This window comes from Wenzhouxiangella sp. XN24 (assembly GCF_011064545.1).
Classification (GTDB): domain Bacteria; phylum Pseudomonadota; class Gammaproteobacteria; order Steroidobacterales; family XN24; genus XN24.
In genome coordinates, this window is the sequence record NZ_JAAMFG010000034.1 from 515,829 (window position 1) to 570,499 (window position 54,671).

General features: G+C 68.0%; 61 protein-coding genes (2 of these 61 cut by a window edge). 12 read left to right on the plus strand and 49 right to left on the minus strand.

Going from position 1 to position 54,671, the window contains the following annotated elements:
- A protein-coding gene (locus tag G6032_RS10075) for a L,D-transpeptidase family protein (RefSeq protein WP_206211908.1) crosses the window boundary here: on the minus strand, window positions 1–705 show its 5' portion. The gene continues 243 nt to the left of window position 1, outside the view; 705 of the gene's 948 nt are visible here — the first part of the coding sequence; its start codon is at window positions 703–705; its stop codon lies beyond the left edge, outside the window.
- A gap of 139 nt (window positions 706–844) precedes the next feature.
- On the opposite strand from G6032_RS10075, the gene G6032_RS10080 reads away from it, so the two are divergent.
- Both G6032_RS10080 and G6032_RS10085 read left to right on the plus strand, forming a co-directional pair.
- Window positions 845–1,396, plus strand: coding sequence for a YkvA family protein (locus G6032_RS10080; protein ID WP_165281993.1), 552 nt, complete (start codon window positions 845–847; stop codon window positions 1,394–1,396).
- 9 nt (window positions 1,397–1,405) lie between these two features.
- Entirely contained in the window at window positions 1,406–2,173 is a 768-nt protein-coding gene (locus G6032_RS10085) for a ParA family protein (protein ID WP_165281994.1), read from the plus strand.
- A gap of 15 nt (window positions 2,174–2,188) precedes the next feature.
- On the opposite strand, the gene G6032_RS10090 is transcribed toward G6032_RS10085, so the two are convergent.
- Window positions 2,189–2,896 carry an inorganic pyrophosphatase gene (locus tag G6032_RS10090; protein ID WP_165281995.1) on the minus strand — a complete coding sequence of 236 codons (708 nt, stop codon included), beginning with the start codon at window positions 2,894–2,896 and terminating at the stop codon, window positions 2,189–2,191.
- 63 nt (window positions 2,897–2,959) lie between these two features.
- On the opposite strand from G6032_RS10090, the gene G6032_RS10095 reads away from it, so the two are divergent.
- A complete protein-coding gene (locus G6032_RS10095) occupies window positions 2,960–3,526 on the plus strand; it encodes a DUF2878 domain-containing protein (protein WP_165281996.1) in 567 nt (188 codons plus the stop codon).
- On the opposite strand, the gene G6032_RS10100 is transcribed toward G6032_RS10095, so the two are convergent.
- From G6032_RS10100 to G6032_RS10115, 4 genes are read right to left on the minus strand one after another with little or no spacing between them, the layout of a single operon-like run.
- On the minus strand, window positions 3,506–4,471 hold the full coding sequence (locus G6032_RS10100; RefSeq protein WP_165281997.1) for a beta-ketoacyl-ACP synthase III: 966 nt from the start codon (window positions 4,469–4,471) through the stop codon (window positions 3,506–3,508). The genes G6032_RS10095 and G6032_RS10100 overlap by 21 nt on opposite strands.
- Complete coding sequence (gene plsX, locus G6032_RS10105; protein WP_165281998.1) at window positions 4,468–5,496, minus strand: phosphate acyltransferase PlsX; 1,029 nt, start codon at window positions 5,494–5,496, stop codon at window positions 4,468–4,470. The genes G6032_RS10100 and plsX overlap by 4 nt, the downstream gene beginning before the upstream one ends.
- 55 nt (window positions 5,497–5,551) lie before the next feature.
- Entirely contained in the window at window positions 5,552–5,743 is a 192-nt protein-coding gene (gene rpmF, locus G6032_RS10110; RefSeq protein WP_165281999.1) for a 50S ribosomal protein L32, read from the minus strand.
- 19 nt (window positions 5,744–5,762) lie between these two features.
- A complete protein-coding gene (locus G6032_RS10115; RefSeq protein ID WP_165282000.1) occupies window positions 5,763–6,275 on the minus strand; it encodes a YceD family protein in 513 nt (170 codons plus the stop codon).
- A 117-nt stretch (window positions 6,276–6,392) separates the two neighbouring features.
- Here G6032_RS10115 and G6032_RS10120 point away from each other — a divergent pair, with 117 nt between their 5' ends.
- Complete coding sequence (locus G6032_RS10120; RefSeq protein ID WP_165282001.1) at window positions 6,393–7,004, plus strand: nucleoside triphosphate pyrophosphatase; 612 nt, start codon at window positions 6,393–6,395, stop codon at window positions 7,002–7,004.
- Window positions 7,005–7,033: 29 nt separating this feature from the next.
- Here G6032_RS10120 and G6032_RS10125 read toward each other — a convergent pair whose 3' ends face one another.
- On the minus strand, window positions 7,034–7,699 hold the full coding sequence (locus tag G6032_RS10125; RefSeq protein WP_165282002.1) for an HAD-IA family hydrolase: 666 nt from the start codon (window positions 7,697–7,699) through the stop codon (window positions 7,034–7,036).
- Window positions 7,692–8,651: a 23S rRNA pseudouridine(955/2504/2580) synthase RluC gene (gene rluC, locus G6032_RS10130; protein ID WP_165282003.1), complete on the minus strand. Its 960-nt coding sequence runs from the start codon at window positions 8,649–8,651 to the stop codon at window positions 7,692–7,694. Before rluC ends, G6032_RS10125 begins: the two co-directional genes overlap by 8 nt.
- A gap of 421 nt (window positions 8,652–9,072) precedes the next feature.
- Between rluC and G6032_RS10135 the strand changes: the two genes are divergently transcribed.
- Window positions 9,073–11,700, plus strand: a complete 2,628-nt coding sequence (locus tag G6032_RS10135) for an Rne/Rng family ribonuclease (RefSeq protein ID WP_206211910.1) — start codon at window positions 9,073–9,075, stop codon at window positions 11,698–11,700.
- Window positions 11,701–11,706: 6 nt separating this feature from the next.
- Here the strand turns inward: G6032_RS10135 and G6032_RS10140 are convergent, their stop codons facing one another.
- A complete protein-coding gene (locus tag G6032_RS10140; RefSeq protein ID WP_165282004.1) occupies window positions 11,707–12,204 on the minus strand; it encodes a low molecular weight protein-tyrosine-phosphatase in 498 nt (165 codons plus the stop codon).
- A 107-nt stretch (window positions 12,205–12,311) separates the two neighbouring features.
- On the opposite strand from G6032_RS10140, the gene G6032_RS10145 reads away from it, so the two are divergent.
- Window positions 12,312–12,599 carry a hypothetical protein gene (locus G6032_RS10145; RefSeq protein WP_165282005.1) on the plus strand — a complete coding sequence of 96 codons (288 nt, stop codon included), beginning with the start codon at window positions 12,312–12,314 and terminating at the stop codon, window positions 12,597–12,599.
- Here the strand turns inward: G6032_RS10145 and kdsB are convergent.
- From kdsB to G6032_RS10190, 9 genes are all read right to left on the minus strand, one after another.
- On the minus strand, window positions 12,562–13,338 hold the full coding sequence (gene kdsB, locus G6032_RS10150; RefSeq protein WP_346763794.1) for a 3-deoxy-manno-octulosonate cytidylyltransferase: 777 nt from the start codon (window positions 13,336–13,338) through the stop codon (window positions 12,562–12,564). The two genes, G6032_RS10145 and kdsB, sit on opposite strands and share 38 nt — an antisense overlap.
- A complete protein-coding gene (locus G6032_RS10155; protein ID WP_165282007.1) occupies window positions 13,335–13,532 on the minus strand; it encodes a Trm112 family protein in 198 nt (65 codons plus the stop codon). Before G6032_RS10155 ends, kdsB begins: the two co-directional genes overlap by 4 nt.
- A gap of 3 nt (window positions 13,533–13,535) precedes the next feature.
- A complete protein-coding gene (gene lpxK, locus G6032_RS10160) occupies window positions 13,536–14,543 on the minus strand; it encodes a tetraacyldisaccharide 4'-kinase (RefSeq protein ID WP_165282008.1) in 1,008 nt (335 codons plus the stop codon).
- Window positions 14,540–16,288, minus strand: a complete 1,749-nt coding sequence (gene msbA / locus G6032_RS10165) for a lipid A export permease/ATP-binding protein MsbA (protein ID WP_346763795.1) — start codon at window positions 16,286–16,288, stop codon at window positions 14,540–14,542. The genes lpxK and msbA overlap by 4 nt, the downstream gene beginning before the upstream one ends.
- A gap of 8 nt (window positions 16,289–16,296) precedes the next feature.
- Window positions 16,297–16,713 (minus strand): biopolymer transporter ExbD, encoded by a 417-nt coding sequence (locus tag G6032_RS10170; protein WP_165282009.1) that lies wholly within the window; start codon window positions 16,711–16,713, stop codon window positions 16,297–16,299.
- Window positions 16,710–17,372, minus strand: a complete 663-nt coding sequence (locus G6032_RS10175) for a MotA/TolQ/ExbB proton channel family protein (protein WP_165282010.1) — start codon at window positions 17,370–17,372, stop codon at window positions 16,710–16,712. Before G6032_RS10175 ends, G6032_RS10170 begins: the two co-directional genes overlap by 4 nt.
- A 176-nt stretch (window positions 17,373–17,548) precedes the next feature.
- The gene (locus G6032_RS10180) at window positions 17,549–18,499 is read right to left on the minus strand and encodes a porin (RefSeq protein WP_165282011.1); all 951 of its coding nucleotides are present in this window, start codon (window positions 18,497–18,499) and stop codon (window positions 17,549–17,551) included.
- A gap of 86 nt (window positions 18,500–18,585) precedes the next feature.
- A complete protein-coding gene (locus G6032_RS10185; protein ID WP_165282012.1) occupies window positions 18,586–19,269 on the minus strand; it encodes a C-GCAxxG-C-C family protein in 684 nt (227 codons plus the stop codon).
- Window positions 19,270–19,940: 671 nt separating this feature from the next.
- The gene (locus G6032_RS10190) at window positions 19,941–22,244 is read right to left on the minus strand and encodes a DNA internalization-related competence protein ComEC/Rec2 (RefSeq protein WP_165282013.1); all 2,304 of its coding nucleotides are present in this window, start codon (window positions 22,242–22,244) and stop codon (window positions 19,941–19,943) included.
- Between the two features lie 4 nt (window positions 22,245–22,248).
- Between G6032_RS10190 and G6032_RS10195 the strand changes: the two genes are divergently transcribed.
- On the plus strand, window positions 22,249–22,785 hold the full coding sequence (locus G6032_RS10195) for a DUF2062 domain-containing protein (protein ID WP_165282014.1): 537 nt from the start codon (window positions 22,249–22,251) through the stop codon (window positions 22,783–22,785).
- Window positions 22,786–22,791: 6 nt separating this feature from the next.
- Here G6032_RS10195 and lolD read toward each other — a convergent pair whose 3' ends face one another.
- From lolD to G6032_RS10210, 3 genes are read right to left on the minus strand one after another with little or no spacing between them, the layout of a single operon-like run.
- Window positions 22,792–23,478: a lipoprotein-releasing ABC transporter ATP-binding protein LolD gene (gene lolD / locus G6032_RS10200; RefSeq protein WP_165282015.1), complete on the minus strand. Its 687-nt coding sequence runs from the start codon at window positions 23,476–23,478 to the stop codon at window positions 22,792–22,794.
- The gene (locus tag G6032_RS10205) at window positions 23,471–24,718 is read right to left on the minus strand and encodes a lipoprotein-releasing ABC transporter permease subunit (protein WP_165282016.1); all 1,248 of its coding nucleotides are present in this window, start codon (window positions 24,716–24,718) and stop codon (window positions 23,471–23,473) included. Before G6032_RS10205 ends, lolD begins: the two co-directional genes overlap by 8 nt.
- The gene (locus G6032_RS10210; RefSeq protein WP_165282017.1) at window positions 24,711–25,958 is read right to left on the minus strand and encodes a lipoprotein-releasing ABC transporter permease subunit; all 1,248 of its coding nucleotides are present in this window, start codon (window positions 25,956–25,958) and stop codon (window positions 24,711–24,713) included. The genes G6032_RS10205 and G6032_RS10210 overlap by 8 nt, the downstream gene beginning before the upstream one ends.
- Window positions 25,959–26,091: 133 nt before the next feature.
- On the opposite strand from G6032_RS10210, the gene G6032_RS10215 reads away from it, so the two are divergent.
- The 4 genes from G6032_RS10215 to G6032_RS10230 all read left to right on the plus strand — a co-directional run bounded on the left by G6032_RS10215 (window position 26,092) and on the right by G6032_RS10230 (window position 31,568).
- Entirely contained in the window at window positions 26,092–26,388 is a 297-nt protein-coding gene (locus tag G6032_RS10215; protein WP_165282018.1) for a hypothetical protein, read from the plus strand.
- A gap of 77 nt (window positions 26,389–26,465) precedes the next feature.
- Window positions 26,466–27,353, plus strand: coding sequence for a carbon-nitrogen hydrolase (locus tag G6032_RS10220; protein ID WP_165282019.1), 888 nt, complete (start codon window positions 26,466–26,468; stop codon window positions 27,351–27,353).
- Window positions 27,350–30,832, plus strand: coding sequence for a transcription-repair coupling factor (gene mfd, locus G6032_RS10225; RefSeq protein ID WP_276610958.1), 3,483 nt, complete (start codon window positions 27,350–27,352; stop codon window positions 30,830–30,832). The genes G6032_RS10220 and mfd overlap by 4 nt, the downstream gene beginning before the upstream one ends.
- Complete coding sequence (locus G6032_RS10230; protein WP_165282020.1) at window positions 30,822–31,568, plus strand: CsiV family protein; 747 nt, start codon at window positions 30,822–30,824, stop codon at window positions 31,566–31,568. The genes mfd and G6032_RS10230 overlap by 11 nt, the downstream gene beginning before the upstream one ends.
- Here the strand turns inward: G6032_RS10230 and G6032_RS10235 are convergent.
- The 26 genes from G6032_RS10235 to G6032_RS10360 form a co-directional block, all read right to left on the minus strand.
- On the minus strand, window positions 31,547–32,524 hold the full coding sequence (locus tag G6032_RS10235) for a diguanylate cyclase (RefSeq protein ID WP_165282021.1): 978 nt from the start codon (window positions 32,522–32,524) through the stop codon (window positions 31,547–31,549). The genes G6032_RS10230 and G6032_RS10235 overlap by 22 nt on opposite strands.
- A complete protein-coding gene (locus tag G6032_RS10240; protein WP_165282022.1) occupies window positions 32,521–33,261 on the minus strand; it encodes an S-methyl-5'-thioinosine phosphorylase in 741 nt (246 codons plus the stop codon). The genes G6032_RS10235 and G6032_RS10240 overlap by 4 nt, the downstream gene beginning before the upstream one ends.
- Complete coding sequence (locus G6032_RS10245; protein ID WP_240902107.1) at window positions 33,258–33,833, minus strand: hypoxanthine-guanine phosphoribosyltransferase; 576 nt, start codon at window positions 33,831–33,833, stop codon at window positions 33,258–33,260. The genes G6032_RS10240 and G6032_RS10245 overlap by 4 nt, the downstream gene beginning before the upstream one ends.
- 25 nt (window positions 33,834–33,858) lie before the next feature.
- The gene (gene nagZ / locus G6032_RS10250) at window positions 33,859–34,905 is read right to left on the minus strand and encodes a beta-N-acetylhexosaminidase (RefSeq protein WP_165282024.1); all 1,047 of its coding nucleotides are present in this window, start codon (window positions 34,903–34,905) and stop codon (window positions 33,859–33,861) included.
- Window positions 34,902–35,402 carry a L,D-transpeptidase gene (locus G6032_RS10255; RefSeq protein WP_165282025.1) on the minus strand — a complete coding sequence of 167 codons (501 nt, stop codon included), beginning with the start codon at window positions 35,400–35,402 and terminating at the stop codon, window positions 34,902–34,904. Before G6032_RS10255 ends, nagZ begins: the two co-directional genes overlap by 4 nt.
- Window positions 35,403–35,411: 9 nt before the next feature.
- Window positions 35,412–36,740, minus strand: coding sequence for a 23S rRNA (uracil(1939)-C(5))-methyltransferase RlmD (rlmD, locus tag G6032_RS10260; protein WP_165282026.1), 1,329 nt, complete (start codon window positions 36,738–36,740; stop codon window positions 35,412–35,414).
- Window positions 36,737–37,510 (minus strand): 3'-5' exonuclease, encoded by a 774-nt coding sequence (locus G6032_RS10265; RefSeq protein ID WP_165282027.1) that lies wholly within the window; start codon window positions 37,508–37,510, stop codon window positions 36,737–36,739. Before G6032_RS10265 ends, rlmD begins: the two co-directional genes overlap by 4 nt.
- Window positions 37,507–37,893 carry a holo-ACP synthase gene (gene acpS, locus G6032_RS10270; protein WP_165282028.1) on the minus strand — a complete coding sequence of 129 codons (387 nt, stop codon included), beginning with the start codon at window positions 37,891–37,893 and terminating at the stop codon, window positions 37,507–37,509. Before acpS ends, G6032_RS10265 begins: the two co-directional genes overlap by 4 nt.
- Entirely contained in the window at window positions 37,890–38,627 is a 738-nt protein-coding gene (gene pdxJ, locus G6032_RS10275) for a pyridoxine 5'-phosphate synthase (protein WP_165282029.1), read from the minus strand. The genes acpS and pdxJ overlap by 4 nt, the downstream gene beginning before the upstream one ends.
- A 98-nt stretch (window positions 38,628–38,725) precedes the next feature.
- Window positions 38,726–39,436, minus strand: coding sequence for a DNA repair protein RecO (recO, locus tag G6032_RS10280; protein WP_240902109.1), 711 nt, complete (start codon window positions 39,434–39,436; stop codon window positions 38,726–38,728).
- Between the two features lie 5 nt (window positions 39,437–39,441).
- Entirely contained in the window at window positions 39,442–40,344 is a 903-nt protein-coding gene (gene era / locus G6032_RS10285) for a GTPase Era (protein ID WP_165282030.1), read from the minus strand.
- Window positions 40,337–41,011, minus strand: coding sequence for a ribonuclease III (gene rnc / locus G6032_RS10290; protein ID WP_165282031.1), 675 nt, complete (start codon window positions 41,009–41,011; stop codon window positions 40,337–40,339). The genes era and rnc overlap by 8 nt, the downstream gene beginning before the upstream one ends.
- Window positions 41,008–41,370, minus strand: coding sequence for a DUF4845 domain-containing protein (locus G6032_RS10295; protein WP_165282032.1), 363 nt, complete (start codon window positions 41,368–41,370; stop codon window positions 41,008–41,010). The genes rnc and G6032_RS10295 overlap by 4 nt, the downstream gene beginning before the upstream one ends.
- A 53-nt stretch (window positions 41,371–41,423) precedes the next feature.
- A complete protein-coding gene (lepB, locus tag G6032_RS10300; RefSeq protein ID WP_240902111.1) occupies window positions 41,424–42,215 on the minus strand; it encodes a signal peptidase I in 792 nt (263 codons plus the stop codon).
- A 33-nt stretch (window positions 42,216–42,248) separates the two neighbouring features.
- Window positions 42,249–44,042: a translation elongation factor 4 gene (gene lepA / locus G6032_RS10305; protein WP_165282033.1), complete on the minus strand. Its 1,794-nt coding sequence runs from the start codon at window positions 44,040–44,042 to the stop codon at window positions 42,249–42,251.
- Between the two features lie 39 nt (window positions 44,043–44,081).
- Window positions 44,082–44,348 carry a glutaredoxin family protein gene (locus G6032_RS10310; protein WP_276610961.1) on the minus strand — a complete coding sequence of 89 codons (267 nt, stop codon included), beginning with the start codon at window positions 44,346–44,348 and terminating at the stop codon, window positions 44,082–44,084.
- Window positions 44,345–44,812, minus strand: a complete 468-nt coding sequence (locus tag G6032_RS10315) for a SoxR reducing system RseC family protein (RefSeq protein ID WP_165282034.1) — start codon at window positions 44,810–44,812, stop codon at window positions 44,345–44,347. The genes G6032_RS10310 and G6032_RS10315 overlap by 4 nt, the downstream gene beginning before the upstream one ends.
- On the minus strand, window positions 44,809–45,804 hold the full coding sequence (locus G6032_RS10320) for a MucB/RseB C-terminal domain-containing protein (protein ID WP_165282035.1): 996 nt from the start codon (window positions 45,802–45,804) through the stop codon (window positions 44,809–44,811). Before G6032_RS10320 ends, G6032_RS10315 begins: the two co-directional genes overlap by 4 nt.
- Window positions 45,801–46,427 (minus strand): sigma-E factor negative regulatory protein, encoded by a 627-nt coding sequence (locus G6032_RS10325; RefSeq protein WP_165282036.1) that lies wholly within the window; start codon window positions 46,425–46,427, stop codon window positions 45,801–45,803. Before G6032_RS10325 ends, G6032_RS10320 begins: the two co-directional genes overlap by 4 nt.
- An 8-nt stretch (window positions 46,428–46,435) precedes the next feature.
- Window positions 46,436–47,020 carry an RNA polymerase sigma factor RpoE gene (gene rpoE, locus G6032_RS10330; RefSeq protein WP_165282037.1) on the minus strand — a complete coding sequence of 195 codons (585 nt, stop codon included), beginning with the start codon at window positions 47,018–47,020 and terminating at the stop codon, window positions 46,436–46,438.
- 509 nt (window positions 47,021–47,529) lie between these two features.
- Window positions 47,530–47,799: a succinate dehydrogenase assembly factor 2 gene (locus tag G6032_RS10335; RefSeq protein ID WP_206211911.1), complete on the minus strand. Its 270-nt coding sequence runs from the start codon at window positions 47,797–47,799 to the stop codon at window positions 47,530–47,532.
- A 32-nt stretch (window positions 47,800–47,831) separates the two neighbouring features.
- Complete coding sequence (locus G6032_RS10340; RefSeq protein WP_165282038.1) at window positions 47,832–48,614, minus strand: succinate dehydrogenase iron-sulfur subunit; 783 nt, start codon at window positions 48,612–48,614, stop codon at window positions 47,832–47,834.
- 15 nt (window positions 48,615–48,629) lie between these two features.
- Window positions 48,630–50,423: a succinate dehydrogenase flavoprotein subunit gene (gene sdhA, locus G6032_RS10345; RefSeq protein ID WP_165282039.1), complete on the minus strand. Its 1,794-nt coding sequence runs from the start codon at window positions 50,421–50,423 to the stop codon at window positions 48,630–48,632.
- Between the two features lies 1 nt (window position 50,424).
- Complete coding sequence (gene sdhD, locus G6032_RS10350; protein WP_206211912.1) at window positions 50,425–50,805, minus strand: succinate dehydrogenase, hydrophobic membrane anchor protein; 381 nt, start codon at window positions 50,803–50,805, stop codon at window positions 50,425–50,427.
- A complete protein-coding gene (gene sdhC, locus G6032_RS10355; protein ID WP_165282040.1) occupies window positions 50,802–51,194 on the minus strand; it encodes a succinate dehydrogenase, cytochrome b556 subunit in 393 nt (130 codons plus the stop codon). Before sdhC ends, sdhD begins: the two co-directional genes overlap by 4 nt.
- Window positions 51,195–51,292: 98 nt before the next feature.
- The gene (locus G6032_RS10360; protein WP_165282041.1) at window positions 51,293–51,484 is read right to left on the minus strand and encodes a DUF1674 domain-containing protein; all 192 of its coding nucleotides are present in this window, start codon (window positions 51,482–51,484) and stop codon (window positions 51,293–51,295) included.
- A gap of 99 nt (window positions 51,485–51,583) precedes the next feature.
- Between G6032_RS10360 and G6032_RS10365 the strand changes: the two genes are divergently transcribed.
- On the plus strand, window positions 51,584–52,441 hold the full coding sequence (locus tag G6032_RS10365; protein ID WP_165282042.1) for a folate-binding protein YgfZ: 858 nt from the start codon (window positions 51,584–51,586) through the stop codon (window positions 52,439–52,441).
- A gap of 43 nt (window positions 52,442–52,484) precedes the next feature.
- On the opposite strand, the gene lysS is transcribed toward G6032_RS10365, so the two are convergent.
- Together lysS and prfB are read right to left on the minus strand one after the other, a co-directional pair.
- Entirely contained in the window at window positions 52,485–53,984 is a 1,500-nt protein-coding gene (lysS, locus tag G6032_RS10370) for a lysine--tRNA ligase (protein ID WP_165282043.1), read from the minus strand.
- A gap of 20 nt (window positions 53,985–54,004) precedes the next feature.
- Window positions 54,005–54,671, minus strand: a protein-coding gene (prfB, locus tag G6032_RS10375) for a peptide chain release factor 2 (protein WP_165282044.1) (it continues 429 nt past the right edge of the window). Within the gene, window positions 54,005–54,671 belong to an annotated coding region that runs on past the window's edge; the region does not span the whole gene.

Sequence of the window (54,671 nt, forward strand, 5' to 3'; positions counted from 1 at the left end):
GCGCACCTCGGTCCCCACGTCGACCAGTCCGAAAATCTGCTCGATGTGCTCGGGGAACATGCGAATGCACCCGGACGTCACGCGCATGCCCACCCCGTCCGGGTTGTTGGTACCGTGAATCAGGTAGGACGTCAGGTTGAGCCGCATGGCGTACGCACCGAGCGGATTCTCCGGCCCCGGCGGCACGACCCGCGGGAGGATGTCGCCGCGCTTCGCGTGCTCCTGCCGGATCGACTCGGGCGGATACCAGGAGGGATCCTTCGCCTTGCTGATGATCCGGTGGCTGCCGATCGGCGTATCCCAGTCCATCTTGCCGATGCTGATGGGATAACTGATCACCTGGGCGGTCTCGCCTTTCGCCGGCCGGGGAAAGTAATACAGGCGATACTCGGGCAGGTTGATGACGATGCCCTCGCGGGGACCCGGCGGCAGCACGTAGCGGGTCGGCAGCGCCACGCGCGTCCCGCGTCCCGGGAGCCAGATGTCCACGCCGGGATTCGCCCGCGTGAGTTCCTTGTACCCGACGCTGTAATCGCGCGCCACGTCGAGCAGCGTGTCTTCCTGGCGGGTATGCATCCACGTCGGCGCCCCGACCAGGTCGGTGCCCTCCGGAGGCAGGATGAACGTCGCCGCCGCGCTGCCGGCCGCCCACGCGAGCGCGAACAGTGCGACAGACGCCTGCAGGACCACCCTCAAAGCCGGCATTGCGCCGGGATATCGCTTCATCATGCGTGGCATTTTACCCGCCGGCGACGCGGAAGCCACGCCCCGCGCCGGCCGCAGCGGTTGACGGTCCCGCAAGCTGACCTTAGGCTTCCTGCTTCCCTCCCCGGAGCGTCCACTCATGAGCCTCAGAATCTCCTTCGAACTCAGCGACAAGGACGTCAGACATTTCCGGGACGCGATGCGCAAGGCACGTGCTGCCGTCCGCGACTCGGAAGATTCCGAGATCATCGCTGCGGCGCGGGAATCCTTCATCAACGTGACCACGACCCGGGTCCCGCACTATGTGCGCGAGCGGATCGACCGGCTGCGGGCCATGGTGGAAATGCTCGAGGACGAGGAGTGGCGCATGACGCGCAGCGAGCGCGAACGCATCCTGGCCTCCCTGGTCTATTTCTGTGACCCGGACGACCTGATTCCGGACCATATCCCGGGGCTCGGGTTCCTCGACGACGCGATCATGGTGGAGCTGGCCTTCCGCGAGCTCAGGCACGAGATCGAGGCCTACCAGGACTTCCGCGAGTATCGCCACAAGTACGACTCCGGCTTTCGCCTGCGCCGTAATGCCAAGGTCCGGGCGGACAAGCTCGCCGCGCGCGTGGAGCAGCTGCGCGAGCGCGCGGCCCGCCGGCGGGAGCGCGACGCCGACCAGGGCGGCCCGAAGATCCTCTAGCAACTCGCCATGCAGAGAGTGATCTTCAACCAGAAGGGTGGCGTCGGAAAATCCAGCATCACCGCGAACCTCGCCGCGATCAGCGCGGTCCGGGGCCGTGACACGCTGGTCGTGGACCTCGACCCGCAAGGCAACTCGACCCAGTACCTGCTGGGGGATGCGTGGGAGACCGCCACATCGGACGCGGCCCAGTTCTTCAGCGATTCGCTATCGATACGGATACTGCCGCGCGATCCGCTGCGCTACGTCACGCCGACTCCTCACGAGGGCCTGCATGTGCTCGCCTCCTCCCCGGAACTGGCCGAGTTGCAGGCGAAGCTCGAGTCGCGTCACAAGATCTACAAGCTGCGCGAGCTGCTTTCGAAGCTCGCGGAGCAGTTCGACGCCATCTACGTGGATACGCCGCCGGCCTTCAATTTCTATACGCTGTCGGCGCTGATCGCCGCGGACACCTGCCTGATTCCCTTCGACTGCGACGATTTCTCGCGGCGCGCGCTGTACACGCTGCTGGAGAATGTCGAGGAGACCCGCGCCGACCACAATCCCGACCTGAGTGTCGAGGGGATCGTCATCAACCAGTTTCTCTCGCGCGCCAACCTGCCGCAGCGGCTGGTGGAGGAACTGCGCGCGGAAGGCTTGCCGGTGCTGGACACCAAGTTGTCGTCCAGCGTGAAGATGCGCGAATCACACGAGCAGTGCATGCCGCTGATTCATCTCGCACCGCGCCACAAGCTGACCGAAGAGTTCGTCGCCCTGTACGACGAACTCGAGGGCTGAACCGGCCGGCCGGCTTCAGCCGTCGTCGCCTTCCTTCGCGTCGCCGCCGGAATCCCCCCCGCTCATCATGCTTTCCTCGAGCTTTTCCCAGGCCCGGTGGCTGGCGCCGAAGGCATCCTGGTAGTCGCGGATGGCCGCCGTGACGACCTTGGCGGCATGCTCCCGGCCGTAAGTCGCGGTGATCTCGACGCCCGAGGTCATGTTCGGGCCCATCTTGTAGGTGCTGAAGTAGTGCTGCAGCCGCTGGATCATGACATGCGGCAGGTCGCTGATGTCCTTGGCTTCGCTCCAGACGTTGTCGTTGCGGAGCACGGCGATGATCTTGTCGTCGGCCTCGCCGCCGTCGATCATCTGGATGCCGCCGATGACGCAGGTATTGAGGAGGATGTCGCCGCGCTCGATCTGTCGCTCGCTGATCACGCAGATGTCCAGCGGGTCCCCGTCGGCGCGCTTGGCGCCGGGCGTCAGCTTGCGCACCCGCTCATCGCAATAGGTCTGCGGCACGAAGCCGTACAACACGGGCGGCGCCGCCGAGGTGCGCTGCGGGCGATCCACGATGGTGTAGCCTGACACCTTGTCGACTTCGTATTTCACGAGATCGAAGGGGGTGATCTCGATGTACGCGCGCACCTCGAAGGGCGGGTTCGTTCCCGGCTCGAGCCCATGCCACGGATGTGGCCGCCAGCTATGGAACGGCTCGGCCCGGTCTTTTTCGTCACTCATCGCCCCTGAACCTCCTGTAGACACACACGAATCCGCCCGGCCGGGCGGTCCGAACAAGCTTACATGAACACACTCGCTTCGCCCGCCCCCGCCTGGCTTCCCGTCGTCGCCAATGCGGTGGGTTTCAACATCGTATGGGCCGTCACGGTCTTCGGCGCCGCCGCCGGACTGGCGTGGGCCGGCCCGGCTGCAGTACTCATATTCGCCGCCCTGCAGGTCTCCATGTCGGCGCGTCCCCATTACGACGTGGCGGCAATGGCCGTATTCGCGACGGCGGGAATCGCCATCGACAGCGCCTGGTCGCTGTCCGGCGCGCTCAGCTACGCCGCCGGCTGGCCGTCCCCGCATTTTGCGCCGATCTGGCTGGTGACGCTGTGGGCGGGCTTCTCGCTCACACTGGGACACTCGCTGGCGTGGTTGCGTCCGCGCCTCGCGCTGGCCGCCGCTTTCGGTTTCTTCGGCGGCGGCTTCTCCTACTGGGTCGGCGCGCGTCTCGGCGCCGTGGAACTGGCGATCCCCGGCCCCCTCTACGGGCTGCTCGTCGGGCTGTGCTGGGCCGTGGCGCTGCCGTTGCTCATCCGCGCAACCGACGTGGTCGCGCAGCGCCGCCTACCAGCGAACCAGTGCTGACCCCCAGGTAAAGCCTCCGCCGAAGGCCTCGAGCAGCAACAGGTCGCCGGACTTGATGCGCCCGTCCCGCACGGCCACGTCGAGCGCCATCGGCACCGAGGCCGCCGAGGTGTTGCCGTGGTCCTGCACCGTCAGGATGACCCGCTCCATCGGCAGCTCGAGCTTTTTCGCCGTCGCCTGGATGATGCGGATGTTCGCCTGGTGCGGGATGAGCCAGTCGATGTCTTTTTTCTGCAGCCCGTTCGCCAGAAGCGTCTCGTCTACGATCCGTCCGAGCGTATTGACCGCGACCTTGAACACCTCGTTGCCCTTCATCTGGATCGAGTTCGCGCCCCCCACCGGCTGCATGCCGAGCGACACCCCGGTCGGGAAATACAACAGGTCCTTGTACTGGCCGTCCGCGTGCAGGTGGGTCGAGACCAGCCCGGGGGCGGAATCCGCGCGCAGCACCACGGCCCCGGCGCCGTCACCGAACAACACGGCGGTGGTGCGGTCCGTCCAGTCGGTGATGCGACTGATGGTCTCGCCACCCACCACGAGCGCGGTCCTGGCGCTGCCGGACTGGATGAACTTGTCGGCCACCGATAACGCATAGAGGAAACCGGTGCAGGCGGCCTCGACACTGAACGCGGGGCAGCCGTGCATGCCGAGCCGGCTCTGCAGCAGCACGCCGACGTTGGGAAACACCTGGTCGGGCGTGGTCGTGCCCACCACGATGAGATCGATCTCCTCGGGCCCGACGCCCGCCGCCTCCAGTGCATTCCGCGCGGCATGTTCGCAGAGATCCGTGGTGCCCTGGCCTTCCAGCGCGATGTGCCGGCGCTCGATGCCGGTGCGGGAACGGATCCATTCGTCGCTGGTATCGACCAGCTTCTCCAGGTCCGCATTGGTGACGATGTTCTCGGGGAGGTACCGCCCGGTGCCGATGATGCGCGAATAGATCATTCCGAGTGCTCCGGGAAGGTGTATTCCGCCATCACGCGACCGATCCGGGTCGGCACGCCCTGTTGCGCCTCGAGCACCGCCGTGGCGACGGCCGTGGCGAAAGCCGTCTCGTCGGCCCCGCCGTGGCTCTTGATCACGATGCCCTGCAGGCCCACGAAACTGGCGCCATTGTAGCGCCGCGGGTCGATGCGTGCGGCGAGCGAGCGAAACAGCGGCGCCGCGCCGAGCGCCATGGCCCGGCTCAGGATGCTGCGCTTGATCTCCTCGCGCGTGATCCGGGCCAGCATCCGCGCCGTGCCCTCGATCGTCTTGAGGGCGACATTCCCGGTAAACCCGTCCGTGACCACCAGGTCCACGCGTCCCGACATGATGTCGGTGCCCTCGACGAAACCCTCGTAGTTCAGACGGCTTTCCCGCAGCCACTGGTGGGCATGCTTCAGGGTGCTGCTGCCCTTGATGTCCTCCGTGCCGATATTCAACAGGCCGATCCGCGGCTTCGCCACCCTGTGCAGGTCGCTGGCCACGATATCGCCCATCACGGCGAACTCGCACAGCTGGCGTGCCGTGCACACGGAATTGGCGCCGAGATCGAGCATCAGGGTCTGTCCGCCGAGCGCCGGGATCGCCGAGATGATGGCGGGCCGGTCGACACCCGGCAGCATCTTGAGGACGAACTTGGCGGTCGCCATGAGGGCGCCCGTGTTCCCCGCGCTGACACAGGCAGCGGCCCGTCCGTCCTTCACGAGATTGATCGCGACCCGCATCGAGGAATCCCGCTTGCGGCGCAGGGCCTCGCCCGGTGGCTCGTCCATGCTCACGACCTGTGAAGCGGCCTCGATGGTCACCCGGGCGCGCAGCCCGGCCGAGCGGTGCTCGACGAGCGGCTCCAGCTGCTCGGGCAATCCCACGAGTATGGCGCGCAATTCGGGTCGCCGGCGCAACAGGTCCAAGGTGGCACCGACGGGCACCGCGGGCGCGCTGTCTCCGCCCATGGCGTCGATCGCGATGGTCAGCGGCTGGGACATGGAACCGGGGTGGCGTCGAGGGCGAAGGCGCGCGGCCGCGGCAGGCCGACGACGGCTATTCCTCGTCCACCACCGTCGCGACTTCGATGACCTTCTTGCCGCGGTAGAAACCATCGGCCGTCACATGATGACGTCGATGGGTCTCGCCGCTGGTCGGATCCACTGACAATGCCGGCGCGCTGAGCGCGTCGTGGGAGCGACGCATGCCGCGCTTCGAGGGGGTCTTTCTGCTCTTTTGTACAGCCATGGTGGCGTTGCTCCGTCAATCAATTCTTGCGCTTGAGTTCCGCGAGCACCGCGAACGGGCTCGACGACTTTTGCCCGCCGTCCGCGGGCTCCAGGGCCGCCAGCTCGTCGGCCAGCGTCCCGCAATCTTCGCTCCGCTCATGTACCGGGAAAACCGGTATCGAAAGCAGGGCCTCGTCCTCGAGCAGTTGCCTCAGCGTCACGCCCGGCTCCGGCTCGCAATGCTCGAAGCCCGCCGCTGCTGCGCTCGGTCCGAGCTCGTTCCCGGCGCCGAAGAACAGCTTCGGTCGCGCCACCAGGTCGAGCGCCAACGGCTCCAGGCAGCGCTGGCAAAGGCAGCCCAGCCTGAATCCGATCTCGCCTTCCAGCAGCGGCGCGCCGTTCGCGTCCGGCTGGAACCGGACGTCGACGCGAACCCGCTGCGCCGAGACGTCCCCGGCTTCGTCCACCGCGGCCAGCCGCGCCCATTCCCGCAACGGGGTTTCCACGCACACTCGCAAGCCCCTGGCCGCGAACGCCTTCGGCTCGAGCAATCGGTCAAGCTCGGCGGACATAAGCCGGCTAGAATATCTAGGGACGGCTTTCCTGTCAAAGCCCTGAAAGCTGTAAAGTTTTGCTCCCCGGCCGCTCACCGCGATAGGCTTGCGCTCATGAACCAGGTTTCGTCCCATCAGCCCCCCGTCCCCGAGTTGCTGCTGGCGTCCGCTTCGCGCTACCGCCGCGCGCTGCTCGAACGCCTCGGCGTCCCCTTCACACAGGTCGCTCCGGACATCGATGAAACGATCGGCCCGGACGAGACACCGGCCGATGCCGTATTGCGGCTCGCCCGGAGCAAGGCGCAGGCCGTGCTCGCCGGGCATCCGGATGCCATCGTCATCGCCTCGGACCAGGTCGCGCTGCGCGGGGACGAGATTCTCGGCAAGCCGGGCAATGCTGAGCAGGCGATCCGGCAGCTCTCCCTGTCGGCCGGCCGGCAGGTCGAGTTTTTGACCGGCGTCTGTGTCATCCGCGGCGACCGCCCGAACGACCCGGCAGAGCACATGGACATCACGCGTGTCGTCTTTCGTCCGCTCGCGCCGGAGGAAATCCGGGATTACGTCGAGCGCGACGCACCGTTCGACTGCGCCGGCAGCTTCCGCGCGGAAGGACTCGGCATCGCGTTGTTCGAGCGGATCGACAGCCAGGACCCGACCGGGTTGATCGGTTTGCCCTTGATCTGGCTCGCGCAGGCTTTGCGCCGACTCGGGGTCCCCGTGCTATAGCGCGTCTCTGGTGCGTTTGCAGCGCGACTCTAGCGCGCGAGCGGTTCGCCCAGCACGGCCAGCAGCTCGTCGATGGCGCCGAGGCAGGCGAGCGGCGCAAAGGCATGAAGTCGCTCGGCCGCATGCGCACCGTAACTCACCGCGATCGCCGCCACCCCGGCACGCCGTGCCATCTCCAGGTCCCACTCGGTGTCCCCCACCATCAGGGTCTCGTCGGGACGTGCACCGACCTCGTCCATGAGTTCCAGCAACATGTCGGGGTTCGGCTTGGAGCGCGTGTCGTCGGCGGTACGCGTGCCCGCCATGAAACGCACCAGTCCCGTCGCCGCCAGCTCGCGTTCGAGGCCCACCCGACTCTTCCCGGTCGCCACGCCGAGCAAAAAGCCCCGGCCCGCCAGTGTCTCGACGACCTCCGCGGCCCGGGCGAACAGCTGGCTGGCCTGCCGCTCCGGCGCGAGAAAATGATCGCGATAAGCCTCCACGAAGGGCGTGAAGTCGTTTGCGCCGAGCTCGGGGAACAAGCGCTGCCAGGATTCCCGCAGGCCCAGGCCGATGATGTCGCGGATCGCTTCCGGAGAGCGTGCCGGGAAGCCGAGTTGCGCGATCGCGCCGGTGGCTGCGGCGACGATGTGCCCCGTCGAATCCATCAGGGTGCCGTCCCAGTCGAACACCACCAGGCGCGTGCGGCTACCCATGGTGGGACTCCAGCCTGGAGAGCACCTCGCGGAGGTCCTCGGGCAGCGGGGCCGAATACATCTTCCATTCACCGCTGACCGGGTCTTCCCAGCCGACCGAAGCGGAATGCAGGAACAACCTCTGCAACCCCAGTTCCCGCATCTTGCGGTTGTAATCACGATCCCCGTAGCGCTCGTCACCGGCCAGCGGGTGCCCGGCCTCTGCGGCCTGCACCCGGATCTGGTGCGTGCGCCCCGTCATGATGCGCACTTCCAGCAACGAAGCCGCGGAACCGATCTCGACCGGGCGAAAAATGCTCGCCGCCGTCTTGCCGGTCTCGTCCACCGTCACCACCCGCTCGCCGCCGCGCACGGTCTTTCGCAACCGGTCCTCGAGGCGCACCTGCCCGGCTTCCCAGCGGCCCTTCACCAGCGCGAGGTAGCGCTTTTCCACGCGCCCCTCGCGCAGCAGTTCGTGCAGGGCGCGCAGCATGCTGCGTCGCTTGGCGATCAGCAGGCAGCCGCTGGTCTCGCGGTCGAGCCGGTGCACCAGCTCCAGATAGGGCGCGTCCGGCCGCGCGGCGCGCAGCGCCTCGATGACCCCGTGCGACAGCCCGCTGCCCCCGTGCACCGCGATCCCGCTGGGCTTGTCGAGCACGATGAGCCGAGTGTCCTCGTGCAGGATCCGGCCTTCGAGCTCCAGCCCCGCAGATCGTCCCCGTCCGGTCGGGGCCCCCGGTTCCGGACGACGCACCGGAGGCAGGCGCACTTCATCGCCCGCCTGGAGGCGATAGTCCGGCTTCGCCCGCCCCTTGTTGACCCGGACCTCGCCCTTGCGCAACAAGCGATAGACATGGGACTTCGGCACACCCTTGAGGCGCGCAAGCAGGAAATTGTCGAGTCGCTGGCCGGCTTCGTCTTCCCCGAGGGTGACGAATTGCACGGCCGGACGTTGATCTGCGACAGGGGGCACCAAATTCTCCTCCCGGATTCAGGAGCTTAGCAATTGCTGGGGCGTCGGGCGGTTGCTATAGTACGCCACGGGCCACGCGACACGCTCCACGTAAAATCTTCCTGGACGTACGCGAGGCCGCTGGTTACGGGCCGGTCGCGGACCATTCGCTGGCCGGCATGCATTTTATTTTTCCACCGTTCGGTCGATGCCCCCTCCTGCCTCCGTTTGGCGGTTGTCCAGGAATCGGGGAGGCACAACAGGCCGCGGGCGGTGCCCGGCACGGATGAAATGATCGGCTTACTGCACTTGGTCATGACCGCTTTCCTGCCGAACCTGCACGTCGGGTGCGCTTCAACGCGCCCGATCACGCCCCGCGTCCGCATGCCCGCCCCCGCTTACGGGAGGTTCTCGGCCGAACCGGATCTGCGAGTCCCTATCCATGAAAAGAATGCTGGTGAACGCAACTCAAAGAGAGGAGTTGCGTGTGGCCGTGGTCGACGGCCAGAAACTCTACGACCTCGACATCGAGATCCCCTCCCGCGAACAGCGTAAGGCGAACATCTACAAGGGGCGCCTGACGCGCCTCGAGCCGAGCCTGGAAGCCGCCTTCGTCGAATTCGGCGCCGAGCGACACGGTTTCCTGCCGCTGAAAGAGATCTCGCCCGAGTATTTCCGTGACACCGACCGCAACGGCGGCAAGGTCAATATTCGCGACGTACTGCGCGAAGGCCAGGAAATCGTGGTGCAGGTCGAGAAGGACGAGCGCGGCAACAAGGGGGCTGCGCTGACGACCTTCCTCAGCCTCGCCGGGCGTTTCCTCGTGCTGATGCCGAATAATCCGGGCGCCGGCGGCGTGTCACGCCGCATCCAGGGCGACGAACGCGACGCCGTGCGCGAGGCGATGGACGGCCTCGAGGTGCCTGAAGGCATGGGTGCGATCGTGCGCACGGCGGGCGTGGGACGCAGCCTCGAGGAACTCCAGTGGGACCTCGACAACCTGTTGCAGGTCTGGGAGGCCGTCAAGCGGACGGCCATCGAGCGCCCGGCGCCGTTCTTGATCTACCAGGAAAGCAACGCGATCCTGCGCGCGCTGCGCGATCATTTCTCCAGCGAGATCGGCGAGATCCTCGTCGACGATGCCGAGGTCTACGAAGAAGCGCGCCTGTTCATGGAACGGGTGATGCCGCAGAACCTGCGCAAGCTGAAGTACTACGACGACACCGTTCCGCTGTTCACGCGCTACCAGATCGAAAGCCAGATCGAGAGCGCCTATTCGCACACCGTCGAACTGCCCTCCGGCGGCAGCGTCGTCATCGATCACACCGAGGCACTGCTGTCCATCGACATCAACTCGGCGCGCGCCACGAAGGGCGACGATATCGAGATGACGGCGCTGAACACGAATCTCGAGGCCGCGGACGAAATCGCCCGCCAGCTGCGGATCCGGGACCTGGGCGGCCTCATCGTCATCGACTTCATCGACATGGGCCCGCAGCGCAACCAGCGTGAAGTCGAGAACCGCCTGCGCGACGCCGTGAAAATGGATCGCGCCCGCATCCAGATCGGCAAGATCTCGCGCTTCGGCCTGCTGGAAATGTCGCGCCAGCGCCTGCGACCCTCGCTCGGCGAGTCCAGCCATATCATCTGCCCGCGTTGCCAGGGCCAGGGCGCGATCCGCAGCGTCGAGTCGTTGTCCCTGTCGATCCTGCGCCTCATCGGCGAGGAATCCCGCAAGGAGCGCAGCTCGCGGATCATCGCCGAGGTCCCCGTGGACGTCGGCACCTACCTGCTGAACGAGAAACGCGGCTGGATCGGCGAAATCGAGCAGCGCGACGACGTGCAGATCGTGGTCGTGCCCCGCGAACAGCTGCAGTCGCCGAATTACGCCATCCGCCGGGTACGCGACGATGCCGTGGGACTGCCGGAGAACGCGGGAGTCAGCTACCAGCTGCAGCTTGCCGACATCGCGGCGCCGGACGACACGACACCCGGCCTGAAACCCACTCGCAAGCCCGAGCAACCGGCGGTGTCCGGGATCGTGCCGGCGACGCCCGTGCCCACTCCCCAGCAGCCCGCCGCAGCCGAAGCTGCAGCCAGGCCGGGCCTGTGGGCGCGCCTGGCTGCCTGGTTCGCAGGCATGCGGGCCGACAAGACCGCCGGGGCAGAGAAGACGCCCTCGCGCTCGACCAACGGCAAGGAAGCCGGCCGCAACGCACGGCAACGGGATGACGAGCGGCGCAAGCGAAGCGATCGGCAACGTTCCGAGTCCGGCCGCCGCAGCCGCGGCGGACGTGGCGGCAAGGACGGCGGCCGCGACCAGGGCCGCGAGCGGAGCAAGGAAGGTGGCCGGGAACGCCAGCGCGACCAGGAGAAGGCCGCCCGGCAGCCATCGGCGCAGGAATCTTCCCGCCAGCGCGATACCGCGCCGACGCCTGAAGCCAAGGCATCGGCCGAGCCGCCACCGCCGCCAAGCGAAACCCGGAGCACGGCCGAGGGCGAACCGCGCACGAAACGACGCCGTCGTCGTCGCGGGGGACGCAAGACCCGGCCCGACGCCCAGCAGCAGGAAACGAATACGGGCGGCGAAAATGCCGGGGGCGGCGGCGCGCCAGCATCCGATGCGTCCTCCGAGAACGCCGTCCCGGCGAAGCCTTCGACGAACGGCTCGCCCGCGCCCGGCGGCTTGCCGGTGAAGGCCCCGGCCGCCGGCATCCCGGTGGCCGCCGGACCGCGTTCGGAGCCGAAGCCTGAGCCGAAGCCTGAGCCGAAGCCTGAGCCGAGGCCCGAGCCGAAGCCCGAGCCGAAGCCCGAGCCGAAGCCCGAGCCGAGGCCTGAGCCGAGGCCTGAGCCGAGGCCCGAGCCGAGGCCCGAGCCGAAGCCCGAGCCCGAGCCCAAGCCCGAGCCCAAGCCCGAGCCCAAGCCCGAGACCAAGCCTGAGCCGAGGCCCGAGCCCAAGCCGGTCGCCACGGATGGGCAGCGCAGCCTGCCGATCGAGCCGGCCGGTGAGCGCGTCGCGCCGGCGCCGCCACCGCAGAAGCCTGCGGATCCGCCGCCGGGCAGCGGCTAGTCGGAATCAGCGCAGCGTGCGCCGGACATCCTCGACGAGTCCGGCGCACGCTGCGGTGACCAGGTCGAGCACCTGCTCGAAGCCGTTCTTGCCCCCGTAATAAGGATCAGGCACGCCTTTGGTGCCGGAGTCCCCGCCGTACTCGAGCAGCAAAGCCAGGCGGGCCCGCGCGTCGTCCGGACGGATGCGCTCCAGGTCGGCCAGGTTGTCCTCGTCCATCGCCAGGATCAGGTCGAAACGCGCGAAGTCCTCGGCAACCACGCGCCGCGCCCGCAAACTGCCAAGGTCGAAACCGCGCGCCAGGGCGGCCGCCGCTGCGCGTCCGTCGGGAGGCGCTCCGTGGTGAAAGCCTATGGTGCCCGCCGAATCGATGTGGATTCGCTCCGCGAGCCCTGCATCAGCTGCAAGCTTGCGGAACACCGCCTCCGCGGTCGGCGACCGGCAGATATTTCCCAGGCACACGAAAAGCACCGAGAACTTCACGCAATCTTCTTCTGCCGCCATTTCTTTCCGTCCGTCCGCTGCCGTATCAGTCACGAATCGGGAATATTCTAACCGTTCCCCGACGCGCTCGATGCGTTCTGCACGGCTCTGCGGCTATGATGAAGCGCATGAGCGAAGCTTCCGCCCTGCTGAATCGCCTGCGCCCCCTGGTCGGCAGGGAACTGCGTTACCAGGGATTGAGGTGCACGCTGGTCGAGATCATCGATCAACCACCGATGCTGGTGCTGCGGCCGATCGGCGCCGAGCCGGTCATCCAGGCGGACAAGTTCGGCAAGCCGCTGCGCCACGCCCCGCCGTTGTTCGAACTGCCGATGTTTGCGCCGGACGGCACTTCGCTCTCCGCCGAATTGCGAATGATCAACCTGCCGGAGAGCGATCGCCGAGCAATCGACTGACCCGCGCAGCATCCGCCGCGGTATCGACACCCGCCGGCGGCACCTCGAGTGCGCCATCGACCTGGATCCGCATCCCCAGCCACAAAGCCCGCAGCTGCTCCAGGCGCTCGATTTTTTCCACTGCGCAGTGGCCTGCGCCGGCCAGGCGGTGCAGCGCTGAGACGCGATAACTGTAAAGGCCGACGTGCCGCATCGCGCCGGCGTGGCGTTCCTGCGAAGCGGGCCCGTGAGGCGCACCGTCCCGATGCCAGGGCACGGGCGCCCGGCTGAAATACAACGCGGCGCCATCCGCCCTGCTCACCACCTTGACCACGTTCGGGTCCAGGTACTCCTCGAGCGTATGGATCGGCGTGGCCAGCGTGCCGATATCGGCATCCGGATGCAGCTGCAGCAGTTCCGCGACCTGGCGCACCAGCGCCGGCGGCAACAGCGGTTCGTCGCCCTGGACATTCACCACGATATCGTCGTCAGCCCAGTCCCGGCGCACTGCGACTTCCGCGATGCGGTCCGTCCCGCTGGCGTGGGCCTCGTCCGTCAGGCACACCTCGGCGCCGAAGCGACGGCAGGCCGTCGCGATGTCGTCGTGATCGGTGGCGATGAGCACCTCGTTCGCCCCGCTGCTCATCGCGCGCTCCCAGACCCACTGCACCATGGGGCGCCCCGCCATCGCGAGCAGCGGTTTGCCCGGCAGCCGCTGCGATGCGTAGCGAGCCGGGATGACGACACGAAAACCGCTCACCGCCGCTGCTCCATCTCGAGCAATTCCGGTTGCGAAACCTCGCGGGCGGCGCCCACGAGCAACACCGGCACATCGTCGCGGATCGGCCATGCCAGGCGATCACCCCGGCAGACCAGCTCCTGCTGTTCGCGGCGATGGACGAGTGGGCCCTTGCAGATCGGGCAGGCGAGGATGTCGAGCAGTCGATGGTCCATCGTTCAAGCTTCGCGCATGCCGAGCCGGCGCGCCAGTGCCTGCCGGAGGCGAGGTGCGTCGGCCCCCAGGTCGGCGGTGACCGGAACCTCCCAACACGCCGCCGACGCCGGGGTGCGTGCGCAGCGCGCCGCGTCCTTGGACGTCATCAGGACCGGAAGGCCGTCCTGCGGCGCCAGCAATCCCTCGGGCACGTGGGCGTGATCCGGCAGGGGATGCGGGACGACCTCCACGCCATGGCGCGCCAGGAAATCGAAAAAGCGCTGCGGGTGACCGATGCCGGCGATGCCGTGAACCGGACCCGGCGCGAATGCCGCGAGCGGCTGCCGCGCCGAGGCGTCGATGCGTACCGCCTCCTCGCCGACCAGCGACATGCGTACCGCCCCGGGGGGGCAATGACCCTCGCCGTTGCACACCACGAGGTCCGCTTCTCCGAGACGCGCAGGCGGCTCGCGCAACGGTCCGGCAGGCAGGCAGCGACCATTGCCGAGTCCGCGCGCGCCATCGACGACCACGATTTCGAAATCCCGCCGGAGGCGGTAATGCTGCAGGCCGTCGTCCGCCACGATGACATCGGCCCCGCCTGCAGCCGCGGCGCGCGCCGCGGCGAGACGATCCCGGCAGATCCACACCGGGCAGGCCGTGGCGTTCGCCAGCAGCAGCGGCTCATCGCCGGTGAACGCCGGATCATCGTGCTCGCGGACGCGGTGAGGATGGCGCGGCTCGGCGCCACCATAACCCCGGCTGACGAGCGCCGGCCGGCGCCCGAGCTCGACGAGCAGCTGCGCGACCAGGATCACCAGCGGCGTCTTGCCGGCGCCCCCCACGGTGAGGTTGCCGACGATCACCACCGGCACGCCAGGGTGGCCGGAGCGCAGAAAGCCGCGCCGGTAAAGCCCCCTGCGGGTCCTCACGACAAGCCGGTAGAACGGCTCCAGCAATCGCGCCCAGGCCGGCGGCCCGGCCTCGGGGTCGTACCAGGCGCCGGTCAGCCGCTCGCGCCAGGCGCTCATGCCAGCTGGAACTGCATCCTGTGCAGCCCGGCATAGACGCCGTCCAGCGCCATGAGCTCCTGGTGCGCCCCGATCTCGACGATCCGGCCGCGGTCCATGACGACGATGCGGTCGGCGTTCTCGATGGTGGACAGGCGGTGCGCGATGACGAGCGTCGTCCGGTTCTGCATCAGGGCTTCCAGCGCGTCCTGGATGTGGCGTTCCGACTCGGAATCCAGCGCCGAGGTCGCTTCGTCGAGCACCAGGATGGGCGCGTTTTTCAGCAAGGCGCGGGCGATGGCCACGCGTTGCCGCTGGCCGCCCGACAAGGTGACGCCACGGTCCCCGACCTGGGTTTCGAGGCCGTCCGGGAACCGGTCGGTAAACTCCAGCACGTGGGCCGCGCGGGCCGCGGACTCGATCTCTGCGGCACTCGCGTCGCGCATCGTGCCGTAAGCAATATTCGCCCGAATGGTGTCGTCGAACAGCTTGACGTCCTGGCTCACCAGACTGACCTGGCGCCGCAGGTCCGCGCGCCGGTAGACGCGGACGTCCTGCCCGTCCACCGACACGACGCCGCTGGTCGGATCGTAAAAGCGCGGGATCAGGCTCACCAAGGTGCTCTTGCCGCTTCCCGAGCGTCCGACGATCGCCAGGCGCTCGCCCGCCCCGACCTTCAGGTCGATGTGCTCGAGCACCGCGCCCTTTTCCTCCTGGTAGACGAAACCGACATCGCGAAACTCGATTTCGCCACGTGCACGATCCAGCGCCACGGGACCGCCCTCGTCCTCGCCCGGCGCATCGAGCAGTTCGAAGATGCTCTGCCCGGCCGCGATACCCTGCTGCAGCGGACCGTTGATGTTGGTGAGGTGCTTGAGCGGCGCCATGATCAGCAGCATGGCGCCGAGAAAGGAGACGAAATCCCCGACGCTGAGCCCGCCGCTCAAGTCGTCGCGCGTCGCGACGAAGACGACGCCGGCGATCCCGACGGCCGCGACCAGCTGCACCACGGGCTGGCTGGCCGCCTTCGCCGCCGCCAGCTTCATGTTGAGCCGCCGGTTCCGTTCGTTGACCTTTTCGAAGCCCTCGACTTCCTGCGTTTCCCCGTTGAAAACCTTGACCACCCGGTGCGCTTCGAGCACCTGTTCGGCGGCCTGCGTGACGTCGCCCATCGAGTTCTGGATCCGGGTGCTGTAGCGACGGAACTTGGTCGACAGGAGCCGGATGATCATGCCGATCAGCGGGGCGGTGATCAGCACGAACAACGTCAGTCGCACGTTGATCCAGAACATGTAGCCCAGCAGCCCGAGGATCGTCAGCACGTCCTTGAACAGCGTGGTCAGGACCTGGCTCGCGGCCTGGGCCACCTGCTCGATGTTGAAAGTCAGCCGTGAAAGCAGCGCCCCCGTGGAACTGGTGTCGTAGAAGCCCGTCGGCAGCACCAGGAACTTGGCGAACACCTCGCGGCGCATGCGCTTGATCACCTGCCGGCCGACCCAGCTCATGGAATAGACCGCGACGTAGTCCGCGATGCCGCGCACGAGAAACACGAGCAGGATCAGCAACGGCACCCAGCGGATGAAGTCGGCGTCCCGCGCCACGAAGCTCTGGTCCGTCACCAGCTTGGTCAGGTAGACGAACCCTGTCTGGCTGGCCGCGTAGATCGCCATCGCGATGATGGCGGCCACGAACATCGGCAGGTACTCCGCCGAATAGTCGAGCAGCCGCCGGTAGACGGCGCCTGCCCGGTCAGGAAGCGCATCCACGCGCGGCTTCACTCGGGCTCACTGACCGTGGCGATCATGATCCGGCTGAACCCGAGCCGGCCGACGATGTCCATCGCCGTGACGACGGACTGGTGTGCGGCGCGCGCATCCGCGCGGATCGTGACGGGCAGTTCGCGTTGTTCGCCGGCCACCTGTTCGAGCGCCCGCTGCAGGGTCTCCGGGCGACGATTGACCAGTTCCTGGCCGTCGACGAAGTAGTCGCCGGCGGCACTGACCACGATCTCGATCTGGGCCGCGGGTTCCTCGCGTGGCATCGCCTCCGCCTGGGGCAGCTGCAGGCGAATCTCGGTGGCCTTTATGAAACTGGTCGAGACCATGAAAAACACCAGCAGCAGCAACACCACGTCGATCAGCGAGGTGAGATTGATCTCGGGCTCGTCCCGCGATTTCGTGCGCAGGTTCATGTCGTCGTGCGCCCCGGCGCCGTCACGCGCCCCGGCGCCACCGCGACATCGGCGGGTGGCGTGCCGTGCAGGGCATCGACGAGCTTCATCGCTTCCTTTTCCATCTCGACCACCAGCGCATCGACGCGTCCCCGCAGGTAGCGGTAGGCGATGAGGCTCGGAATGGCCACGCACAACCCGGCCGCGGTGGTGATCAACGCCTCCGATATGCCGCCCGCCAGGACCCCGGGATTGCCGACGCCGGCGGTGGTGATGGCGGTAAAGACCTTGACCATGCCGATGACGGTGCCGAGCAGCCCCAGCAAGGGCGTCACCGCGGCAATCGTGCCGAGGGAGTTCAGGTAGCGCTCGAGCTCGTGCACGACGTGGCGCCCGGTGTCCTGCACGATCTCCTTGAGCACGTAGCGGCTCTGGTGACGATTGGCGAGCCCCGCCGCCAGCACGCGGCCCATCGGCGAATTCGCCGCGAGCACGGCGAGGTGCTTCTGGTCCAGCTGGCGGTCCCTTGCCCAGTCCCACACCCGCATCGTCATGTCCTTTGGCAGCACGCGGCGGCGCTGCAAGGTCCAGATGCGCTCGAGGGTGATGGCCACGGCCACGATGGAGCAGAGGATGATGGGCAGCATCAGCCACCCGCCCGCCTGGATGATTTCGATCATGGAGCCTCGCGACGGTGCAGTAGCCGCCGATGATACCGGCAACCGTCGGTTGCGAGCCACCGCCGCCCGGCCGCGCGCGCAGGACGCGAGGCGCCGCGGAATGCAGACGGGGCCCCGCAGGGCCCCGTCTTGAGTCGGAGATCGCGTTCGCGACGAGTACCGCGAACGCGCACGCCTCAGAAGCGCAGTTCTCCGCCGACGCCGAACAGCGTCTCGTTGTCACCGTTGTCGACGTTGGTGAAGGTCACGCCCGTGTAAAGCTTGGCGTTCTTCGCCAGGGCCTTGTTCAGCGCAAGCCGGAACCAGGTGTCGTCGGAATCGAAGTTGGCGCCGGCCGCGGCGTTGCCGCTGAGGCCATTGGCGAACGGCAGGTTGCCCATCAGGAACAGCCGGTCGCCGCGGACGTTCGCCGGCCCGCCGTCCACGTAGCCGTCGCGCATCTCGTACTGTGCCGTGAATGCCACCTTGGCGATCGTCATCCTCGCACCGATCTTCGCGTTCTCGTCGCCGCTGTCGGCGGCGTTGTTCCAGCCGGCCCAGACGTCGGCACCGCCGATCTTGCCGGTGAGCAGGATGGCGGCGTCGTTCACCGAGTCGCCATTGGCATCGGTGGTCGGGTTGTATTGCACCTTGATACCGATCCCGCCCAAGGTATTGGAATACTGGATGATGTCGTTGACGAAGGACTGCGAGCCATAGCGACCGCCACCCACCGCCACCGTGTTGCGCGCCTCCAGGAACGTCGTGATGTAGGGGTCCTTCTCGACGTTCTTGAGCACGCCCGCCATGCGCCCGGCCTGCACCGCACCGAAGTTGCCGCGGATACCCACGTAGCGGTCGCGGTACTCGGGTCCGAAGCGGGGCTGTCCGTCGCTCTTTATGCGGTCACGCATATCCAGCGCGAGGCGGCCGAACATCGTGACTTCACCGGCTTCCTGCGAGGCGTCGATCTGGAAGCGCGCGGTGCCGTTGTCGCTCAGCGAGCGGGTGTTGTCGTCGTCGTCTTCCAGCACGAGATCGAGTGCGACGCGCCCGGAAAACTTCACCTCGGCCCCCACCGCAGCGGATACCGGCAAGGCGAGTACGGCCGCTACGCCGGCCGCAATCCATACGTTCTTGCTTTTCATGATAATTAACGCTCTATCCTTGATGAATTTGAGAAACGGGCTCGCCCAGGGTCGCGACGAGCCCGCTCTTTGCTCGATGGTCGGGACTACAAGTCGTGCTTCTCATGGCAGGCGAAGCAGTCCATCTTGCTTTGCGAGTTCTCCAGGTAGCTCGCCTTCTCCGTATGGCAGCTGCGGCATTCCTGGACCTCTTCCGTGATCGGGTACGCCGGGACGAAGGTGTTGGCCGCCTGCGCGTTCAGCAGCTGGGTCACCTTGCGGCCCACCGACGCCGCCAGCTGGCCGCAACGGTCGGACCGCTCGGGCGTGAAAGCGCCCTTGCCGGAAGTCTTCGTCCACGCGTCGATCGAGACATGGCAGAGGATCGAATTCGACACGGCCCCCTCGATCTCGAATTTCGGGTTGTCCGGCGCCCAGTCAGGCAACGACGTGCGCTCGAACCAGCCGTACAAGTCGTCGATCAAGGGACGCGGATTCGGCGAGATCAGGTTCAGCGCGTAGGCGCCGCCGTTCATCGTGCCGCAGATCGAACCCCAGCCGTTCACGCCGGCAAAGCCGTACTCGAGCGCCGCTGTCGGCCACGTGAGATACGGACCGCCGACCTTCTCAGACAACGCGCGGACGAGCCCTTCCACGACGCTGTACATGCAGTGACCGTGCTGGAAAGCTTCGTACGTGAGGTTGCCCACGTAATCCGGATCGAGAGGCGCGTACGGCAGCGCCTGGTGCTTCAGCTTGCCCTTCTCGTTCAAAACCGGCGGCGGCCGCACGGACGGTGTGTCCGCTCCCCCCAGGCTCGGCCTGAATACCATTGTTGCGCCAACGCCGCCGGCGATGACCCCGAGTGCTTGCCTTCGTGAGATCGTCATAGTTTTTCTCCGAGTTCCTTTCAGATCGACACGGCCATGCCGCGTCGCCGATGCGGAAATCGTTGCCGCGGGTATGCCGTCGCATCGGTTTCCGGAAGGGGATTCTGTAAGCCCGGCACTTGTTTTTAATCCGCTAATGTACGTAGATCGCATGTAAGGACTTGCCGAAATTAACGGCGCCTCGATCGATCCGGTCATTTCCCGCGATTCAACGCGGTGGGATTTCAAAAAAAAGGGGCTTCGCCGAACACGGCTGAAACCCCTGGAAGAATGGGGCGGGGCCCCGCTTGCTTCAATCGATAACAGGCTCGAGGGTGTCGTTTGCGATCCCGTCTCTTCCATCGCTACCGGCTGATGGAGACCCGGTTTCCCGACCGCGCTTTCACCTCGACTTAGATAGAATTCTGCGCACACGCCGGCCCAGCAGGAATACGCATGATTCGCTAAGTAACTCTCGTAACAAGCTTTTTATTTCTATCCAAGTAACTGAATACTGTGGCGTATTATTTCTGTAATAAAAATGCCTCGTTAAATTAACCTTCAAAATGGCTCGTTGAATGCCATTGGCCGCATTACCGGGCGCAGTCGAGCCACGCCCGGCAGGCGGCCTGGCGACGCAGCACCGGCCGCGACGGACCCGCGGGCGGAAAGCGCATGACGATCTCGCCGTGGCGCTCGGTGGACAGGGGCACGGCGCCGGCGGCCTGCCACCGGTCGACCACCGTCGCTGCCGGGAAACCCCAGCGATTGCGCCAGTTGGTCGAGAACACGACCCAGGCCGGCCGGGTGGCAACCACCAGCGCGGGACCCGACGAGGTCTTGCTGCCGTGGTGAGGTGCGATCACCACGTCTACCGGAATGCGCCCTGTCGCGTCCAACAATGCCCGTTCACCCCCGGCCTCGATGTCCCCCGTCAGGAGCACTCGCCCGCCGGGCCCTTCGACCAGCAAAACGCAGGAGCCGTCGTTCGTGCCGCCGCGAAACGTTTCGGCCGGATGCAGGACACTGAAGCGAACACCGTCCCACGACCATGCAAGCCCGGGGCGGCACATGTTCTGCGTCACGGAAGAGGTGTCGTGGCCACCCCAGGCCATGGCGCCCGGGAACGCCGCGTTTATCGTCCTTGCACCGCCGATGTGATCCGCGTGCCCGTGGCTGATCACCAGCACGTCGAGACGACGGATCCCCAGCGCGCGCATCGCCGGCACGACGCTCCACGCCGCTGCGTCCCCGCCCGGCCACGCCGCGGCGGTGTCGTACAGCAGCACCTTGTTCCGGGTTCGCACCATGACCGCCAGGCCGTGCCCGACATCGAACACCCGCAACTCGAAGCCGCCGGCCGGCAGTTGTTGCGGCCCGGCCAGCGCCAGGGGCGCCAGCAGGATCAGCCCGAGGCCGCGTCCCGGGGCGGGACGCGGCAAAAGCGACCAGGCGGCCCCGACCGCCGCCAGCGCCAGCGCGACGCCATCGGGTGCGGTCATCGCCCGCGAGGCCAGCGGCCATGCCGCGACGGCATCGATGGCGACGAGCGCGTAGTCCGTGGCCTGGGCCGCGAACATGAACAGTGCTGCGGCGAGACCGGGCAGGACGCCCGACAGCGCGACGCCGAGCAGGGCCGGCGGCACCACCAGCGCGCTGAACCAGGGCACGGCGGCGAGGTTGGCGAGCGGCGCCACCAGCGAAACCCGGCCGAACCACGCCACCGTGCACACCAGCATCCCCACCCCGAGGGCTGCCTGGATACGCAGCACGGCGACGAGCCGCCCGGGAGCGGCGCGCCTTGCGGCGACCACGGCAAGAATGGTCGCCACCGCCCCGAAGGACAGCCAGAGCCCGGGGTCCATGACCGCCAGCGGGTCTGCCGCCAGCACGATGACCAGGGCGCCGCCCAGCGCCCCGGCCGGGGAGACGCCACGGCGCATGACGAAGGTCGCCAGGCCGAACGCCGTCATGAGCGTGGCCCGGCGCGCCGAGACCGGCGCACCCGCAAGCAGGCAGTAGAGCACGGCGGTCACCAGCGCCCCGAGCGCCGCCCAGTCGCGAACCGGTCTTCGGGCGGCGCCCCAGCGGCGCCCGGCGGCGCCGAAAAGCAGGCCGCCGAGCGCGGCGGCCAGGCCGATGTGCAAGCCGGAGATGGCCAGCAGATGACCCGTGCCCGTGGCCGCCAGCGCGTCTCGCGTCGTCGCGTCCAGGCCGCCGCGAAAGCCCAGCGTGATCGCTGTCAGCACCGCCGCCGCACGCGGGTCGGGCACGGCCGCGGCGATCGCTGCCGCCGCACGGCCCCGCACATGCAACAGCCCGTCCGCCTTTGCCGCGATGAACTGCCCGCCCTCCGGTCCGCTGGCATAGCCGGTGGCGCCGATGCGCTGGCGCAGCAGGCCCGCCTCCCGACTCGGGCTGCCGGTATTGAGCAGCCCGCGCGGCCGCTGCAGCTTGGCCCTGAAACGCCATCGCTCACCGACCCGGGGCAACGCCGTCGGCTCGTACCAGGCGAGACGGACGCGACGCGGCAGATCGTCGGGCCCCTCGATGCGGACGATCATCACCAGCCGTCGCGTCTCCTGCCGTGGCAGGTCCGCGATGACACCGGCGAACTCGACCTGCGACCCGTCCAGCGCAGCGTCGAGCCGGTCACCCAGCGCAGCGGCCAGGGCGAGGCTCGCGAACAGGCATCCCGACCCGAGTCCCGCCAGCAGCATCCGCCCTCGCAGCAGCGCGACGAGAATCGCAGCGGCCGCCGGAATGCAGGTCCAGCCTGGCAGCGGCGCCGGCATGCGCAACGCCAGCCAGGCGCCGGCGAGCATCGAAATGCCGAACGCCGTCACGGCCGTGTCGTGCGTGCCTGCGTGATAATCTGCGGCCACACGGTTGAACATGGCGATGCCCCGAAAATTCCTGAATCGCGTGCTGCCCGCCCGGGCCTACCTTCGGGAACAATGGTTCCTGCGGCCGTTCGACGCCCTGCTGCACGATCCGGCGTTATGGGCGACCCATCGTAAGAACGTGCTCAAGGCTTTCGCACTCGGTCTTTTCGGGTGTTTCCTGCCGATTCCCGGGCAGACACTCCTGGTGGTCAGCATCGCGCTCTGGCTGCGGGTCAATCTCCCGGTGACCGTCGCCGCCTCCTGGATCGCCAACCCCGTCACCAGCGGCCCGCTGTATTACGCCTGTTACCGGCTGGGTTCGTGGCTGCTCGACAGGTCGCCGGGAACGTTCCGCATCGAATTCAGCTTCGACTGGTTGTGGTCGGAAATAGAACGCATATGGCAACCGCTGCTGCTGGGCTGCCTGGTGCTCGGGATCGTCGTGACGGGGGTTTCGGTGTTCGTGCTGAACCAGTTGTGGATCCGTGCCTCGCGCCGCCGCTTCGAGCAACGCCGGGACCGCTCCCGGTGGGCGCGGTTCGGACCCCTTTGAGCTCGTTCAGGCCGGCCGCAGGCGACCGTCGACGAGCTCCAGCACGCGACCCATGCGCTCCGCCAGGGCGAGGTCGTGGGTGACGACCACGAGCGCGGTGCCGAGCTCCCGGTTGAGCTCCAGCATCAGCTCGAAGACGCGTTCCCCGGTGCGCGCATCGAGGTTGCCGGTCGGTTCGTCGGCCAGCACCACGGCGGGTCGCGTGATCAGCGCGCGCGCCACCGCGGCGCGTTGGCGTTCGCCCCCGGACAGCTTGGCCGGCCGATGCGACAGCCGCTCGCTCAGTCCCACGCGCGCCAGCAGCGCCTCGGCTTCCTGCGACGCCGCCGGGATCGCCATGCCGCGGATGAGCAGCGGCATCGCCACGTTCTCCAGTGCCGAGAACTCCGGCAACAGGTGATGGAACTGGTACACGAAACCCAGCGCGCGGTTGCGCAATACGCCGCGCTCGGCGTCGTCCAGCGCGGACAGTTCGCGTCCCTGCACACTCACGGTGCCGCTCGACGGCAGGTCGAGTCCGCCGAGCAGCTGCAGCAAGGTCGTCTTGCCCGAACCGCTCGCCCCGACGATGGCCAGCCGGTCGCCGGGCATCACGTCGAGTTCCACGTTGTCGAGCACCTCGACGGTGTTGCCGCCCTCGACGAAACGCTTGCCGAGCGCGCGGCAGGATAATGCCGGGGTGGATTCATTCATGCCGCAGAGCCTCCGCCGGCTGGCTGCGCGCCGCGCGCCAGGCCGGATAGATCGTGGACAGCACGGCCAGCACGAGGGCCGTGCCGCAGATGCGCAACACGTCGCCGAGGCGAAGCTCGGCGGGCAGGTCGCTGATGAAATACACGTCGGCGGCGAGAAAAGTCGTGCCGACGGCCGCCTCCAGCGCGCGCACCAGTTGCTCGATGTTCAGGGCGAGCACCGTGCCGAGCAACAGCCCCGCCAGGGTGCCGGCCACGCCGATGAGCGCCCCCTGGATGACGAACACGCGCATGATTCCCCTGGGCGAGGCGCCGAGCGTGCGCAGGATCGCGATATCGCCCTGCTTGTCTTTCACCACCATGACGAGCGTGGAGACGATATTGAATGCCGCCACTGCGACCACCAGCAACAGGATCGTGAACATCATCTGCTTGGACAGCTGGATGGAGCGGAAGAAGTTGACGTGCTGCCGGGTCCAGTCGCTGACATAGAACCCCCCGCCGAGCTCCATCGCGACGCGCCGCGAAACCTCGGGGGCGAGAAACATGTCGTCGAGCGCGAGGCGCAGTCCCGTGACGCGCGACTCCATGCGCCACAGGCGTGCGGCGTCCTCGAGGTGGACGAACGCGAGTCCGCGATCGAATTCGTACATGCCGGCCTCGAAAATTCCGCTCACCGTGAAGCGACGCAGCCGGGGGGCGAGGCCCGCCGGCGTCACCGTGCCCTGGGAGATGGCGAGCACCACGCGATCGCCGACGCCGACCCGGAGTTCCCGCGCCAGCGCGCTGCCCAGAATGATGTTCCAGTCACCCGGCGCCAGGTCGTCCAGCGTGCCGCTCAGCAGTTTCTCCCCCAGCGCGGAGACGCGGCGCTCCTCGGCCGGGACGATGCCCCGCACGATCGCACCGCTCACCGCCTCCCCTTGCAGCAACATGGCTTCGCCCAGCACGTAGGGCGCAACGGCCGTGACATCCGGGTTCGCCTCGACCTCGGCACGGACCCGCTCCCAGTCGGCCAGCCCGTCGCCGAAACTCTCCAGCGAGGCATGGGAAGTCAACGCCAGGATGCGGGTGCGCAACTCGGTTTCGAAACCGTTCATGACCGAGAGCACCACGATCAGCACGGCGACGCCGAGCGCCACGCCCACGATCGAGATGCTGGAAATGAACGACACGAAGCGGTTGGTGGTGCGCGCCCTGAGATAGCGTGCGCCGACGAACCAGGACCAGCGGTTATTCATAGCGCAGCGCCTCGGCCGGTTCGGTGCGCGCCGCGCGCCACGAGGGATAGATCGTGGACAGCACACAGAGCACGAGCGCGATACCTGTCACCAGCAGCACCTGGGCGCCGCGCAGATCGGACGGCAGGCGCGTGATGTAGTAGACCTCCGCCGGCAGCACGCTGAAGCCGAACAGCGACTCCAGCGCGGGCATCACGGTGCCCACGTGCAGCGCCAGCGGCACGCCGGCCAGCACGCCGAGCAGCGTACCGGCGGCGCCGATCGCGGTGCCCTGCACCAGGAAAACACGCATGACGCGTCCTGGCGAAAGACCCATGGTGCGGAGGATGGCGATCTCGGCGCGCTTGTCCGTCACCACCATCACCAGCGTGGCGACGATGTTGAACGCCGCCACCGCGACCACCAGCGACAGGATCAGCGTCATCATCGTTTTTTCGATCCGCACGGCGCGAAAATAACTGGCGTTCTCCTGCGTCCAGTCGCGGGCCTCGAAATCCGGGCCGAGGTCCGCCGCGATCGAGCGGGCGATGCGCGGGGCCGCGAACAGGTCTTCCAGCTCGATGCGGACGCCAGAGACCTCGCCGGGACGTCCCCGCGCCGCCGCGGCGTCCGCCAGGTGCGTCAGTGCCAGCAGACCGTCCTGTTCCTCCATGCCCACATCGAATAACCCGACGACGGTGAACCGCCGCAGCCGCGGCACGAGGCGGGCCCCGGTCTCGCTGCCGGTGGGCACGAGCAGCGTGACGGAGTCCCCCAGCCCGACGCGCAGCCGGGCCGCCAGCAGGCGTCCCAGCACCAGGCGGTCGCTGCCCGCCTCCAGGAGCTCGAGGGAACCGGTCACGAGGTGCTGCTCGATGCGCGAGACGGCGGATTCGAGGGCCGGGTCGATGCCGCGCAGCAAGGTCCCCTTGAGCAGGCCGTCATGCGCGAGCATCGCCTGCACCTCGACGAACGGCGCCGCGCCCTCGACCCCGGGCATGGCCGCGACCCGGTCAACCACGGGAGACCAGTCCCGCAGCCGGCCGTCCGGTGCCACCACGACCGCATGCGAGGTCAGGTTCAGCAGCCGGTTGCGCAGCTCCTGCTCGAAGCCGTTCATCACCGAGAGCACGACGATCAACGCGGCCACACCGACCGCCACGCCGAGCAACGAAACCATCGAGATGAAAGACACGAAGCGGCTCGCGCGCCGCGCGCGCAGGTAGCGGAGACCGATGCAGAGTGTGAGAGGACGAAACATGGCGCGCCATTAAATCACAGCATCGGCCGCAAAATGAGACATCGATGTACTCCCCGGGTCCGCAGCGGTGTTATATTCGCGGCCAGTATGGCGCCGACAGCATGGCGCAACGCGTATCGACGGGAGCTACCCCATGCCCAAGACACTGCAGTCACTCGCGATCGCCGCGCTGCTCGCGGCCATCCCCGCGGCCAGCGCCGATGTGCTGATACTCGACCGGCTCGAGGCGGCGCAGGTCGAGATGCCCCAGCGCGGCACTTCCATGGACCGGGTCGAGGCCCGTTTCGGCGCACCGCTGAGCGTTTCCGGCCCCGTCGGGGAACCGCCGATCACGCGCTGGGAATACGCCGATTTCGTCGTGGTGTTCGAATATCGCCACGTCGTCCACAGCCTGGAGAAGCCGGCGCGTCCACCCCGCCCCGCCTCCTGATCTCGACGCCCATCGGTTATCCTTGAGGGTTTCCGGCCAGTCCGGAAGCTCGTCTTTTTTGTCCCACGGGAATCGAAATGAATTCATCCACGCTGAAAGCCGGGCTGGTACAGCATGCTGTCGGCCCCGATCTCGCCGCGACCCGTGCCCTCACCGAACAGGGCATCCGCGACGCCGTCGAACGCGGCGCGCAGCTGGTCGTGCTGCAGGAACTGCACCAGAGCAGCTACTTCTGCAAGGTCGAGGATCCGAACCTGTTCGATCTCGCCGAACCGATCCCCGGTCCGGGCACCGAGTGGCTCGGCGAGGTCGCGAAAGCCCATTCCGTCGTCATCGTCGGCTCGCTGTTCGAGCGGCGCGCGGCCGGCATTTATCACAACACGGCGGTCGTGCTCGAGGCCGACGGAAGCCTCGCGGGGCGCTATCGCAAGGCGCATATTCCCGACGATCCCGCCTACTACGAGAAGTTCTACTTCACGCCGGGCGATGACGATATGCGACCCGTGGATACCTCCGTGGGTCGCCTGGGCGTGCTGGTCTGCTGGGACCAGTGGTACCCGGAGGCCGCCCGCCTGATGGCCCTCGCGGGCGCGGACCTGTTGCTCTACCCGACCGCGATCGGGCGCTCCGCCGAGGACCCGGAACACGAGCAAAAGCGCCAGCAGGATGCCTGGGAAACCGTGCAGCGCGGCCACGCGGTCGCCAACGGCCTGCCGGTGCTGGCCTGCAACCGGGTGGGCTTCGAGCCCGATCCCTCGGGCGCCACGAGCGGCATCACCTTCTGGGGCAACAGCTTCGCCTGCGGCCCGCAGGGCGAGATCCTCGCCCGCGCCGGTGACACGCCGGAGACACTGGTGGTCGAGCTGGACCTGCAACGCTCCGAGCGCGTGCGGCGCATGTGGCCTTTCCTGCGAGATCGGCGTATCGACGCCTACGGCGACCTGCTGCGCCGCTACCGGGATTGATCGTCCCGCTCCCCGTCGCAGGCGGCACGGCCATGCGCTGGGGCCAGCTCTACGGCTGCGCGCCGGCGCTGGCGATCGCGCAGGCTGCAGAGACCCACGGCGGACCGGTGCTGGTCCTCGCCGGTTCGCCGCGCCAGGCGGACCAGCTGGCGGCGGAGATCGGCTTTTTCATCGGGCAGCGACACGAGGTGCTGCTCCTGCCCGACGCCGAGACCCTGCCGTGGGACTCGTTTTCACCCCATCCGGACATCACGTCGCGCCGCCTGGCCACGCTCGCGCGCCTGCCTGCGCTGTCCCGGGGCGTGATCGTCGCGCCGACGCAGACCCTCTTGCAGCGGCTGCCGCCGCCCGCCTGGACAGCCACCCAGGGGCTCGACATCGCCGTCCGCGACCGGCTCGACATCACCCTGCTGCGGCGGCAATTGCAGGACGCGGGATATCTCGCCGTCCCGCAGGTGAGCGAACACGGCGAATTCGCGCTGCGCGGCTCGCTGCTGGACCTCTACCCGATGGGCAGCGACCTGCCGTACCGGATCGACCTGTTCGACGAACTGGTGGACTCGATCCGCCGCTTCGATCCGGGGACCCAGCGCTCGCTCGACCAGCTCGAACACATCCGGCTTCTGCCGGGCCGCGAGTATCCCTTTTCCGAGGATGCGATCCGCACCTTCCGGGCGCGCTTCAGGGAACGCTTTCCGGGTGATCCGTCGCGTGTCGGTCTCTACCGCGACGTGGGCGAAGGCATCGCCTCGGGGGGCCTCGAGTATTACCTGCCACTGTTCTTCGAAAGGCTCGCCGCGCTGACCGACTACCTCCCCGAGGAGACGCTGGTGGTGGAAGCGGAGTCTGCCGACGCGACGCTCGAGGCCGCGTGGCAGGGCGTGCTCGAGCGGCACGACCAGCTGGCGCACGACATCGAGCGGCCCATTCTCGACGCCGACGAGGTGTTCCTCTCACCCGCCGCACTCAAGGAAAGTCTCGCGCGCTTTCCGACGGTCAAGATCTCGTCGTTCAAGCAGGCCGCGGGCGGCGTCGATCTCGGTACAGCGGCACCGCCGTCCCTGAAGCTCGACCCGCGGGCCGCCGAGCCGGCCGGCGCCCTGCTCGAGTTTCTCCTGGACTTCGAGGGTCGTGTGCTGTTCACCGCCGAGTCGCCCGGACGGCGCGAAACGCTGCGCTCGTTGCTCGCCGGGCACGGCATCGCGGTGCAATCGGTGGACGACTGGCCGGCGTTTCTCGCGGGCGACTTCCCGCGCGGTCTCGCGGTCGCGCCGCTGGAAGACGGCCTGGTTCTGCCCGAGGCCGCCGTGGCGGTCATCGCGGAAACCCAGCTGTTCGGCGATCGCGTCCGGCAACGTCGCCGCCGCCGCCGCGGGGCCCGCGACCCCGAGGCGGTGATCCGCGAACTCTCGGACCTGCGCCAGGGCGCCCCGGTGGTGCACGTGGATCACGGCGTCGGCCGTTACCTCGGCCTGGTCGGCCTCGAGATCCAGGGCCAGCACAGCGAGTTTCTCGCCCTCGAGTACGCCGGCGGCGACAAGCTCTATGTCCCCGTCCAGTCGCTCGATCTCATCAGCCGGTACACCGGTGCGGCGCCCGAATCCGCGCCGCTGCATCGCCTGGGCGGGGAACAATGGCAGAAAGCGCGGCGCCGGGCCGCCGAGAAAGTCCGCGACGTCGCCGTGGAACTGCTCGACCTGCACGCCCGGCGGGCCGCCCGCCAGGGCCACGGTTTCACCCTCCCGGAACAGGATTACGCCGCCTTTCGCGACGCCTTTCCCTTCGACGAGACGCCGGACCAGCGCCAGGCGATCGAACAGGTCATCGGCGACATGACGACGGCCCGGCCGATGGACCGGGTGATCTGCGGCGACGTGGGTTTCGGCAAGACCGAAGTGGCCCTGCGCGCCGCCTTCGTCGCCGTGCAGGACGGGCGCCAGGTCGCCATGCTCGTGCCGACCACCCTGCTCGCCCAGCAGCATTTCCAGACTTTCTCCGACCGCTTCGCCGACTGGCCCGTGCGCGTCGAATCCCTGTCGCGTTTCCGCTCGCCGAAAGAAGTCGAACGGGTCCTCGACGGCTTGCAATCCGGCGCGGTGGAAATCGTCATCGGCACGCACAAGCTGCTGCAGCACACGGTTCGCTTCGCGCGGCTCGGGCTGGTCATCATCGACGAGGAACATCGCTTCGGCGTGCGCGACAAGGAACGCCTCAAGGCGTTGCGCGCGGAGGTGGACGTGCTCACCCTGACCGCCACCCCGATCCCGCGCACCATGAACATGGCGCTCGGCGGGCTGCGCGACCTGTCGATGATCACCACCCCGCCGACGGAGCGCCTGGCCGTCAAGACGTTCGTGACGGAATGGAACAGCGGGCTCGTTCGCGAGGCCTGCCTGCGCGAGATCCGCCGCGGCGGGCAGGTCTATTTCCTGCACAACGAAGTGCAGAACATCGAGCAGGCCGCCGCCACGCTCGGCGAACTGGTCCCGGAAGCCCGGATCGGCATCGCGCACGGCCAGATGCGGGAGCGCGACCTCGAGCAGGTCATGCTGGATTTCTATCATCGGCGCTTCAACGTCCTCGTCTGCACCACCATCATCGAGAGCGGCATCGACATCCCCACCGCCAACACGATCATCGTGCAACGCGCCGACAAGCTGGGACTCGCCCAGCTGCACCAGTTGCGCGGCCGCGTGGGCCGTTCGCACCACCGGGCCTACGCCTACCTCATCACGCCGCCGAAGAAAGCCATCACCTCGGATGCGGTCAAGCGCCTGGAAGCCATCGAGTCGCTGGAGGAACTCGGCGCGGGCTTCACACTCGCCACCCACGATCTCGAGATTCGCGGCGCGGGCGAGTTGTTGGGAGACGAACAAAGCGGCCAGATCCACGAAGTCGGGTTCAGCATGTACCTCGACATGCTGCAACGCGCCGTCGAGGCGCTTCGTGAAGGGAAGGAGCCGGACCTCGACCGCCCGCTGGACTTCGGCGTCGAAGTGGAACTCGGCGTACCGGCGCTGTTGCCCGAGGACTACGTGCCGGACGTCCACCTGCGGCTGGTCCTCTACAAGCGCATTGCCGGCGCCCGCGACGCGGAGACGCTGGAGGACCTGCAGGCCGAATTGATCGACCGCTTCGGACTGCTGCCGCCCCAGGGCGGGATGCTGTTCCGCGTGGCTGCCATCCGGCGCCGCGCCACCCGGCTCGGGATCCGCCGCATCGAGGCCAATGCCGCCGGCGGCAGCCTGTTGTTCAGGCCGGATACCGGCGTCGATCCCATGGCGCTCATCCGGCTGATCCAGTCTGACCCGCGCCACTACCGGCTGGACGGCCAGGACAAACTGCGCTTCAATCTCGACCTGTCCGATCTTGACGTCCGTTTCGACACGATCCACCGCCTGCTCGATTTGCTCGAGCCGGGGAACCCGACCCATCATGCGCCGGAGGCGCGCCGCGGAACTGCCAGCGATGCTCGATAAACCTGCCGCATTCCGTCGCCCGCACCGCCTGGCATCGCGCCTGGCATCGCGCCTGGCGTTGCGCCTGGGCCTGCTGGCGGGGCTGTCGGCCGCCTCGGCCGCGAGCCTCACGGCCGACGCAGCCGACGCTGCGGAAACGCCCCGGTACTATCAGGTGGAAGTCGTCGTGTTCGCCCAGCCCGCCGGGGGCAGCGTCGAATTGCCGCCCCGTGCCGAAGAACCCCCCGAGTCTCCAGAGACGTCCGAATCCGCGGATTCCGCCGGGTCACCGGCTGCTCTGCTATCGCGGATCCTGCCGGGGGCCCCGGACGATGCGGGCGCCCTGCAAGATGAAGCGCCGAGCCTGCCCGAGGGATTCCAGCCGCCGCGCGAGCCGTTGCGCCTCGCGGCGGTGGCGGCCCGCCTGGATACCGGGGGATATGACCTCCTGTGGCACCAGGGCTGGGTCCAGCCCCCGACCAGCCGGCAGGGGATCGACCTGCCGTTGCTGGCGGCGCTGGGCCAGGGGCCCGCGGACCAACGGCTCGGCGGCAGCATCGGCCTGACGTCGGCGCGCTTCCTGCACCTCGGAATGCAACTCGAACTCCGTTCGGGAGATTTGCTGGAAGCAGAAATGGCCCAGCGCCGGCGGATACGGCGAGGCGTCGAACAGTATTACGATCACCCGCGCATCGGCGTGGTCGCCGTCGTCACCGAAATCGAGAGCGACGCTGCTCAGCCGACCTCGGAACCGTAGTCCTGCACGACCAGTTGCTGCGTCCCCGCCAGCTGGGCCGAAGCCATCGTGCGACGCGCTTCCGCCAGCAGCGCGCGCCAGTCGGGCGCCTGGCCCGGCTGCCCGGTCAACACCACCGCGCTCAAGGTCAGTACGCGCGTCATCGGCGCATGGGGATTGCGAATCGCAAGCGCCTTCACGCGCTCGCATACCCTTCGGGCATGAGACTCGATCAGGTCCTGCTCCATGTTGGTTCCGAGCGCAGCGAACTCCGCCTCGCCGAGGCGGGCCGCGACGTCGCTGGCGCGACGAAACGCCGCGCCCACGCTGCGGGCCAGCATGCGCAGGCACGAGTCTCCCGCGACGCGACCGAAGGTCTCCACGTACATGTCGAAGAAATCCGGCGCGAACAGGAACAATGACAGCGGACGCCGGTCGCGTGCACAGGAGAACCATGACAACTCGAGCGCCAGCTCGAAGCTGTGCTCGTTCTGCAGCCCCGTGAGGCGGTCGACCGTTTCGATCTCGGAGCCTCGGTGCCGGGTGATATCGAGTTCATCGCTGCGCCGGCCGAGCATGATTTCCATTTCCCGCTGCGCCGACATGTCGCGCGCGTAGCCGATCCACCAGCGTTTGCCCAGCTCGTCCCGCCAGGGCGTCACCCGCAAGGCGTTCCAGTAGACTGCGCCATCCGGTCGATGGCTGCGCAGCAGCACGCTGCACTCGCGTTCGTCCTCCATGGCCTTGCGCAATTCTCCGATCGCGGCCTGCTCCAGATCGCCGCCCTGCAGGATCCGCAGGGTGTTGCCCACCAGCTCGATGCGCTCGAAGCCGCTGAGTTTCTCGAACGCCGGGTTGACCCAGCTGATGCGGTGCTCCGGGTCCTCGCCGTCGATGACGACCACCCCGTACTCCGCGGCCTGCAAGGCATGTGCGGCAAGACCGTCCGGCAGCTGGTCGTTCATCACGCCGCTCATTCGACCGTCTCCGCGAGCACCGCCTGGACGAGACGCCGAACCGCCGCCATGCCGCTCTCCACCCAGCGCTCGAGTTCCCCGTGGATATCCTCGCCCCGCCCCGCTGCACGATTGACCACGACCGCGCAACACGCGTAATCGAGTTCCAGTTCCCGCGCGAGCGCGGCTTCAGGCATGCCCGTCATCCCGACGATACCGCAACCGTCGCGGGCCATCCGGTCGATCTCCGCGGCCGTCTCGAGCCGCGGTCCCTGCGTGACGCCGTAGACGGCGCCGTCGATGACCTCGAGGCCGGCACGTGGCGCCGCCCTGAGCAGGCGTTCCCGGAGGGCGGCGCTGTAGGGCGTTGTGAAGTCGATATGTTGCAGCACCCGGCCCGCACCGCCGCAATAGCTGTGCTCGCGACCCCAGGTGTAATCGATGAGCTGATCCGGGATGACCAGGCAGCCGGGCGGATATTCGTCTCCGATGCCGCCGACGGCGTTGATCGCGATGACTTCGCGCACCCCGGCCTCGCGCAGCGCCCAGACGTTCGCGCGGTAGTTGACCGCATGCGGCGCGAGCGTATGCGGCGCGCCGTGGCGGGCGAGAAACACCACCGGCCGGTCGGCAATGCGACCGCGCAACAGGGGGCCGGACGGGGTGCCCCAGGGCGTGGTGGCCGTTTCACGCCGCTGCAGCTGCAGTCCGTCGAAGCCGGGCAGTCCCGTGCCACCGATGATCCCCAGCGTGTTCACTTGCGGTCATCCTCCTCGGCCAGGGCGTACACCGCCGCATGTTGCCTGTGCCGCTCGTGATAATCCATGCCGCAGCCGAACAGGTAATGGTCCGCGACCTGCAGACCGGTGTAGTCGGCGCGCAGGCCAGGAACACGGCGTTCATGGCGCTTCTCCACGAGCACGCCGCTCCTGACGTCTGCCGCGCCCTGCCGGCGACAGTCCTCGAGTATGGCCGCCAGCGTGTACCCCTCGTCGAGGATATCGTCGATCACCAGCACCGTGCGCCCCTCGAGCGGCGTGCGCGGTCGCGCGATCCAGTCGATGTCAGCGCCGCCGCGCGTGCCGCCGCGATAACGGCTCGCGTGGACGTAATCCAGCTGCAGCGGAAAATCCAGTCGCTGCAGCAACCAGGCTGCGGGCAACATGCCGCCGATCATCACCGCCAGCACGAGCGGGTCCCGATCGGCGAGATCGCGGCTGATCTCGGCGGCCATGCGGTCCAGCGCGGCCTGCACACCGGCGGCGTCCGCAAGCCGGGACGCGCGTGCCAGTATGCCGTCGAAATCCTCCTGGATGGCGTGTTCCCTCAAGTTCCCTGTTCCTCCTGGCGTTGGATCAGTCGCCTTCGAGCACCAGCCGCGGCCGGCCTTCCTCGAATTCCCTGACCGCATCGGCGGCGCGGCGCCACTGTGCCGACCCCTCGAGCGGCGCGACAGCCCCGCCGCGCCCGCGCAATCGCGTCAGGCGCAAGTGCGACGCCGGCTCGTACCAGTCGCCGAGGGACTCGACCACCGCGGCGGCCGCAGGGCGATCATTGCATACCAGCACGACATCGCAACCCGCCTCCAGTGCGAGCGCAGCGCGGGCGACCGGCGTGCCGGCGAAGGCTGCACCCGCCATCGAGAGGTCGTCCGAGAATATGGCGCCCTGGAAGCGCAGCCGCACGCGCAGTTCCGTGCGCAGCCACCAGCGGGAGAAACCCGCGGGCATGCGATCCAGCCGTGAATAGACGACATGGGCGACCATCACCCCCGCCAGCCCCTCGGCGATCAGCAATTCGTAGGGACGCATGTCGTCCAGCAGTTCCGAGTATCCGCGCCGGTCCTCCGGCAGGGCATGGTGCGAATCGGCGACCACGCCGCCATGCCCGGGGAAATGCTTGCCGACGGAAGCCATGCCCGCATCATGCATCCCGGCCATGAAGCGCCCGGCAAGGCGGGCGACGGCCTCGGGATCGCGGTGGAAGGCACGGTCGCCGATGACCTCGCTGAGCCCGTAGTCGAGATCGAGCACGGGGGCGAAACTCAGGTCCACGCCGGCGGCGCGCAACTCCGCCGCCATGAGCCAGCCGCAGTTCTGCGCGAGCTGCAGAGCCTGCTCCCGGTCCATGTCGTATTGCCGCCCGAGCATGTGCATCGGCGGCAGCGGCGTGAAACCCGTGCGGAAGCGCTGTACCCGGCCGCCCTCCTGGTCCACCGCGATCACCAGCTCCGGGTGACGCAGCGCGTGGATCTCGCGGGTGAGTCGGCGCAACTGCTCGGGCGACTCGTAATTGCGTGCGAACAGGATCACCCCGCCGACGTTGGGATGGCGCAGCAGCTCGCGGTCCTCCGGCGTCAGCGCCGTGCCCTCGATGTCCAGCATCACGGGGCCGAGGGTCATGTTTCCTGGCCCTCGGTGATCAGCACCTCGGTACCCGGCGGCGCGAGGTCGAACAGTTCCACGACATCCTCGTTGCGCATGCGGATGCAGCCGTGGGACGCCGGCGTACCGAGCGGCTGGTCGTCCGGGGTGCCGTGAATGTAGATATAGCGTCGCATGGTATCGACCGGCCCGAGCCGGTTGCGCCCCGCCTCGCGGCCGCTGAGCCAGAGGATGCGCGTGAGGATCCAGTCGCGCTCGGGGTGCGCGCGCGCCAGCGCCGGCGACCAGGTCTCGCCGGTCGGGCGGCGTCCGACCAGCACTGCGCCGAGGGGCAGTCCCTCGCCGATGCGTGCGCGCACGACGTGCAGGCCGCGGGGGGTGCGGCCGCTGCCCTGCTGCTCGCCGGCGCCGTTGAGGGCCGTGGACACCGGCCAGTGACGCGCAGCTTCTCCGTCCCGCCGCAGGGTCAGCCGCTGCATCGCCAGGTCGATCTCGATCCGCGCGACCGATTCCATGTCACATCCCTAAGCCTGTCCGTCGCGCTCGAACAGCGCGATCGATTCCATGTGGGCCGTATGCGGAAACATGTCCATGATGCCCGCGCCGCTGAACCGGTAGCCGAACTCGTTCACGAGGATACCCGCATCCCGGGCGAGCGTCCCGGGATGGCAGGACACGTAGACGACGCGGGCCGGGCGCAACGCCGCCACGAGGTGGATCGAGGCCTCCGCGCCGGCCCGCGGCGGGTCGAGCAGGAGACTGTCATAGGGTCCCTGCGCCCAGGAGGCGTTCCGGCAATCCTCGAACAGGTTGGCGACGTGGAAACTCGCCTCCAGGCCGTTGCGGACGGCGTTCGCCCGGGCGCGCTCCACCAGTCCGGCATCGCCCTCGACGCCGCACACCTGCGCCCCGCGGCGCGCCAGCGCGAGGCTGAAGTTGCCGAGCCCGCAGAACAGGTCCAGCACCCGATCGCCCGGTTTCACCTCGAGCAACTCGACTGCGCGCGAGACGGCCTGCTGGTTGATCGCGGCATTCACCTGCACGAAGTCCGTGGGCAGGAACGAAAATTCCAGGTCGAAATCCGCGAGGCGAAAACCCGGCCACGGCGTGCCTTCGCGCAACGGCTGCAGCGTCTCCAGGCCGCCCGGCTGTATCCAGACGTCCACGTCGTGTTCGCTGCCGAAACGATCCAGCAGGATCGAATCCGCCGGGCTGAGCGGGTCCATGACGCGGAACACGAGGGCGCGGCGATCGTCGCCCACGGCCACCTCGATCTGCGGCACGCGACGCGCGATGCTCAGCTCGCCGATCAGGCGCGACAGCGCGGGAATGAGGGCGCCGATGTCCCCGGCCAGCACCGGGCAGCTGTCCATGTCGGCCACCAGCGGCGCCCTACGCTCGCGAAATCCCACCAGCACGCGCCCTTTCTTGTCCACCTTCCGCGCCCCGAGCCGGGCGCGGCGACGATAGCCCCAGGCAGGACCGGAGATCGGCGGCCAGCGCCTCTCGGCGGCAACGTGGCCGAGTCGCTGCAGGTTCTCGTGGAGGATGGCGTCCTTCGCCTTGCGCTGCGCCCCGGGTTCCAGGTGCTGGAGGCTGCATCCACCGCAGGTGCCGAAGTGCGGGCAATGCGGCTCCACCCGGTCGGGCGCCCCCTCGAGCACCTCCACGAGCACCGCGTCGTCGTGGCTGCGCCGGCGGCTGACCCGGCTGGCGCGTACCCACTCGCCGGGCAGGGCATCGGCGATGAACGTCGTCTTGCCGTCGATCCGGGCGACGCCGCGCCCGTCATGCGCCAGGTCCAGCACGCCTGCCTCGAAGGGCGCCGGGTCCACCCGGCGGCTGCGGCTCATTCGCGCCCCCAGGCCCGCAAGAACTCCCCGAGATGCGCGCGGCCGTCGGCCTTCAACACTTCCGCGACCAGCGCTTCCTCCTGCTCGAGCTCGAGGGTCGTGCGGCGGCCGCGGAACCGCTCGAAATGCAGGAACACGAGCCACGTGTTCAGCGCATCCGTCTCGCAGTAGTCCCGGATGGCGCCGATATGCCCCTGGCGCCATTCGTCCCACACGCGATCGCCGCTCAGGCCGAGCTTGCCCGGCAGGCCGAGCAGCACGGCCACCTCGTCGAGGCGTGCCGCGCCGCGGAACTGGTAGCCGGACAGCACGTCCATCAGGTCCACGTGCCGCCAGTGGAAACGCCCGAGATAGTTGTTGTAACGGAATTCCCGGTCGCTATCGCCCAGTTCCCAGTAGCGTGGCGCCGCGATGCCGTGGCGCAAGGCACGGTAATGCAGCACGGGCAGGTCGAATCCGGCGCCGTTCCATGAGACCAGCTCGGGACTGTAACGCTCGATGCCGTCGAAAAAGCGCGTCACGAGTTCCGCCTCGTTCGCCTCGGACCCGCCCAGCGACCACAGGCGGAAACCGTCGCGCGAACGCATGGCGCAGGCGATGGAGACGATGCGTTGCTGGTGCAGCGGCAGGAAATCGTTGCCGGTGCGCTGGCGGCGCAGCGCGAACATGGCTTGCCCGACGTCCTCGTCGGACAGTGAGTCCAGGCCGAGGTAACGACGGCCGAAGTCCACGTCGGGCACGGTCTCGATATCGAAGGCCAGCGTCGTCATGCACCCGCCTTGAGCAGGACCGCGAACGCCAGCACGATGCCCGCCTCGTCCGTCAGGCTGACGTGCCCCGCACCGATGCCCAGCTTCGCGCACATCGCCCGGCCGCGGGCCGAATAGACGATCTCGGGCTTGCCCAGGGGATCGGCCACGATCCCCACGTCGCGGATCCACATGCCGTTGCTGAATCCCGTGCCCATCGCCTTGACGACGGCTTCCTTGCCGGCAAAGCGCATCGCGAGAAAGCGGCTCTTGCGCTTGTGGCGGCGGTACTGCGCGTGCTCCTCGGGCAACAACAGGCGATTGACGAAATGCTCGCCGAAGCGCCCCAGCGTGGCTTCCACGCGATCCAGCCGCACGACGTCGGTGCCGATGCCGAATATCATTGCAGGCGCGCCTCGGTCATCAGGCGCTTCATCTCGATCACCGCCGTGGAGAGGCCGTCGAAAATGGCGCGCGCGACTATCGCGTGGCCGATGTTCAGCTCGGCGATCTCGACGATGCGCGCGACGGGCTGCACGTTGTGGTAGTTGAGGCCGTGCCCGGCATTCACCTCGAGGCCCAGCCCGACGCCGGTGCGCGAGGCCGCCAGCACGCGTGCGAGTTCGGCCTGCTGCTGCCGCGGCGTCTCGGCATCCGCATAGGCGCCGGTGTGCAGCTCGACGACGGGCGCCCCGGCGGCCACCGATGCCTCGAGCTGCCGCTCCTCCGGATCGATGAACAACGACACGCGGATCCCGGCCGCCGCGAGCTGCTCCACGGCATCGCGCACCCGCTCCAGCTGCCCGGCGACGTCCAGCCCACCCTCGGTGGTCAACTCCTCGCGCCGCTCGGGCACCAGGCACACGTCGCGCGGGCACACCTCGATCGCGATCCGCAGCATTTCATCCGTCACCGCCATCTCGAGGTTCATGCGCGTCTGCAACACGTCTTTCATGGCCCTGAGGTCGCGGTCCTGGATATGGCGCCGATCCTCGCGCAGGTGCAGCGTGATGCTGTCCGCCCCGGCCTGCTCGGCCATCAACGCGGCGTACACCGGATCGGGGTAGCGCGTGCGTCGCGCCTGGCGGATCGTCGCGACGTGATCGATGTTCACTCCGAGCGCGATCGTGTTCTTCATCGGGAACTCCCGCCATCCAGGCCTTCGATTCACCGCATTTTGCCAGATCGCGCCACCTCGGCGGCGATCCCGCCCAACTCCGTCCCCGGAGCGATGTCTCAGCCGCCACGCAGGCGGCCCAGCATCTCACGCGTCTTCAGCGGTCGGCCCTCGAGATGCACATCGAGGGCCGCCCTGAGGAGGCGACGCGCATCGGCGAGGGCCCGAGGCTCCGCCAGGCGATCCTCCGCGAGCGCCAGCAGCGAGCTGCCGAGCACGGCCCCGGTGATGCCGTCCGGGCAGGCCGCGAGGCCCAGCGCCGGGTCATAGCGGTAGCTCGCGGCCGGATCGACGGCCTGTCCGGTCGCATCGCGCGCGAGATCGGGGCCATAGCCGAGGGCATCCAGGAGGCGTTTTTCGAAGCGGCGCAGAACCGCCGCCACCGGCTCGCCGGCGACCAGGTCATCGACCGCCGTGCCATAGACCGCGTAAAGCGCCGGGTGGGCATCCAGCCGGGCCGTGAGGCGCAGCAGCAGCTCATTCAGGTAATACAGCGCCATGAGGCGATCGCCCCCCGCCGGCATCCTGGCGGCCCGCCCGGCCGTCTCGGCGCCCGTCAGCGTGCCGAGCTCGCCCCGCAGCTGCCACGACAAGAGCAGCGGACGGAACGGTTGCAACAGGCTGCGCAGCCGGCTGCGCGGCCCCCGCGCGCCCCGCGCGACCAGGCCCACGCGGCCGTGGGCCTCGCTGAAGACCTCGAGCAGCACGCTGGTATCCCGGAAAGGCCGGTGATGGAGAATGAAGGCGGGTTCGAGTTCGACGCGCAGCAAGGCCGTCAGTCGCCGTCGTAACCCAGTCGCTTCAGGTCGGCTTCACGATCGGTCCAGTGCTCCCGCACCTTGACCCAGATCTCGAGATGCACGGGGCGTTCGAAGCGCGCTTTCAGCTCCAGCCGGGCGGCCTGGCCGGCGGCCTTGAGCATTTCACCCCCCTTGCCGATCACGATGGCCTTGTGGGCCTCGCGTTCCACCCAGACGACCGCGCCGACCTCGAGGCGGCCCTGTTCGCTCTCCCCGAGCCGCTCGATCTCCACCGCGAGCCCGTAAGGCAGCTCGTCCCGGAGTCGGCGCATCAGTTTCTCGCGCACCACCTCCGCGATGTGAAAGCGTTCGTCCCGGTTGCTCCACTGGTCCGGCGGGAACAGCGCCGGGCCCTCGGGCACGGCCGCCTCCAGGAGTTCCCGCAGCCGTGCCAGGTTCTCCCCCCGCTCGGCCGAGATCGGCACCACCGCCGCGAACTCCCCGCGCGCCGCGGCCTCCTGCAGCATGGGCAGCACCGCCTCCCGGGGGCGGATCCGGTCGATCTTGTTCAGCAACAGCATCACGGGGCGCCCGGCGGCCTGCGCGCGCGCCAGCACGTCCTCGTCTTCCTCGGTCCAGCGTCCGGCCTCCACCACCACCAGCACCACGTCGGCGTCGGCGAGCGACGACTGCGCGCTGCGGTTCATGAGCTTGTTGAGGGCGTGCTTCTCGCGCCGGTGCATGCCGGGCGTGTCGACGAACAGCAGTTGCGCCCGGTCCGTCGAAGCGACGCCGATGACGCGCTGGCGGGTGGTCTGGGGGCGGCTCGTGACGATGCTGACCTTGCGCCCGACCAGCGCATTGACCAGCGTGGACTTGCCGACGTTGGGCCGGCCGACCACCGCCACGAAGCCGCAACGGAACTCCGGCTCACCCATCGAGTTGCGCCAGCATGCCGGCTGCGGCGGCCTGTTCGGCGGCGCGCCGGCTGCTCCCGGTACCGGTGGATACGTCGTTCATTCCCTCGATGGCACAGGAGATCCTGAACTCCTGGCGGTGATCCTCACCCGCCACGGCTTCCAGTTCATAGCGCGGCAACGGCAAGCCGCGCGCCTGCAGCCGCTCCTGGAGAAGCGTCTTCGGATCCTTCAGGTCCTCGTGCGCCGGCAATTCGTCCAGGCGCGCACCGTAGAGGCGCAGCACCACGGGCCGCAGGGCCTCGATGCCGCCGTCCAGGTAGATTGCGCCGAGCACGGCCTCGAGCGCGTCCGAGAGGATGGATTCGCGCCGGAAGCCGCCGCTTTTCAATTCGCCGGAGCCGAGCCGCAGCCGCTCCGGAAAGCCCGCCTCCCGCGCGATCTCCCCCAGTGAAGAACGACGCACCAGGCTCGCGCGCAGCCGGCTGAGATGTCCTTCCGGGGCCTGCGGGAGCCTTTCGTAGAGGGCCTCGGCCACGACCAGGCTGAGGGCCGCGTCGCCCAGGTACTCCAGGCGCTCGTTGTGATTCCCGCCGGCACTGCGGTGGGTCAGGGCGCGCTCCAGCAGGCCCGCGTCTGAAAATCGATAGCCGAACTCGCGCTCCGACCACCCGAGGTCGTCGGTCAACGCGCGACCTCGACGGACTTGTCGAAATCCACCAGCAGGTAGAGATTGCCGATGAACTGCGCCCGGCTCTCGTAGTCGGCCCGCACCAGGTAGCCGTTCGCCGCGCGCTCGATCTTGATGTCCCGCGGACTGATGCTGCTGACGTTGTCGATGTCGAAGCGGCGCTGCAGCGCCGTGCGGATCTGGCCCGGCCCCGCATTGCTGCCGTCCAGGTCGCGTTTCATCGACTTCAGCGCCGAATCCACGTTCATGTACTCGAGATAGATCGGCGTCAGGCGAAGCGCGGCGAGCACGAACACGCCGGCGATAAACGCCACGATCACCATCCCGATCAGGGTCATTCCACGTTGCTTGCGCATATTGTTCCCCCAAGGCGACGCCCGGTTCATGATGCCTGAATGCTCGTGTCCGATCACTCGATCGGGTCGCCGATCCTGTGCCAGAGCGGCCGTTTCGACTCCGCGTCCCAGTTCATCCAGATCCGGACGGCCCGGCCCACCATACTCGATTCCGGAATATAGCCGATGATCCGGCCGTCCCGGCTGCAATCGCGATTATCGCCCATGACCAGGTACTGCCCGGGCGGCACGGGGCGGTCGAGGAAGGGGCTGGGCCGATCCCGTTGCTCGCTCAGAAAGACCTGGTGGCTGTGGTCGCCGAGCGTCTCGACACCCACCTGTGCATCGAACCAGAAACCCCCGCACTCGATCTCCACCGTTTCGCCGAGCAGGGCCGAGGGGACCGGCTCGCCGTTGATCCACAGCTGCTTGTTGCGCATCGAGACCACGTCGCCGGGCAGGCCCACGACGCGCTTGATGTAGTTGGTGCCCGGGTCCGAAGGCAGGCGGAACACGGCGACGTCGCCGCGCTCGGGCTCGCCGGTGGACAGCACCTTGGTGTTCAGCACGGGGAGCCGCAGGCCGTAGCTGAACTTGCTGACGAAGATGAAATCCCCGACGCGCAGCGTGGGCATCATGGAACTCGAGGGGATGCGGAAAGGCTCGTAGGCGAACGAGCGGATCAGCAATACCACGATCACGATCGGCAGGAAGGAGCGGCTGAATTCCACCAGCGCAGGCTCCTGCGCCGCTTCGCCGGAGGCGATGGCGGACGCCTCGCGGCGTGGCTTCAACCACAACACGTCGAGCGCCCATATGGCCGCCATCGCCGCGGTGAGAAGAACAAGAACTAGTGAAAAATCCAAAGCTTGCCCCCGATAACTCAAGCAGTGTATTCGTTATTTACGGTCGACCTGCAAGACGGACAGAAAGGCTTCCTGCGGGATCTCCACGTTGCCGACCTGTTTCATCCGCTTCTTGCCTTCCTTCTGCTTCTCCAGCAGCTTGCGCTTGCGGCTGACGTCGCCGCCGTAGCACTTCGCCGTCACGTTCTTGCGCAGCGCCTTGACGCTGCTGCGCGCCACGATCTGCCCCCCGATGGCCGCCTGGATCGCAACCTCGAACATCTGCCGCGGAATCAGCTCGCGCATCTTCTCCACGACCTCGCGCCCGCGGCGCTGCGCCGCTTCCCGGTGCGTGATGATCGACAGCGCATCGACGCGATCGCCATTGACCAGGATGTCGAGCTTGGTCAGCGGCGCCGCCTGGTACCTGTCCAGGCGATAGTCGAAGGACGCGAAGCCCCGGCTGCATGATTTGAGCCGGTCGAAGAAGTCCAGCACGACCTCCGAGAGCGGCAACTCGTATTCGACCTGCACCTGGCTCCCGGTGTAATGCAGGCGCTTCTGCACGCCGCGCTTCTCTATGCAGAGCTTGATCACTGCGCCGACGTGCGCGTGCGGCACGAGAATGCTCGCGACGATGATCGGTTCACGGATCTCGGCGACGAGATTACTCGGCGGCAGGCGCGAGGGATTGTCGACCTGCACCACCGCACCGTCCGTCTGCAGGACTTCGTAGACCACCGTGGGCGCGGTCGTGATCAGGTTCAGCTTGTATTCGCGCTCGAGGCGTTCCTGCACGATCTCCATGTGCAGCATGCCCAGGAACCCGCAACGGAAACCGAAGCCGAGCGCGGTGGAGGTCTCGGGCTCGAAATGCAGCGCGGCGTCGTTGAGCCGCAGCTTGTGCAAGGCGTCCCGGAAGTCCTCGTAGTCCTCGGAATTGATCGGGAACACCCCGGCGAACACCCGCGGCTGGACCTGCTTGAAGCCCGGCAGGGGCGCGGCGCAGGGCCGTGCATCCAGCGTCACGGTGTCGCCGACGGGCGCACCGTCGATCTCCTTGATGCCGGCGATCAAAAATCCCACCTGGCCGGTCGAGAGCCGCTCGCGATCCGTCCGCTTGGGGGTGAAACAGCCGACCCGGTCCGCGTTGTGGCTGCGCCCGGTGGACATCACGCGGATCTTCGCGCCCTTCTCAAGCACGCCGCTGACGATCCGCACCAGCGACACGACCCCGACATAGTTGTCGAACCATGAATCGATGATCAGCGCCTGCAGGGGCGCCTGCGGGTCGCCCGTGGGGGGCGGGATGCGCGCGATGATCGCATCGAGGACGTCTTCCACGCCCTCGCCCGTCTTGGCGCTGGTGAGGACGGCGTTCTGCGCCTCGATGCCGATGATCTCCTCGATCTCGTTCTTCACGCGGTCCGGCTCGGCGGACGGCAGGTCGATCTTGTTGATGATCGGGATGACCTCGAGCCCCGCCTCCACGGCCGTGTAGCAATTGGCGACACTCTGGGCCTCGACGCCCTGCGCGGCATCGACGATCAGGATCGCGCCCTCGCACGCGGCCAGGGAACGCGACACCTCGTAGGAGAAATCGACATGTCCCGGGGTATCGATCAGGTTGAGGTCGTAATCCCTGCCGTCGCGGGCGCGATAGCGCAGCGCCACGGCCTGCGACTTGATGGTGATGCCGCGCTCACGCTCCAGGTCCATCGAATCGAGCACCTGCGCGGACATCTCCCGGTCCGACAGTCCGCCGCAGACCTGGATGAACCGGTCCGCCAACGTGGACTTGCCGTGATCGATGTGGGCGATGATCGAAAAATTGCGGATTTGATCCATGAAGGGCACGCAGCACGCCGGCGTCGTGCCGGCCCGACATTATACCGGGCGCGAGCCTGTCGAGGGCGCCCGGAGGGCGGCATGCAGGCGCGCCGTATCCAGGAAATGCTTGCAGACGACCTCGTCGTCCAGGGCCAACACCGGGACATCGCGGCCGAAACGGCCCATCAGCTCGGGATCATCATCGATTTCGACCCGGCGGACGATTGCCCCGGGGAACGCGTCATGGATGGCCGCCTCCATCTGTTCGCACAAGCCGCAGCGGCGACGCGTATAGAGCAGCAGTTCGGGGCCCGCGTCGCTCAAGCGGGCGCCCGCCCCGCGCAACCCTCGCCTGCCGCGAGGCCGAGAATCACCGGCTGCAGCGCCGCATCGGCCGCCACTCGTCGGCCGTAGCGCCGCGCCCAGCCCAGGCCGAGAATCAACCCGGCCGCCGCACCCGCGATGGCGGCTAGATCGCCGCCGCCGGTGATCGTCGCGGCCGTGGCGCCCACCGCCAGCGCGGCGACCAGCGGCACGAGGTAAACGGCCGCCGCCGCGCGCAGCACGGCATCCTCGCCCAGGCCGATCAGGACCTGGTCTCCGGGTTCCACCGCGACAGAGCCGGTGGCGGCCCGCACCTTGTGGAGCCGGTCACCGAGCAATTTCCCCAGCACCCCGCCACCACAACCGCGGCCCTCGGCGCAGCGCGGGCATTCCACCTGGCGCCGGCAGGCGACCCAAGCCCAGTCGCCGTCGACCTCCAGGACCCGGCCGGTCTCGGTGATCACTGGCGCGCGACTGCGGCCGGCTGCAGGGCGCGGGCGATGCGCCGCACGGTGTCGGGCGGCACCTCGCCCACGGCCGTGATCTGCTGCCCGTCCAGGATCAGCGTGAACGCATGGGCGGCACCCATGCGCGACAACCCGGCCAGGTCGCTGTCCGCCTCGTTCGCGGGCTCGACGAACACCGACACGGAAGCGAGGCCGTCCGAAAACACCAGGTGCTCGACCGGATGATCGGCGCCGGGCAGCGTGCGCACGCGTGACTGCGTGAGCCGGAAACCGGGCGGCGGTTCCTCCAACACCCAGGCGGCGGTTTCCGGGTCCGTATCGAACGGTGTCCTGGGCTGATCGTGCTTGTACCAGGTGAAGCCGTCGATCTCGACGTCGGGTTGCAGCCGCGCATCGGAAATCTCGGCGGACATCAACATGCTGACGAACTGGATCTGTTCGACCGCAGCGCCGTCGGGATCCAGCAACTGCACTTTCAGCGGCATGGCGGTCGCCGCATCGAGCCACAGGCGGTGCCCGTAGCGATAGCTGTCATGAGGGTGGATCTCGATGACCTGCACGACGCGCCCGAGCTTGTGGCCGGTGCCCGCCTCGCGAAACTCGTACCATTCGTCGGCCGCACCGGTATCGGAAGCGAAGGAACTGATCAGGGGCGTGCCGCGGTCGCCCCTGCGCCGCTCCACCAGGACCATGCGCTGGTCGGCGAAGATGCAGGTCACCCGGTCATTGTGACGCAGGATCTCGCGCCCCGGCTGGTCGAGAGAAAACAATCGCTCGGCAACATCGCCGTCCACCCGCCGGTGGATGACGTGCATCGTCTCCATGCGGTTGCCGACCATGTGCACGAAGGTGCCTTCGTAACTGAGCGTCTCGACCGCGGTTTCCATGCGCTTCAGCCAGTCGCGCGCGCCGTCCGCGAACGCGGCCGCCGGCAGCGCGCAGGCAAGGCACGCGAGCAGCACGGTGGAGCGGGAGAACGCCGCCTTCATCGCGCGTTCCCGGTCTCCTCGACGTTCACGGCGGCATCCTCCGCATCACTCGCCTCGATCTCCATGCTCTCCGGCTGCGTCGCCTCGGGCTGGATCACGATGATGCGCGTCAGCGCGCCGCGACCGCTCATCGGCGGGGCGTATTCCGTGTGGTTGACGTAGTAGCGGGTCAGCCGGTCCGGGCCGCCGCCGGCTGCGCGCGCGGACTGGACGGCGAAGCGCTGCTCCGGCGCAGGCGAGGCGACTTCGGTCGCGGACAACGTCGGCGGCGGCGTCTCGTCGATCTGACGGCCGGGCAGCGCCACCAGGGCGGCCACGGCGACGGAGGCCGCCACGGCGAATCCGCCGGCCGCGCGGGCGAAACGGCTGCTGCGCGCCGGCGCGGCCGTCGCCGGCACGGGCTCCGGCTGCCTGTCCAGCTCGGCGCGCACCCGATCGACGAGGTCGGCGGGCCGGGCCGCCGGGAGCTCGTCGCGCATGGCGTCGCCGATCAGGCTGTAACGAAGCGCCGTGGACCGCAGCCCGGCATCGCGAGTGAGGCGGCGTACCGCCATTTCCGCTTCCGCGTCCGGCAATTCGCCGTCGAGCAGTGCCGAGAGCTGTTCGTGCACTTGTGTCGTCATCGTTATCCTCACGTCCCCTGGTCGAGCAGGGGCTTCAATCGCTTGTCAATGGCTTCGCGCGCGCGGAAAATTCTCGAACGCACCGTGCCCACCGGGCACTCCATGGCCGCGGCGATCTCTTCGTAACTCAATCCCTCGATCTCCCGGAAAACGATCGCCGTTCTCAGGTCCTCCGGAAGTGCTTCGATGGCCTGGTTCACGGTCTCGCGAATCTCGTCGGTGAGTGCGAGACCCTCGGGTGTATCGTTCTCACGCAATCGGCCGTGAATCTCGTACTGGTCCGGATCCTGCAGGTCGAGATCAAAGTCCTCACCCCGGCGCTTGTTCGATGCCAGCTGGTTCTTGGCGGTGTTGATCGCGATCCGGTACAGCCAGGTGTAGAAGGCGCTCTCGCCGCGGAAAGACGGCAGCGCTCGATATGCCTTGATGAAGGCATCCTGCGCGACGTCCTGGGCTTCGTCCGGATCCCGCACATAGCGGCCGACCAGCTTGACGATCTTGTGCTGGTACTGGCCGACGAGAATGTCGAACGCCGCTTTGTCACCTTGCTGGACTCTCTCGACCAGCAACTGGTCGCTGCTTTTCGTGCCCATGCGGGCAAGCACCTCGGAATCCCGGCGAATCCATTCGCCACTCGGAGTGACCGGGGGCCGTGCGTGAAGTTCTCCCGGCCGGAGTGGCGATAACCGCGGCCGTCAACATTCTATCCTGTCCTTCATACAATCTCGCAATCACCATCATGCGCCGCCAATCATCCGGATGCATCGCGTCCCTGGGCAGGACGATGCGCCATATCGAGATGCCGTCGTCCCAATGCAAGAACATTGCGCAAGTTGTGACCACGGAACTCGGGCGTAGTTCCATGCCAAGGGGGTCGTGGCTTATACCGATACGCGTCCAGCCATGTGCTGCGCTCCAGCCGATGGCCCGCACGCCGGCGCCGAGCGGCGCCGCTGCCCGCCGCAGGGACAGGAACAGCGATGATCCGATCACCGCCAGGCCGATGACGGCAGGAAGATCCGCCAGCCACCAGGCCAGGCCACCGAGCAGGTGTCCGAGTGTCAGCCAGGCACCGAGCGTGCGGGAGGGCCCGACGCGAAACTCAAGTGGGCCGTCGTAAACACTCCAGGACACGTGCCAGCGCCTCGTCTTGCGGATCCAGCCCGCCGAAAACCAGGGCGTTGACCTCGGGATCCTGCCGCTCGAGCAACTCGCCGAATGCAGCGCGCTCCGCGGCCGGGGCCGTCGGCCAGTCGCGCTCCAGGTAACGCACCAGCACCACGTCGAGTTCGCGCATGCCGCGGCGGCACCGCCAGCGCAACCGCCCGGTTTCGGCGGACCCCATCATGCCTTCCCGTTCATCCGGATGCATGGCGGATTTCCGCAGGGAAGCGCACGAATCCGTTAATGCTGGCGTTCCGCCAGTTTCAGCTTGATCTCGGCGATGGCCTTGGCGGGATTGAGACCCTTGGGACAGGTCCGCGTGCAGTTCATGATGGTGTGGCAGCGATACAGCTTGAAGGGGTCCTCGAGCGCATCGAGCCGCTCCCCGGTCGCCTCGTCGCGACTGTCCACGATCCAGCGGTAGGCCGCGAGCAGCGCGGCCGGGCCCAGGTAGCGATCGCCGTTCCACCAGTAGCTCGGGCACGCCGTCGAGCAGCACGCGCACAGGATGCACGCTGACGGCTCGTTGATCTTCTCCTGGTCGCTCTTGGACTGCAGGCGCTCGCGGTCGGGCGGCGCCGGGGTGCGTGTCTGGATCCACGGCTTGATGGAAGCGTACTGGGCGTAGAAGTTGGTGAGATCCGGCACGAGATCCTTCACCACGGGCATGTGCGGCAGGGGATAGATCTTCACGTCGCCGCGCGCCTCCTCGATGGCGATGGTGCAGGCCAGCGTGTTCACGCCGTCGATATTCATCGCGCAGCTGCCGCAGATCCCCTCGCGGCAGGAACGACGGAACGTGAGCGTCGGGTCGATCTCGTTCTTGATCTTGATCAGCGCGTCGAGAACCATCGGGCCGCAGCGCTCGAGGTCCACCTCGTAGGTGTCCATGCGCGGCGTCTCGCCGCTGTCGGGATCGTAGCGGTAGACGACGAAACGCCTGATCTTCCCAGCACCCTCGGCAGCGGGAAAATGCTTGCCGCGGGTGATCTTCGAATTGGCCGGCAGCGTGAATTCAGCCATGTGGGCTCATCTCCGTCAGTAAGTCCGCGCTTTCGGCGGGATGGGATCCGCGTCGCTCGTCAATGTCTGCTGATGGACCGGGCGATAGTCGATACCGACCTCGGTGGTCGCTTTTCGCCAGGCCAGCGTGTGCTTCATCCAGGCCGCGTCGTCCCGATCGGGGAAATCCTCGCGCGCATGCGCCCCGCGGCTCTCCTTGCGATTCTCGGCGGAAGCGATCGTCACCAGCGCCTGGCCGAGCAGGTTGTCGAGCTCGAGCGTTTCGACCAGGTCGGTGTTGAACACCATGGAACGGTCCGCCACGCGCACGTCGTCGAACGACGCCGCGATCTTGCGCACCTTATCCAGGCCCTCGCCCAGCACGTCGCCCGTGCGGAACACCGCGGCATGATCCTGCATGGCGCGCTGCATCTCGTTGCGGATCTCGGCGGTGGGGCGGGAGCCTTTCGCGTGGCGCAGCTTGTCGAGGCGCGCGATGCTCTCCTCGCCGGCATCGGCCGGCAGCGGCGCATGTCGTTCGCCGGGCTTCAACGTCGCCCCGCAGCGCTTGGCCGCCGCACGGCCGAAGACCACGAGGTCCAGCAGCGAATTCGAGCCGAGGCGATTGGCGCCGTGCACCGACACGCAGGCCGCCTCGCCGACGGCCATGAGGCCGGGCACCACGTGCTCGGGATCGCCGTCCTTGAGCGTCACGACTTCGCCGTGGTAATTCGCCGGAATCCCGCCCATGTTGTAGTGCACGGTCGGCAGCACCGGGATCGGCTGCTTCGTCACGTCCACGCCGGAGAAGATCCGCGCGGTCTCGGCGATGCCCGGCAGGCGCTCGTGGATGACCTCCGGGCCGAGATGCTCGAGGTGCAGATGGATATGGTCGCGATCCGGGCCCACGCCGCGGCCTTCGCGGATCTCGATGGTCATCGAACGGCTGACGACATCGCGCGAGGCCAGGTCCTTCGCGTTCGGCGCATAGCGTTCCATGAAGCGCTCGCCGTCCGAATTCGTCAGGTAGCCGCCCTCGCCGCGCACGCCCTCGGTGATCAGGCAGCCGGCGCCGTAGATCCCCGTCGGGTGGAACTGCACGAACTCCATGTCCTGCAGCGGCAGGCCGGCGCGCAACACCATCGCGTTGCCGTCCCCCGTGCAGGTGTGCGCGGACGTGCAGGAGAAATACGCGCGGCCGTAGCCGCCGGTGGCGAGGATCACGCGGTGGGCGCGAAAACGGTGCAGCTCGCCGCTGTCGAGGTTCCACGCCATGACGCCGCGACAGGCGCCCTCGTCGTCCATGATCAGGTCGAGCGCGAAGTACTCGATGAAGAACTCCGCCTGGTGCTTGAGCGACTGCTGGTAGAGCGTGTGCAGCATCGCGTGGCCGGTGCGATCGGCCGCAGCGCAGGTGCGTTGCGCCGGCGGGCCCTCGCCCATGCGGGTGGTCATGCCGCCGAAGGGACGCTGGTAGATGCGCCCGTCCTCGGTGCGCGAGAACGGCACGCCGTAGTGCTCGAGTTCGATGACCGCGTCGGGGGCTTCCTTGCACATGTACTCGATGGCGTCCTGGTCGCCCAGCCAGTCCGAACCCTTGACGGTGTCGTACATGTGCCAGCGCCAGTCGTCTTCGCCCATGTTGCCGAGCGCCGCGCTGATCCCGCCCTGCGCGGCCACCGTGTGGCTGCGCGTGGGAAACACCTTGGTGACACAGGCCGTGCGCAGCCCCTGTTCCGCCAGGCCGAAGGTGGCGCGCAGTCCCGCCCCGCCCGCGCCGACCACCACCACGTCGTAGCTGTGATCGACGATCTTGTATCCGGCACTCATCTCAGCGTCCTCCGATGGCGATCTGCAGGATCGCGACGATGCCCACCATGGCGGCGGCCGCGTGCAGGAACTGGAGCGTCACCAGCAGCGGCACCTTGAGCGCGCCCTTCACGTAGTCCTCGACTATCACGCGCGTGCCGAGTTGCGAATGCCACGCGGCGGTCAGCACGAGCAGGGCCAGCAGGGCCGCATTGAGCGGCTGCGCCACCCAGGCGATCACGGCGCTGCGATCGGCCAGTTCCAGGCCGAGCAGGCAGATGGCGAACCAGGCCCCCAGCAAGGCCAGCGCCACGGCCGTGACGCGCTGCTGCCACCAGTGCTGGGTTCCCTTGCCGGCGGCGCCGAGACCGAGCGCGCGGCCCAACGGGGTGCGCAGGCTCACGACGCACCGCCGAACAGGATCCAGGCCCAGGTGCCGAGCGTGAGCACCACGGCCACGACGATCACCAGCCGGCCCGAGGCATACACTTGGGAAATCTCGAAGCCCCGGCCCGAATCCCACCACAGGTGGCGCAGGCCGTTCGCGAAGTGGAAAAAGAAGGCAAAGCTCGCCGCGAACAGCAGCAGCCTGGCCGGCCAGGCGGCGAAAACCGCCACCGCGGTGGCATAGGCCTCGGGGCCGCTAGCGAGCGCCGCGAGCCAGGCCACCAGGGCGAACAGCCCGAAGGCGAGCACCGCCCCGCTGAAACGATGGGAGATCGACAGCACCGAGGTGATCTGCGGACGGTAGATCTGCAGGTGCGGCGACAGCGGCCGATTGCCAGCAGCCATGGGCGAGATCCTCCTTGCCTGGACCTGGAACCGACCTGCCGGACCTCGCGGACGCACGGTGTGTGCGTCCCGTGGACTCGGCGGGGTCGGGATAGTGATCAGAAATCGATACAGCGCCCGTTCTTTTCCCAGTCGCCGTAACGCACCGGTTCCGGACCGTCGCGTCCGCCTACTTCTTTCGGCGGCGCGGTCTCAGCGGTTTCGGCGGCTGCGGTGGTTGCGACGTCCTGCTCGGGTTCGGGCGCGCCCTCGACCGGTTCGTTCTTGTTTGCTTCGGGTGACTCGGACATAGCAGCGAATTCTGCCACGCACCGCAACATGAGGCCAGCGCCACGGCACTCGGGGTAGAATCAGGACGCATTCGAACCCGCCCTGGAGTCCCGCCCGACATGACGCCCCGCCCCTTTTCGTTCGACAGCCTGCGCGCCCTGTCCGTCAGCGGTCCTGACGCCCGCGCGTTCCTGCAGAACCAGCTCTCGTCCGACCTCGACGAGGTGACCGCGGCGCGCGGCCAGTTGTCCGGATGGCACGATCCGAAGGGCCGCGTACTGGCCTTCCTGCGGGTTTTGCCGGCCCCCGAGGGCTTTTTGCTGGTCATGCATGCCGGTCTCCTCGAAACGGTCCAGCAGCGCATGCGCCTGTTCGTCCTGCGGGCCCGCGTCGAACTGCGACCCGGGCCGGCCGTCCATGGCCTGCCGGACGGTGCAGGCGCCGCGGCCGGGGTGGTCGGCGGCCTGGCCCTCGAGCGCACCCCGTTAGCGGCAGGCTGCAGCGAGCAGCTCAGCGTCCTGCGCCTCCCGGGCCACGCCGGATGGCTGCTGGCGGGTGCCCTGGGCGCGGCCGGCGACGGTCCGGATGCCGCGGCCGAAAGCGCATGGGCGCGCGCGGAGATCGAGGCGGGGCTGCCCGAGGTGTATCCCGCGACCAGCGGCCAGTTCGTCGCCCAGATGCTGAATCTCGACCGGATCGGCGGGGTCAGCTTCACCAAGGGCTGTTATCCCGGCCAGGAAATCGTGGCCCGCGCCCACCACCTCGGGCGCGTGAAACGCCGCGCCCGCCTGTTCCGTGCCGAGACCGCGCCGCCGGCGCCCGGTGCGAGCCTCGCGGAGGGCGGCGGCACCGTGGTGCGTGCCGCCCCGGTGGGGGACGGCTGCGTGGTGATGGCCGTCGTGGCCGAGGATGCCCCGGGGCCCTTTGCGCTTGCGGACGGTGTCGCGCTCACGCCATGGGCGGCGGAGTCCGCATAGCCCGGCGGGGTGGCCCGCGCCAGGCGCCGGCCAACGCAGCGCGCTAACCTGCGGGAGGCTCTTCCGGCCGCATCTGCGGGAACAACAGCACGTCGCGAATGGACGGCTGGTCCGCGTAGAGCATCACCAGGCGGTCCACGCCGATGCCCAGCCCGCCGGCCGGCGGCATGCCGTACTCGAGGGCGCGCACGTAGTCGGCGTCATAGAACATCGCCTCCTCGTCACCGGCGCTCTTCTGCGCGACCTGCGCCCTGAAGCGTGCGGCCTGTTCCTCGGGATCGTTGAGCTCGGAGAAACCGTTGGCGAGTTCCCGTCCCGCGATGAACAACTCGAAGCGGTCGGTCAGGAACGGGTCCGTGTCGCGACACCGCGCGAGCGGGGAAACCTCCAGCGGATAACCCGTGACGAAAGTCGGCTGCTGCAGGTCCGGCTCCACCGTCTTCTCGAACAGCTCCAGCAGCAGCTTGCCGGCGCCCCAGCCCGGCTCGACGTGCATGTCGAGCTGCGCCGCGATCTCTCGCAGGTGGTCCACGTCGCGGCTGCGCGCCGCATCCAGTCCCGGGTTCGCCTCCAGCACGAGCGTCTCGAGCGCCACGCGGCGGAAAGCGGGCTCGAGGTCCACTTCCACGCCCTGCGATGCCAGCTTCAGCGTGCCGAGCAGCGCCTCGGCCATGGACCGCAACAGGTGTTCCGCGATGTCCATCATCGCCACCTGGTCCACCCAGGCCTGGTACAGCTCGAGCATCGTGAACTCGGGGTTGTGCCGGGTCGAGAGCCCCTCGTTGCGGAAGTTGCGATTGATCTCGTAGACGCGCTCGAACCCTCCGACCACGAGGCGCTTGAGATAGAGTTCCGGCGCGATGCGCAGGTACATGTCGATGCCGAGCGCATTGTGATGCGTGACGAAGGGTCGGGCATTCGCACCGCCCGGGATCGGCTGCATCATGGGGGTTTCCACCTCGAGAAATCCCTGTGCATCGAGATAGCGGCGCATGAAAGTCACCATGCGCGAACGGAGCCTGAACACCGCCCTGCTGTCCTCGTTCATGACCAGGTCGAGATAGCGCTGCCGGTAGCGCGTTTCGGTGTCGGCGAGGCCGTGATATTTCTCCGGCAGCGGGCGCAGGCACTTCGACAGAAGGCGCGCGCGGCTCACTTTCACCGACAACTCGCCGGTCCGGGTCTTGAACAGCGTGCCCTCCACCCCGATCAGGTCGCCGAGGTCCCAGGTCTTGAAGGCGGCGTAGACTCCTTCCGGCAGTGCATCGCGCTGCATGAACAGCTGGATCGCGCCGCTCATGTCCTCGAGGCGCGCGAAGCTCGCCTTGCCCATCACGCGCTTGGCCATCATGCGCCCGGCCACCGCGACCGGAATGCCTTCGCTCTCCAGCGTCTCGGCCTCGTGCTCGCCGAACGCGAGGTGGAGATCGCCCGCCAGCGCATTGCGGCGAAAATCGTTGGCGTAGGCCTCACCGGCCTCGCGCTGCGCTTCCAGCTTGCGGCGGCGCTCCGCGATCAGTGCGTGCTCTGGCTGCTCGGACATGGTGACTCCCCGTCGCCGACTTACAGGCCCTGCTTCAGGCTGGCCTCGATGAACTGGTCCAGGTCGCCGTTCAGCACGGCCTGGGTGTTGCCGACCTCGACGCCGGTGCGCAGGTCCTTGATGCGGGACTGGTCGAGCACGTAGCTGCGGATCTGGTGCCCCCAGGCGATATCGGACTTGGTGTCCTCGACCGCCTGGGCCTTGGCGCGCCGCTCCTGCATCTCCAGCTCGTAGAGCTTCGCCTTGAGCTGCTTCATGGCGGTGGCCTTGTTCTTGTGCTGGCTGCGGTCGTTCTGGCACTGCACGACCGTGTTGGTCGGCAGGTGGGTAATACGCACCGCGGACTCCGTCCGGTTCACATGCTGGCCGCCGGCGCCGCTGGCGCGGTAGACGTCGATGCGCAAGTCCGCCGGATTGATGTCGATGTCCACCTCGTCGTCGACTTCCGGGGAGACGAACACGCCGGCAAAACTGGTGTGACGCCGGTTGCCGGAATCGAAGGGCGACTTGCGCACCAGCCGATGGATGCCGGTTTCGGTGCGCAGCCAGCCGTAGGCGTAAGGCCCCGTCACCAGCACGGTGGCGCTCTTGATCCCCGCCACCTCGCCTGCGGAAGCCTCGATGATCTCGGCGGAGAAATCGTGCGCCTCGATCCAGCGCAGGTACATCCGGAGCAGCATCTCGGCC

What these genes read in the sequence shown, in the direction of transcription:
- G6032_RS10090 (WP_165281995.1), bottom strand. Translation starts at nt 2,896, where the DNA reads ATGAGTGACGAAAAAGACCGGGCCGAGCCGTTCCATAGCTGGCGGCCA.
- rpoE (WP_165282037.1), bottom strand. Translation starts at nt 47,020, where the DNA reads ATGGGCACGAAAAGCAGCGACCAGTTGCTGGTCGAGAGAGTCCAGCAA.
- G6032_RS10335 (WP_206211911.1), bottom strand. Translation starts at nt 47,799, where the DNA reads ATGCATCCGGATGAACGGGAAGGCATGATGGGGTCCGCCGAAACCGGG.
- sdhC (WP_165282040.1), bottom strand. Translation starts at nt 51,194, where the DNA reads ATGGCTGCTGGCAATCGGCCGCTGTCGCCGCACCTGCAGATCTACCGT.
- G6032_RS10100 (WP_165281997.1), bottom strand. Translation starts at nt 4,471, where the DNA reads ATGATCTATTCGCGCATCATCGGCACCGGGCGGTACCTCCCCGAGAAC.
- G6032_RS10295 (WP_165282032.1), bottom strand. Translation starts at nt 41,370, where the DNA reads ATGCGCAAGCAACGTGGAATGACCCTGATCGGGATGGTGATCGTGGCG.
- G6032_RS10210 (WP_165282017.1), bottom strand. Translation starts at nt 25,958, where the DNA reads ATGTTTCGTCCTCTCACACTCTGCATCGGTCTCCGCTACCTGCGCGCG.
- G6032_RS10255 (WP_165282025.1), bottom strand. Translation starts at nt 35,402, where the DNA reads ATGGAATCGGTCGCGCGGATCGAGATCGACCTGGCGATGCAGCGGCTG.
- G6032_RS10195 (WP_165282014.1), top strand. Translation starts at nt 22,249, where the DNA reads ATGCCCCGAAAATTCCTGAATCGCGTGCTGCCCGCCCGGGCCTACCTT.
- G6032_RS10265 (WP_165282027.1), bottom strand. Translation starts at nt 37,510, where the DNA reads ATGACGACGCTGGCCTTCGATATCGAGACCGTGCCCGACGTGGACTTC.
- G6032_RS10155 (WP_165282007.1), bottom strand. Translation starts at nt 13,532, where the DNA reads ATGGACCATCGACTGCTCGACATCCTCGCCTGCCCGATCTGCAAGGGC.
- G6032_RS10120 (WP_165282001.1), top strand. Translation starts at nt 6,393, where the DNA reads ATGAACCAGGTTTCGTCCCATCAGCCCCCCGTCCCCGAGTTGCTGCTG.
- G6032_RS10145 (WP_165282005.1), top strand. Translation starts at nt 12,312, where the DNA reads ATGAGCGAAGCTTCCGCCCTGCTGAATCGCCTGCGCCCCCTGGTCGGC.
- rpmF (WP_165281999.1), bottom strand. Translation starts at nt 5,743, where the DNA reads ATGGCTGTACAAAAGAGCAGAAAGACCCCCTCGAAGCGCGGCATGCGT.
- G6032_RS10095 (WP_165281996.1), top strand. Translation starts at nt 2,960, where the DNA reads ATGAACACACTCGCTTCGCCCGCCCCCGCCTGGCTTCCCGTCGTCGCC.
- G6032_RS10080 (WP_165281993.1), top strand. Translation starts at nt 845, where the DNA reads ATGAGCCTCAGAATCTCCTTCGAACTCAGCGACAAGGACGTCAGACAT.
- lepA (WP_165282033.1), bottom strand. Translation starts at nt 44,042, where the DNA reads ATGGATCAAATCCGCAATTTTTCGATCATCGCCCACATCGATCACGGC.
- G6032_RS10085 (WP_165281994.1), top strand. Translation starts at nt 1,406, where the DNA reads ATGCAGAGAGTGATCTTCAACCAGAAGGGTGGCGTCGGAAAATCCAGC.
- sdhA (WP_165282039.1), bottom strand. Translation starts at nt 50,423, where the DNA reads ATGAGTGCCGGATACAAGATCGTCGATCACAGCTACGACGTGGTGGTG.
- G6032_RS10235 (WP_165282021.1), bottom strand. Translation starts at nt 32,524, where the DNA reads ATGAGCGGCGTGATGAACGACCAGCTGCCGGACGGTCTTGCCGCACAT.
- rlmD (WP_165282026.1), bottom strand. Translation starts at nt 36,740, where the DNA reads ATGAGCCGCAGCCGCCGGGTGGACCCGGCGCCCTTCGAGGCAGGCGTG.
- lpxK (WP_165282008.1), bottom strand. Translation starts at nt 14,543, where the DNA reads ATGAGCGCCTGGCGCGAGCGGCTGACCGGCGCCTGGTACGACCCCGAG.
- G6032_RS10325 (WP_165282036.1), bottom strand. Translation starts at nt 46,427, where the DNA reads ATGACGACACAAGTGCACGAACAGCTCTCGGCACTGCTCGACGGCGAA.
- lolD (WP_165282015.1), bottom strand. Translation starts at nt 23,478, where the DNA reads ATGAATGAATCCACCCCGGCATTATCCTGCCGCGCGCTCGGCAAGCGT.
- G6032_RS10320 (WP_165282035.1), bottom strand. Translation starts at nt 45,804, where the DNA reads ATGAAGGCGGCGTTCTCCCGCTCCACCGTGCTGCTCGCGTGCCTTGCC.
- lysS (WP_165282043.1), bottom strand. Translation starts at nt 53,984, where the DNA reads ATGTCCGAGCAGCCAGAGCACGCACTGATCGCGGAGCGCCGCCGCAAG.
- G6032_RS10340 (WP_165282038.1), bottom strand. Translation starts at nt 48,614, where the DNA reads ATGGCTGAATTCACGCTGCCGGCCAATTCGAAGATCACCCGCGGCAAG.
- G6032_RS10180 (WP_165282011.1), bottom strand. Translation starts at nt 18,499, where the DNA reads ATGAAAAGCAAGAACGTATGGATTGCGGCCGGCGTAGCGGCCGTACTC.
- G6032_RS10140 (WP_165282004.1), bottom strand. Translation starts at nt 12,204, where the DNA reads ATGGCGGCAGAAGAAGATTGCGTGAAGTTCTCGGTGCTTTTCGTGTGC.
- acpS (WP_165282028.1), bottom strand. Translation starts at nt 37,893, where the DNA reads ATGATATTCGGCATCGGCACCGACGTCGTGCGGCTGGATCGCGTGGAA.
- era (WP_165282030.1), bottom strand. Translation starts at nt 40,344, where the DNA reads ATGGGTGAGCCGGAGTTCCGTTGCGGCTTCGTGGCGGTGGTCGGCCGG.
- G6032_RS10365 (WP_165282042.1), top strand. Translation starts at nt 51,584, where the DNA reads ATGACGCCCCGCCCCTTTTCGTTCGACAGCCTGCGCGCCCTGTCCGTC.
- G6032_RS10230 (WP_165282020.1), top strand. Translation starts at nt 30,822, where the DNA reads ATGCTCGATAAACCTGCCGCATTCCGTCGCCCGCACCGCCTGGCATCG.
- G6032_RS10175 (WP_165282010.1), bottom strand. Translation starts at nt 17,372, where the DNA reads ATGATCGAAATCATCCAGGCGGGCGGGTGGCTGATGCTGCCCATCATC.
- G6032_RS10190 (WP_165282013.1), bottom strand. Translation starts at nt 22,244, where the DNA reads ATGTTCAACCGTGTGGCCGCAGATTATCACGCAGGCACGCACGACACG.
- nagZ (WP_165282024.1), bottom strand. Translation starts at nt 34,905, where the DNA reads ATGACCCTCGGCCCCGTGATGCTGGACATCGAGGGCACGGCGCTGACG.
- G6032_RS10220 (WP_165282019.1), top strand. Translation starts at nt 26,466, where the DNA reads ATGAATTCATCCACGCTGAAAGCCGGGCTGGTACAGCATGCTGTCGGC.
- G6032_RS10135 (WP_206211910.1), top strand. Translation starts at nt 9,073, where the DNA reads ATGAAAAGAATGCTGGTGAACGCAACTCAAAGAGAGGAGTTGCGTGTG.
- G6032_RS10205 (WP_165282016.1), bottom strand. Translation starts at nt 24,718, where the DNA reads ATGAATAACCGCTGGTCCTGGTTCGTCGGCGCACGCTATCTCAGGGCG.
- plsX (WP_165281998.1), bottom strand. Translation starts at nt 5,496, where the DNA reads ATGTCCCAGCCGCTGACCATCGCGATCGACGCCATGGGCGGAGACAGC.
- G6032_RS10215 (WP_165282018.1), top strand. Translation starts at nt 26,092, where the DNA reads ATGCCCAAGACACTGCAGTCACTCGCGATCGCCGCGCTGCTCGCGGCC.
- pdxJ (WP_165282029.1), bottom strand. Translation starts at nt 38,627, where the DNA reads ATGAAGAACACGATCGCGCTCGGAGTGAACATCGATCACGTCGCGACG.
- G6032_RS10125 (WP_165282002.1), bottom strand. Translation starts at nt 7,699, where the DNA reads ATGGGTAGCCGCACGCGCCTGGTGGTGTTCGACTGGGACGGCACCCTG.
- G6032_RS10170 (WP_165282009.1), bottom strand. Translation starts at nt 16,713, where the DNA reads ATGAACCTGCGCACGAAATCGCGGGACGAGCCCGAGATCAATCTCACC.
- G6032_RS10360 (WP_165282041.1), bottom strand. Translation starts at nt 51,484, where the DNA reads ATGTCCGAGTCACCCGAAGCAAACAAGAACGAACCGGTCGAGGGCGCG.